Genomic DNA, 57,671 nt, shown 5'->3' on the forward strand with positions numbered 1-57,671 from the left:
GATCACTTCGGCCTCGTCCTTGAAGCGGAACAGCGGCGCCAGCGGGCCGAAGGTCTCTTCCTTGGCCACCGCGGCGTTGCCCGGCACGTCGATCAGGATGGTCGGCTCGAAGAAGCTGCCGCCCAGCGCGTGCGGCTTGCCGCCGCTGACCAGCTTGGCGCCCTTGCCCACGGCGTCGGCGATGTGTTCCTGGACCTTGGCCACCGCCTTGTCGTCGATCAATGGACCGGTGGTCACGCCGTCTTCCAGGCCGTTGCCGATCTTCAGCTTGGCCACCGCCACTTTCAGCTTCTCGACGAAGGCGTCGTAGACACCGTCCTGCACGTACAGGCGGTTGGCGCACACGCAGGTCTGGCCATTGTTGCGGTACTTGGAGATCAGCGCGCCATCGACCGCGGCATCGAGGTCGGCGTCGTCGAAGACGATGAAGGGCGCGTTGCCGCCCAGCTCCAGGGAGATTTTCTTGATGTCCTTGGCGCACTCGGCCATCAGCTGGCGGCCGATCTCGGTCGAGCCGGTGAACGACAGCTTGCGCACGATCGGGTTGCTGGTCAGCTCGCCGCCGACCTCGCCGGCGCTGCCGGTGACCACGCTGAGCACGCCCTTGGGGATGCCGGCGCGGTGCGCCAGTTCGGCCATCGCCAGCGCCGAGTAGGGGGTCTGCGAGGCCGGCTTGATCACCATGGTGCAGCCGGCAGCCAGGGCCGGGCCGGCCTTGCGGGTGATCATCGCCGCAGGGAAATTCCACGGGGTGATGGCCGCGGTAACGCCGATCGGTTGCTTGATGACGATGATGCGCTTGTCCGGCTGGTGGCCGGGAATGGTGTCGCCATAGATGCGCTTGCCTTCCTCGGCGAACCACTCGATGAACGAGGCGGCGTAGGCGATCTCGCCCTTGGCCTCGGCCAGCGGCTTGCCCTGCTCGAGGGTCATCAGGCGGCCGAGATCGTCCTGGTTCTCCATCATCAGTTCGAACCAGCGGCGCAGCTTGCCGGCGCGCTCCTTGGCGGTCAGCGCCCGCCAGGCCGGCAGCGCCTTGTCGGCCGCTTCGATGGCGCGGCGGGTTTCCGCGGTGCCCATCTTCGGCACGGTGCCGAGGATTTCGCCGGTGGCCGGGTTGTTGACCTTGATGGTCTGGCCGCTGTCGGCGTCCTGCCAAGCGCCGTCGATGTAGGCTTGCTGACGGAACAGTTGGGCGTCTTTCAGTTGCATGACAGTCTCCTCAAAGCCGACACCCAGGCGCCGGGCAGATTGATTGAAACGAACTCGCCACACAGCGGCGAGCTCGGCAAAGTCTGGCGCGGAAGCGCATCCGATAAGGCCTGCAGCCGGCGGTGAACTCAGGATCCGAACTCGATCCGTTAGTTCCCCGGCAAAATCGACCGAGGCGTTTGAAATCTCAAACGAATCCTAGGGTCGCGACTGGCAAAGGGCAATAGTTTGTTCGAAAAAATTAACGAAACATAGAGAAGCTTGAGGATTTCCCCCACAAGTCGCCGACCTTTACGTACGTTCGTTCAATATCGCGAACGAAACCACCGGCATGGACGCCCGCCAGCGAGATGCGTATGATTGCGCCCGCATTGCATCCGTAGCTCAGCTGGATAGAGTACTGCCCTCCGAAGGCAGGGGTCGTGGGTTCGAATCCCGCCGGATGCGCCACCTTCTTTCCCTTGGTTCTCAAGGGGTTAGCGCTTCTGACAGAAACCTGTCCTAGTCCTGAAAGTCGTTTTTGCCACAAATTTGCCACACTTGAATGTGGCGGGAATGGTCGAAATGGCAACAATCAGGAATCGCGGCGAGTATCAGTGGGAAGCGCAAATTCGCCGCAAGGGCTATCCAGCCCAGCGCAAAACCTTCGAAACCAAAGCCGACGCCCAAGCCTGGGCACGCATGATTGAAAGCGAAATCGACCGAGGCATTTTCGTCTCCCGCGTGGAAGCCGAACGCACCGCCTTTTATGAGCTGATCGATCGCTACATTTCTGAGGTCGCCCCGAAGCACAAAGGTGCCTATTCGGAAATCAAACGCCTCGAAGCGTTGAAGCGTCATCCACTGGCTACCCGAATCGTCGCCACCCTCACCTCTTCCGACTTTGCCCGCTACCGTGATGAGCGCCTGAAGATACGCAAGGGCAATACGGTCAAGCGAGAGCTGGCGCTATTCCAATGCGTGCTGGAAGTGGCACGCCGCGAATGGGGTATTCACTTGGCTGAAAACCCGGTGCGCATGGTCAGCCGGCCGAGCTACAACGACGAGCGCTCCCGTCGTCTGGCCCCGGATGAAGAAGACTACCTACTGGCTGCCCTGGAGTATTTCGAGCGGCGTGCAGATGGCACTTACGCCGAGGGCTCGCACAATCCCTGGATACGCCCCATCGTGCAGCTCGCCCTGGAAACCGCCATGCGCCGTGGCGAGCTATTCCAGCTGTTGTGGAAGCATGTAAGTCTGGATCGCCGGACGGCCCACTTACCCTCCACCAAGAATGGTCTACCCAGAACGCTACCGCTCACGCCCAAAGCTGCACAGTTGTTGAGAGAGCTGCCCAGGTCGCTTTGCGGTCGAGTGTTCCCCACTACCGCTGACGCCCTCAAGAAGGCCTTTACACGTGGTTTGGCGAGGGCGCGAGCCCGATACTTGGAAGATTGCGAGGAGGCGCAGGTGACGCCTCAGGAGGGCTTTCTGCTCGACCTGCGCTTCCATGACCTTCGCCACGAGGCAACTTGTCGCCTGGCCACCAAACTGCCCAACTTGATCGAGCTAGCCAGTGTGACTGGGCATCGGGAGGTCAATATGCTGAAGCGCTACTACAACATCACAGCTGAAGAACTGGCTGCCAAGCTGGCCTGACCCTCAGCGCTGAAGATTGAGCGCCAGGGCGTCTGCCAACTCTCTGGCTCCGCTATTGCGTTCGACATTCCGCAACGCATCTAACTCGCACTCCTGCAGTAGCTGCGCATAAGTGCGATCAAAGCAATCAGCCACATACGTCGGAGTCAGTGAATCCAGCCTAAGACCTCGCTTGAGCTTGCGCAGCAGCATCCGTGCAGACAGCTGCGCGGCCTCTCGCTGATAGGTTCTGAACAGCAGGTCGCGGATGCCCCATGAGCTGATCCATTCATTTGCCAGAACCCAGAAGGCCAGGCGCCGATAAATTGGCCAGGTCATGCGCGTTTCGCCGCTCATGTAGCGCCGCAAGACTCGACCGTCCTCCGAACCACTGAGCCCGGACAGCTTTTGCTCCGACAGCAAACACTCGAGCGCCACCATCGAAAGCCCTGACTGCTTCAACGCACCGGCGAACAAGTAGACCGCCATATCTTGGGGGGCACGTAGAGCGAAGTTTTTTCGACCCGACTCGGTATGCATGCGCATCTCTCGAACCACGAGTTCGAATGCTTCTTGGTGGGTCAGATCGGTATTGGCGTGCATGCGGTAATTCTTCGGCTAACGCCAGCGCATGTCAAAAAGCTGTCCTAGGTAGCCCAGCTGTCTCTGGCGAACACTGAATGCACCCCAATGCAATCAGGCGACAGCGGCCATGAATGTCGATTACGAAACCATCCAGAAAATCCAAAAACTCGGCGACGACGTGTTGATCGGAGTGGCCGAAGTCGCTGCCCTAACTGGCTTCAGCATCCTCACTGTTCGGCAGCGCAAATTACCTGGGCTAGATCCAGTTCCTGGCTTATCCCGGCTTCGTTGGCGTCTGGGTGATCTGCGGCAGTGGATGCGATCTGGCCCCCAAGTCGGAGAGATCAGGAGTCAGGAACCTCTCCAGCAAAAAACAATTCGTCCAGGCGGTCGCCCTACCAAGAAGTCGCAGGTAGAGGCACGCAAATGACCACCTTCGAGACTTCAACGGGAAAGCCTGATTTGCCACAAGCACCGGCCACGAAGCGCGCGGAGCTCAATTGGTTTCATGTTTTTAAATCCATGGTTGATAACGAATTGGCCAGGCTCGGACCGGACGCCTTTGCCGTCTACTGCGTTATCAAATCGCATTGCGACCTGGTTACGGGTGTCGCCTTTCCCTCAGTGGCGACAATCGCGAAGAAGGCCGGGATCAGTGAGCGTCAGGTTATGCGCAAGATCAAATCCCTTGAGGCCTATGGCTACATCAGCAAGAACCGCGCTAAAGGGCACAATAGCTATCGATTGCGAGAAAAGATCCCCATCAAAGATGGGCGGGGACAGCATCAAGCCATGGCCAGCTGGGACTATCAGCCGGTGCGCCTCAGAGATGTTCTGGACGAGCTGAAAGCCATGCTACGAAACGGTTTATCAACCGGGCCTGTCATCCACATCGAGCAGCTTCAAATCATCCAAGGAGAAAATAGCTTGGGCTTGCAGATCAGCCACCAACACCTGCAGGAGCTTGAACGCAGTAGCCCCGCGCTATACGAGTCGTTGATGTCGATACGCAACACCTTGCAGAAGCGTAAAGAGCAGGAATATTGAGGTTATCCACACGCCACACAGTCGCCTGACTGTTTGTCAGGTAGTTTGTGGCTGAAGGTGACAGGCTGGCAGGTCAAGGGGGTGTTTACCTGACAGGCAGTCAGCCTAACTAGAAGAGAAGTAAAGCTATAGCCAATCAGTGCGAGGTCGGCCGAAACACCGTTTCTGCTCCTCCCTACCGCCAATGCGGAGCCTTGCCGTCAGGAAGCAGCCCTACTTTCCAAGCACGCAGAACGCGGGCGGACCCAGACGCTGGCGGCGCTGCTCGCCCTCTGGTTTGCGCATCGTCTCCCTGCGTCGCTCGGCAGTCGCCCCCGTTCCTCAGGTGAGGCCTGCTCGATAGTCTGCATCAGCCACTCACGATTGAGCCGCTTAGCCTCCATGATTTCTTCGAAGCTGCCGTCAATTTGCTGTAGCAGGCACGCCTGCCAATCTCTCTCGAATCGCGTACTTGTTTGGCGCTAGTTTCATTCGCGCTCACAGCCACTGGTTACTGCTGGTTGGCAGTCCAATTAATCCGCCCATTCGCAGATACGCACTGTATGACTTATCTGGGTTGTCAGAGAGCTGTCCAAGGGGATTTCCCGTGGCGTCAATTCAGAATCCCCCGCCGTCCTCTGACGTAGCCTTAACCTGTCACCCTGGCTGCATCGCCAGCACTGTAATCAAGTTCAACCAGGCGTCACCAAACCGATATACCAGCGTTTACCCAAGCGATTAACGTAGCTTTCAACTTCAGTGCGCCAGAACAGCGGGACAAGGTAGGGTTTGCTATACCGCCGTAAACGGCGAAATAGCAATCGGTCGGCTGCAGTCGTTGCACTCCCTTCCCGACCTACCACCCTTGCTCAGGGCAAGCCCCGAGACCCCATAAGCGAAGCCAGTCAGAGGCTGCCTGAGACCCCATGCAGTGCCAAAGTCTCGTGCTCTGTAAGGCCATGCCGCTGATGGATCAACCCTCCCTCTGAGCACAGAATCTGATGCTCCAACTCCTGCTGAATGAGCAACCGTTCCAGCAGAATGATTTCGCCTTCCGCCTCAATTTGACGGAGCTCCATCGGACTGTTGAACGCCCAGCGGTCAAGTATCTGCCAGGCTCGCGCATGGAAGGATGGAGAACGTCGGACAGCCTCGATTGTGCCGCCGGCCAGCACAGTGGTGGCGATTGACAGTGGAGAGTTGTTGCTCAGCATATGGTTCTCCTTCTTGAAGGATCGTTGACTGTTGCCCTATGCGCCGAGCAAAGCGGCCAACCTGGCTTCAGTGGTAAGCACCTCGGCCGGTTTCAGCACAAGGCTGAACACCGGAATCTTAAGGTTGCTAGTCAGTAGCTCTAGCCGATGGTTACGCTTCCCGACCGGCACAATGCGCCAAGAGCTGATTTCAGCTAGCTGGAAGAAATGCCCTGCGCCATCGACGGGGTAGGCCAGCAATCTGCGTGCGGAGCTATCAATGCCTAGGTAGGCATCGCTCATCTTCGCGAATACCTCGACCTGGGGTCGAAAGCCTTGAGCCTGGAACGCTGCAGTTAGCTGTTTCAGCTTGCCGGCATAGCGTTGATCAACCCACCAGAACAACCAACCCCCGCCCATGAAATACAAGACCAAGGCCCAGAACAACCAGCGCACAACCGGGTCTGCACCACCGCTGATGCCGAGGAAGAATGCTAGGTTGAACCCACACAGCACCATGACAATCAGCAGCAGCGCCCCGATCGGTATGCACCCGACAACCCACATCGCTCGCAATAGCTCCCATGCCGACCTCATCTTTCGTCCTCGTATCAATGAATGAGGCGAAATTATCTGAAAATCAGATATCTTAAAAGCAGATATAGCTTGGCAAGCCGCCCCTCACAGACACGCGGCTATGACCAAGGCTATCTACAGGCCCGAATATGAGATTTTTCTTCAGCAGTTGAAGCACATGCGCATGGAGTCTGGATTGACGCAGGCTCAATGCTCTGCGGCTCTTGGACGACCACAATCGTTCATGAGCGACGTTGAGCGAGGAGTGAGAAGGCTAGATATCGTGCAATTGCGCGATCTATGCCTAGTGCTAGGGATGGACTTGGCGAGCTTTTCAAGAGCCTATGAACAAGCCCTTGGCGCAAAATGACGTGCGTTGTCGCCCTTTACATCTGAGGTAGCAAGGCTCCGCAAATCAAATAGTGAAGACTGGCACTATGAAATCCATCATTGAAGAAATTGGGCTCGAGCTCGCCAACAATCTAATGGCCGATGCCACCGCCAAGGCCGTCAGAGAGAGTGCTGCTCTCGGCTTGCCCGACGCCGTCAAGCTCGACGGAGCTTGGTGTGCCAGGTTTCCAGATGGCCACGTTTTGCCACTTAACGACTATGTCGCATTAGAGGAATCCTCTAGTTAGCGACTAAAGCGCATTCAGCAGGCTCTGGATAGTTCGGCACGATGAGTATACTGCGGGGCGTAATTGAACGACTTGACGACTGATTGCATTCTCCATGATCAAGCATTTGCATTCGTGTCGACCATTCGCTTGCATGCGCTTTGACTAGTCACACCGTAGTAACGACAGACTGCACTCGATCCAAAGCAGGCGTTTCTTTATCGTAATAACATCTTACGTCTTGGGAGCACCAATAGCGGCGTAAGTAATACTCTAGATTTTGGAGGTTGGCTGCTATTAGTAAGGAAATCTTATTTCGGCGGGGTTCGATATTTCTTTGTGGAATACGAAGTCCACATGAGGTATCTCAATCTCACTTTTGGTTGAGCAACAGTCACCAAATCTACCGCCACCCTTACATGGGCAGTCTTGATCTAATTTGACACGGGAGAATTTTTCGATAGGGAATTTCATTCTTGTTCGAATAGCACCCCACTCTTCAAATGCATCTTCTAGAAAATCAATCAGGTATTCTATCAGGGAGAAATCCAAGGTTTCATCGTTGTGAACAACAGAGTATTTCTGGACTGGCTTTGAAACTATCGATATCTCCTTGAGCTCTAGGTCGTGCCCCACATGAAGGCACAGTTCCCCATTATATATTTTTCCCTTGCTGTGGGCACACCTGGATCGAGGTCGGATCTTATGGTCACATATGCTGCAGGTGTAATAACCGACAGTAAACCCAGGACTGGAAAATACACAATAAGGGTACAGTGATTGCCAGCTCAGAGCTTTTGCGCCTATGAAGCTAACTCTTGTTTTAGCACAGAAGTCCTTGCTTGAGTTTTCCTGAATAAATTGGCATTTAATTTCGCACTGCTCTAGATCGTACCAGGCCTCCCTGTACTGCTTGTTCTTTATCTTGTGGAATGCTTTTATATATATTAAGTTCAACTCAAGAGCTTCAAGCTCTCTCCAGCAGTTATTTGCACGCTCTTCATCGCCAAGGGCAATGGCGTTCTTTTTAATTTCTTTAAGCTCATCTAATATCCTCGCAATTTCAGGGCTATCTGAGTCTTCAAAAGTTGATAGCTCAATGCGCATCATCCAACTCCTTTACAGCGTTGATAGCCTTATCAAGGCTTTCAATTTTTCCATCAAAATTAACAGAGGTTGTTGTGCCATTCTTCCTCTCAACAATGATCTGCAGGGAAATTTTATCTTCATTTTTTGCTTTAAGCTTGTCGTAAATATAAGATGATATGACATTGCAAAAAATCGGAACAACAACGCTGGTGATAAAGAACGTACCAAGCCAAATATCTGCACCATGCAGGCTCAGCTCTTTGTAATCCTCGTCGGAGGCATAAATGTCAGCATCTATTTCATTGTTATTTAGGTGATCAAGAATATCGAGACTGCCTGCGTAGAACGCATCGATCGTGCCATGAGACGGCAGAATTACCACGCTCTTGTTCTTAATGGTTTCAGCTAATGATATTGGCGCTTTACTCAGTAGCCCCGCAAGCGTCAAGGACTCTTCCCGTACTTGGAATTTCTCTTCAATTTCCATGAATGCCATATTTATCGCAAACTCCTTCAAGGTAGTGAACTGCCATAGGCTAATACTAATCAGTGTGTGACGCCAGTTCAGGCCTTGGAAGGTGAGAGCGAGGCAGACTTGTGGTTGAGCGGCTCTGTCTGGGTGCGCAGGCGCGGTGGTTGAGGCCCAATGCTGTCGGATTATGCTTTCACCACATCTGATAGATGTGATAGAACTCAACGACTTCGGCCGCAGCGAAAAAATTCATCTTTGCTCAGAGTTGGCCAATGATGTCGCACACCTTCAAAGATCTTGTAGCTAGACATGGATATGCCTTCGTCCGCGAGCATTGTCCGGGGACAGATACGATTGCGGTGGCCAATTCAATCGGCCAGTCGGTGGAGCCTTGGAAAGGTGGGGCTGTGCAAGATTTGGTCCCTCGTTCTAGCTCGACACCGAACACGTATAGTGGTATCTACGGCCTTTCTCACTTCCCATTCCATACTGATCTAGCGCACTGGCGCTTCCCTCCACGATATTTATTGTTACGGTGCGTGAACGGGTACGCGGATATCCCAACGCTGCTGCTTGATGGTGAAGCCATTATTGAAGCCGTAACGTTGGATATTCTGACGCGAGCCATCTTCAAACCACGCAGACCAAGACAAGGAAGAGTTCAGTTGATGCGTCTATACGAGTCTGGAAGTGACGGTTACTGCTTCCGATGGGATGAAGTATTCCTCCAACCCTCAAGTAGAATTGGTGATATAGCTAGCCAACGCATCCATGAGCAGTTCAAGAAGTGTAATCCTTTGTCTATCGCCTTAGAAAGAAGTGGCGATACCTTATTAATTGACAACTGGCGCATGTTGCACGCTCGCTCACCAATTCCCGCCGGGCGTGAAGATCGGAAAATTCAGAGAGTTTATTTGGAGAACCTTCATTGAAGAAGACAGTCAATCCGGCGGCAACACCATCAGTCTGGGACCCCGAAGCCCTCTATATCAAGGCTCAGCGCTATGTGCAACATATGAGTGAGCTGGATAGTGACGGATGGGAGTATGCCCTTTGGTCAGGTTTTTCTCTTGAATTTTTAGCACGCGCAGCACTTGCTAATATCAGCCCTGCACTATTGGCGGAGACTGATAAGAACTGGGCTAGCCTATATCATGCTTTAGGCTTCAGCCCTACTGAAGAGCGGTTCTCACCTAAGTCCATTGCAATTAGTGAGGTTTTCAAGCGCCTCATGGCGATATTACCTAACTTCACAAAGGAGCATGAAGCCTTCGGGATTTTACACACAGGCAGGCGCAATTCCGAGTTGCACACGGGCGAGCTTGCTTTTGATGGTATTAAAGGCTCAGTTTGGCAGCCACGCTTTTATCAGGCTTGCGAGATTCTTCTCTCGTCGATTGGAATGACTCTTGATGATTTTTTCGGCAAAGATGAAGCAAGTGTCGCAATGCAACTAATTTCTGCAGCAGCTGATGATAGTGCCAAAGCAGTGAAAGGCGACGTCGAAGCTCATAGTAAAGTCTGGAAAGCCAAAGGTGAAAAGGAACGTGCCGCGTTGCTAGCGCAAGCTTCTTTAAGAGCGACTCGGCAAGCCGGCCACCGGGTGGACTGCCCAGCGTGCTCTTCACCTGCCTTAGTCTTTGGCGAGCCTGTTTCTGCTCCAGTACAAAGTCTTCGGGATGGTGAAATAACCGAAAAGCAGGAATATTTACCAAATCTATTTGAATGTATCGCTTGTGGTTTAAAAATTTCTGGACTCTCCCGTCTTGCTGTTTTAGGTCTCGGAGATAGATATAAGAAGACTCAAGTTTATGATGCTGCCGAATACTACGCACCACAAGATGACTATTTTGGTTACGATGAAGACAATAATGAGCCCTGAACTAAAGTAGGATCTTTGCCCGCTCTTGGCTGGCCGTTCGCTGCCAGTTGCCTTCTCGGCGTATATTGGCCAAGTCGGATGCAAGCGGTGGTTGACTGGGCGACGGCAATGCAATTGGGCGGTCAAGCGCGATGCAATTACACAGCATGACTTTGCAACGAGTGATGCCACAAATTTGCCACACTCGACCCGCTAAACGGGGCGAAAGCACGCTAACCCCAGCTATTATAACCCTTTGATTTTCCAGCTAATGCACGCTAACGTGTTGATTCTAAACGTCGGCTTTTGGGACTCCGAAGGCAGGGGTCGTGGGTTCGAATCCCGCCGGATGCGCCATATAAAACAAGGGCTTAGGTGAAAACCTAGGCCCTTGTTTTTTCCTGTGTCCAAAATGTGTCCATTCTGTGCCCAGCTTTGCGAGGGAACGAATGACGCCTCCCCAATCTTGACCACTGAACTGGCAACCAAATCAGACGGGCGGCACACGGCCATCGTGGGCTTCCCGTTGAAACTCTAGGAGCTGTGTCTACAGTCATCCTGAATTAGCAACCCATGTTCAGTGTTGTTCCGGTGGTCGTAGGGGTTGCGTGCCGAGAATAGAGGCATTCCGGTCTCCGGACGGTGCAATGTAGCCCATGTCCTTTGCCGATCGGGCGATTGCTGTAAGTGCCACCATCCGTTGGATGTTGCGGTCTCTCTGAGCGGACGCCGCTGCTCTCGACTGCTGGGAGGAGGTATATATGGCACTCATTGAGATTGAAATGCTTGAGCAGCGCTTTAACCAACTCGTTCACCTGTTGGTTTCTGCGGGACCGATCCCGATCGGCATTCTGAGCGGATTGGGGGTGAGCCGCCTGATAGCGGAGTTCACCTGGAACCGTGTGGAGGTAGGGCATGCTCCGCCCGGATTCGTCCCCCCAGTGGGTGTCCTCACAGCGCGCTGCGAGGTAACGTTGCGGCACGTTTCGACTGATGAATTGGATGTAGACCCGAACGCGGTCGGTACCACTACTCGCGCAACCAGCTGGGTCAACATATCGGCGAACACTTCCTCTTTGATGATCGATCTGCTGGCGGTTGAAGTGCCCGCGGCGCCCACGCAGTTCTTCACACCTCAGATACGCATTGCCCGGCACCAAATCGATCAATTAGAAGAACTAGAAGAACTTGGAATTGATGGTATCGCCGCCGCTTTGCTTCTCTTCCGGGATGGGATAGTGACGGTACGATTTGCGACGCGAGCCACCGATCCAATTCAATCGGTCCCTTTGAATCTGCTCGCCGGTGTGGGAGATGAATGGGCGATACGCCTTTCGGGCGAGTTGTTCACGGATGCCCTGCTAGCTGCGTTGCAAAAAACGTTAGCAAAGCCGCCGGGAGGGACGACGGTCGAGGATGCACCTACCGCCTTCTGGGGCGTGAAGGGCGGCAGCTTTGCGGCCATTGGCAGTGTGGGGCTAGAGAAGAAGGATGCGTGTCCGGGGTTGTTCGGGGACGTCGACATTTCGGTGACCGTCGATGTTGCCCTTACTCCATCTGCAAATTTTGCAGTGGTACCGCCACAGCTAGACCTGACCCTGCAACTCAGCAGCAACGCCTCAGATTGGGACGCGTTGCGCTGTTGGCTGGGCAGCTTTGGCTTAGGGAGCGCGCTATTAGGGTTTATCGCAGGCCCCATTGTCGGGCCGGTCTTTGCAGGGCTCGCATTGTTGATTAGCAGTATTAGCACGCTGATCATCGTTGGAGAAAAGGTGCGGCTGGACGCAGGCAAAGAAGTTTCTGGTACGGACGTCGAAGACTTCACGCCCACCAGTAGCACCTCGACAACGGCAACGTTCATCCGTCACGTCGATCTGCCCTCGCTGAACGACTCCGTCGAGTCGGCAACGACCGGACCTCTTGGGATGCTAATTTCTGGTCGGATCCTCTTACTGCCAGCAATCCACGAAGTCACGTTCACGCCCAACGGCGGAGCGTTGGTTGGCACTCTGCGCAATTCCTTCGATTGTGGTCGCCGCACCTGGCAGCAAGAAACTGAAGTGCAGGACATCCTGATTGAGGATCGCGCCGACGTATTAGGACGCGACCTGGGTCGCGTGCCGGTGACCGTGTTTAAGTCAAGCGCAGCAACTCCGCCAGACCTGTGGTCCGTAGAATATCCGGTACCCAGTCCGCAGCAGTTGGTGGCTATTCGTGGTAGCAAAAAGGTCAAGCCAGGTGACACGGGGCGCGTTTACTTGCACACGTCCGCCGGTATTCGTCGTTTCGACATCCCAGCGGTTCCCCCTCTAGCTGCCCCGACTCAGCAGGAAACGATTGCCGCCGTTGCCCAGTGTGCCCGAAAGGAAAGAGTTTTCACTCCCCGCGAAGAACTCGAATGGCTCATCGATCCGCCGCCATTCGATTTCGGCTATCCAGCACTGCGGCAGTGGCTATTCACCTTTGCTGAGTTGCCCGCCGCGACACGCATCGTGATTCATCGCGTGAGCGATGGTGTTCGTAGCCAAGCGATGGAGTTCACTGCCGAACATGCTGGCGAAGCTTCCCTGGAATTCATCACGGATCCAGCCACTAACTTGTTCATGGAGCACAACCAAGATGTGATTGCGGCGGGTCGGCTTTTGCAAAGGTGGGTCATACCCACGGAAATGATCGATATCAGGGAGCCTGGTCTACAGCTGATGCGCTCAGGCTCGATGATAGCCGTGGCCCAGCGAGGCGGAGTGTTTGCCCACGATCTGGAAACTGGCTCGAACATGCGTCAACCTGGTGAGCTGCGTTTGACCAAGCTCGCAACCGGTGGTCTTGAAGTCATGCAGCAGACGCGACGTCACCTGAGCCGAGGGCTCGCTCGGAAGGGCCCGGGTCAGATAGCCCGCGAAATAGCACCCGGTGCACTGCCTTTCAGCCTGACGTTGCCAGGCGGCAAAGTGGCCGCTCTGTACGAAAACAAACTGTTCATCGGAATTCCCTGGCAACCTTCGTCGATCATCATGGCTCCGAGGCAGTAGTCCGATGATCGATTAGGCAATGCCGTCGGCGGGGCGTGGCCAGCATCACTTCCAAGCTGGGCATGCCTTGGCCGAGGGAAAAACAAAGGGCCGCATAAGCGGCCCTTGCGGTGCGGAGAAGCGTTACATCGAACCGCTGAACTGCGCGTAGACCTGCTCCTCGGGTTCGAGGAAGCGGCTGGGCCTGATTGGCCTTGACCGGATCAGCCACGAGTAGATTCTGCCGATCCGGGAGAAGGTTTCCTTACGGCCTCGATTAAGATCGTGAGCATGTGGCCTGCGTTATCTTGCTGTTTTAATTAATCCAACCCTGCTGTTTGTGTGATTGCGATTTCGATTATTCATAAGAGCAAATCGAAGTTGATCTAATCCCGAATCAGTCTATTGTAATTATCAGCATTAACTGCAATTTATCCTGCAGTTTTCAGGAGGTAAGTTGTATCTGTCATATTAGTCGATCAGCAAATGTTTGTTTATTTGTGATGATCAATTAGTGGGATCGGTTTGGCAACATCGAGGTCGAAATATCATGGGAATCCAAATTAATCTGTGTGCCGATCTTAAAGGGCTGATCTTGAAAAACCCTGAGCATCCGACAACACGGGAGGAAGAGGAAGCACTGGCAAGCCGTAGAGAGGCGCAATTGGAGTCGATCGCGCTTCTGAATCAAGGTGACTTTGGCGAGGAGGATCGAGGAGAGTTATTAAAATCTAGGATTGATGTATATAAAGAGGCGCTGGTTCCGCTCGGAGTTAACTTCGATGGCTTGATTGGCAAACTTCGAGAAGGCGAGAAAGCCTATATCAGCGGTCTGGAGGCGAGTATTAAGCGTCGGAAGGCCAGATGGGCAACCTTGGCTAATGATCGCTTCTCCGACCTAGTCTTCACCGTACCTACCAAGGTTGATCCCTATTTCTGGTGGGCTGAAACTACACCGATCCTTATGCCAAGAACTGAGGTTCAGTGGCGTGACGATGGAATGCATGTCACCGGATCGGGCCCGAAGGTAGACGATAGGAATGGAACGATCAGCGCCAGCGTTGGTGCTGTGGCTAGATTCGCGCTGCAGCCCGAACGGATTCCGGAATCGAAGTCAGGAAGGTATCTGTCGAGCCCACACGTTGAGCTTTTTGGCGGTCTTGTACTGCATGCTCCGGACACTGACTGGTTCCAGATAACGGGAGTGGCCTCGTGTAATTTGTTTCTCAAGCAGACCATCTATAAGTGGCTTTTCGGGCCGCCTGGCTCTGGCCCAAAAATAGTTGCACAGCAATCGAGTGGTAGGCAACTGCTCTACCTTGAGGAGGCCGGTTTCTCGCGCCATGTTGAGATGCCTGGCTTCGAGTTGATCCCCGCCGTTAGCTTCACTAATCAGGATTTCAATAACACGGTAACCCTTTGGGCTGATGTAGAGGTTCGCTTAGATATCCGATTGCGGGCCGCGGGCGCTCTCTGCTGGTGCGATCCGGAGATCCTTCTCCGTCATTTCCAATGGCCCCTCCAACCAATTTAATCCCCAAACCTACTTGCTGGTGCCGGCCTCAGGTTCTGCTGAGGCCGCCGCCGGCGCCGGATGGAGCCAGTGCCTCCTCGTGCGGTTTGCGTGCCTGCGCTGGGGCGGGATGACCGAATGTCGTGGCAAAGGCCTCCGCACTGGCCTGGATGGCCTTGGTCACCTGCGTTACGGTCTCGGCCAGATCGGCATGAGTGACCAGCACCTGTTCTACGCACTGCAGGATGTTCTCGATGCGGTCCTTGGGATTGGCGACGTTGCAGGTCTGGGCAAACTCCAGCAGGCCCAGGCGGGCCGCGAACAGGCTCTTGGACTGGCGCAGTTCCAGCGCCAGCGCCTCCTGCGGGAAATAGGCGGTGGTGTTGACCACGTCGTACACCGGCGCCAGGTGGCAGTCCTGGCAGGCGAGGGTGCCGTCCACCAGCTGTGGGTGGCGGTACAACACGCCGAAGTTCTTCAGGTGGGCATCGCCGCTGCCGACGATGCAGCTCAGCGCGACGGTATCGAATAACTGGTGCAAGCCCGGCAAGCCGGCCGCCTGGGCGATCGACATGCAGAGAAACTCGTTGACCGCCAGCCCGGGGTACTCGCTTCACGGGCCAGCGACGGTTTTCACCCGCTTCGCGCAGGTCGCTAGAATCCGGCGAACTCGCACACGCCACGAGTGGCCCCATACGGGGGTATGTCCAGTTGCCCAGCGCCCTACAGCGGACACACCAGCGCGTCCGCACTACGGCTCCGGTGTTCGCCGAGAAAGACGCCCAACTGCTCGAGGGACAGTGGTTTGCTGAGCAGATAGCCCTGGATGAAGTCGCAACCCAAGCCGCGCAGGAAATTGAGTTGCTCGATGGTTTCCACGCCTTCGGCGACCACTTGCAGGTGCAGGGTATGGGCCATGCCGATGATGGCCTGGACGATTTCCCGGTCGGCACTGCTGGCCGGAATGTCGAGCATGAAGGAGCGGTCGATCTTCAAGGTGTCCAGCGGCAGGCGCTTGAGATAGGCCAGCGATGAATAGCCGGTGCCGAAGTCGTCGATCGAAATGCTCACGCCCAGCTCGCGGATGCATTGCAAGAGGATCAGCGCCTGATTGACGTTGTTCATCAGGGCGTTCTCGGTCACCTCCAGCTCCAGGCACTGCGGGCGGATATTGGCACCGTTCAGGGCGCTGGCGACGATCTCGGGCAAGTCGTCATGGTTGAGGTCGAGCGCCGAACAGTTGACTGCCACGCGCAGACCGTGGAAGCCGTGCCGGCCAAGCAGGGCGAGGTCATGGCAGGCGCGCCGCAGCACCCAGGCATCCAGTTCGGCGATGAAGCCATTGGCCTCGGCAATGCCGAGGAAACGGTCGGGGGCCAGCAGGCCCAGGCGCGGATGCTGCCAGCGCACCAGCGCTTCCAGCTTGGTCATCGTGCCGCTGGCCTGCTCGAGGATCGGCTGGTAGTGCAGCAACAGCCCGCAATCTTCCAGCAGCGCCTGGCGCAGTTCTTCCTCCAGTTGCAGCTCGAGGGTGACCTTATGCTTGAGGTGCTGACTGAAGAAATGCACCGCATTGCGGCCACTGCCCTTGGCCTGATAGAGCGCCAGGTCGGCATGCTTGAGCAGTTCGTCGCAGGTTTCGCCGTCATGTGGGGACAGGCTGATGCCGATGCTGGTGCTCATCACCATGCAGCGTCCGCCCAGGGCGATCGGCTCCTTCAGCCGCTGCATGATGCGCTCGGCCAGGGCGTGCGCCTCCTCGCCGCTGTTCAGGCTGAGCAGGATGCAGAACTCGTCGCCCCCGAAGCGCGCCACCACGTCTTGCGGGCGCAGGGTGCCGCGGATGCGCACCGCCACCTCGCGCAGCAGTTGGTCACCGGCATCGTGGCCGAGGCAGTCGTTGACCCGTTTGAAATGATCGATATCGAGGAACATCACGGCCAGCGCTTGTTGCCGCTGCTCATGGCTGCGCAGGTACTCGCCGAACACCTCGGTGAAGGCGCGGCGGTTCAGCAGGTTGGTCAGCGGGTCGTAGTGAGCGGCCTGTTGCAGCATGGCGCGCGCCTGATCGAGTTCATTGAGCAAACGGTTGACCTGCTGCAAGTCGCGCTCCTTGCTTTGCAACTTGCGGTCGGCCCAGGCCGCGCCCAGGCCGCTGCCGATGCTCAGGAAGGCAATCGCGGCGATGCTCAGGCCCAGTTGCGTGGCGTTTTGTGCACTCTGCAGGCTGAGCGGCGTGCCGGAGGGCACCACCAGGTCGAGCGCCCACATGCCGGTGAAATGCATCGACACGATGGCGCCGCCCATGACCAGGCTGGCGATCACCTTGAGCATCTGGTGCAGGGTGCTGTCACGGCGGCGAAACAGCAGGGCCAGCCACAGGGCGGCCAGACTGGTGAGGAAGGCGATGACGATCGACAAGGCGAACAGGCCCGGCTGGTAATACAGGGTCGCGCTGGAGCGGATCGCGGCCATCCCGAGGTAATGCATCAGGACGATGCCCAGGCTGATGTACAGCGCGGTCCGCAGGTACTGCCAGGCAGTCAGCCGGTAGCGCGCCAGCGAACGCATCGCCAACAGCGCGGCGAGCACCACCACCAGAAACGACAGAATCGTGGTTGGCAGGTCGTAACGAATGGCGATGGGCGCCTGAAACGCCAGCATGGCGATGAAGTGCATCGCCCAGATGCCGCCGCCCAGGCACATGCCGCCCACCCAGTACCAGTTGCGCCGCGCCTGGGGCTGGGTATAGGCCAGGCGGTCACTGATGCTCAGTGTCGCGTAACCGGCGATGCAGGCCACCAGATAGGCCACCAGCACCAAGCCAGGATCATGGCTGCAAGCGAGCACGAGTTGCCCACCCTCTGGGTGCCCGATGAGAAAGCGCAAACCTAACCATTCCATAGCGTGAGTTCCTCTCAGGCCAAATTCAGGGATGGAATATCGGTGCCGCAACGGAGCAGTATAGCCAGCAATTGCAAAACGCCATTATGCGACCCTGGCGCCGACCAAGCCGGCTGCTCAGGTGCCGGTCTGGCCGATTCTTTGGGCTGGGCCGAAGCGCTCGGCTCAGCCCCAGAAGCGCCGCTGTCGCCCGCCGGCTTTGCAGCGTGCAGGTGCCAGCGCCCGCCGTTTACTGGACCGTGCATACCGCACTCAAGCTCGACCGCCCCGTGGCGCTGGGGTTGTTGCTCGGCGCCATGGAGTAGGTATGACGCGCATGGATTGTCCTTCCGTACGGCTGGATGTCAGCGTTGGAAAACCGCGCGCCCTTGTGAATCAGCCCGTTCCTTCAGTTCTGTACGACCTGCAACTGGGGTTGCAGGAGCAGCCGTCCCAGGGTCGAGAGCAGCCGCTCGTAGTAGATGGACTTGCGGAAGAAATCGAGGACGTGGAGGCGCAGGGCCTCGACCACGTCGTCGATTTCGGCATGCCCGGAGGTCACGATGATCGGCAGGTACTGGCGGTTGGGGTGCTCGCGCAAGCGCTGGATCAAACGAAATCCGCTTTCCGCGGGCATGCGCAGGTCGGTGATGACCAGGGCAATTTCGGGGTGCTGGGTAAGCTGCGCCAGCGCGACCTTCACCGCATTGGCGGTGTGGCAGCGGTAACCTTCGCCTGCGAGCATTTCGGCCCGCTCGAGGAGGATGTCTTCGTCGTCATCGACCTGACCTGCCCCGGCAGCCTGAGCCGCCGCGGCATGCACCGCTTGGCCGCCAACCCCGGAGCCCACCTCAGGCAACTGACCGTTTGCCCCTGACTCAGGGCCGGGGCGGGGGTTCTATACTTGAGGGGCCTTCCCCCTGAGTCGAGGCGGCCCATGGCTGCGTACTGCGCCTCCCCCGAAGAACTCGAATACCTGAACCGCGCGCTCCGTACCCTGAGCGGCTGCAACCGCGCCCTGTTGCGCGCCCGGGACGAGCAGAGCCTGTTCGAGGAGATCTGCCGGGTGATGGTCGAGGAGGCCGGCTATCGCCTGGCGTGGGTCGGGCGCGCCGAACGGGACGCGGCGAAGTCCATCACGCCCATGGCCCATACCGGGTTAGACCTGGCCTATGTGAACTCGCTGCAGATCACCTGGGCGGACAACGAGCGCGGCCACGGCCCCACCGGCACCGCGATCCGCACCGGCCGCCCGAGCCTCAGCCGCGACCTGCAGACCGACCCGGACACCGCGCCCTGGCGTGAGGGCGCGCAGGCGCACGGCATCGCCTCGGTGCTGTCGCTGCCGCTGCGCGTGGAAGGCGAGATCTTCGGCGCCATCGGCATCTGCGCCGCGGAACCCGACGCCTTCGGCGAACGCGAGCTGGCGCTGCTCAGCGAAGCCGCCGACGACCTGGCTTTCGGCCTGCAGACCCTGCGCAGTCAGGCCCGGCGCCGCCAGGTCGAGCTGGAAGTGGCCGGGCTCAACCGGGTGCTGGCGACGCGGGTCGCGGTCAACCACGCGGTGATCCACGCCAGCGAGGAGCCGGCGCTGCTCAAGGACATCTGCCGGGTGCTGGTGGAGGACTGCGGCTATCGCCTGGCCTGGGTCGGCTACCGTCAGGAGGACGGCCCCGCGCCTTACCGGCCGATGGCCTACCAGGGCCTGGACGACGGCTTCATCGCCCTCGGCACCGCGTGGAGCGGCACCGCCGCGGGTGCGGATTTCGTCCACTACCTGCAGCCGGTGCTCGAAACCGGCCAGCCGGTGGTGCTGCACGACTTGCTCAACACCCTGACCGGCCCGCTGCGCGAGGAGGCACGCCGACGCGGCTACGCCGCAGCCTTGGTGTTGCCGCTGCGGGTCGAGGGCGCGCTGAGCGGCGTGCTGTCGATCATCGCGGGGCAGGCGGAAGCCTTCGACGCCCAGGAGGTCGAGTTGCTGTTCGCCACCGCCAACGACCTCGGCTTCGGCATCACCACCCTGCGCACCCGCGCCCGGGCGGCCGAAGCGGAAGCGACCATCCGGCGCATGGCCTACAGCGATGCGCTGACCGGCTTGCCGAACCGCCTGCGGCTGCATGAGCTACTGGAGGAGGGCATCGCCACCGCCCGCCAGGACCGCCGGCCGCTGGCCCTGCTGCAACTGGAGATCGGCCGCAACCAGGGCATCAACGAGACCCTCGGCTACCGCGAGGGCGACCGCCTGCAGCAGGAGATCGCCGCCCGCCTGGTGCGCACGGTGGACGCCAGTCACCCGGTGGCGCGTATGGGCGAATGCGAGTTCGCCGTGCTGCTGCCCAGCGGCGACGCCGAGCGCGCTTCGCAGCTGGCCCAGCGCATCCTTCAGGCACTGTACCAGCCCTTCGAGCTGTCCGGGCTGCTCCTCGACGCCCGGGCGCACATCGGCATCGCGCTGTTTCCCGGCCACGGCACCGACCCGGACGCGCTGATCCGCCGCGCCGGCAGCGCCATGGAACAGGCCAAGCGCAGCAATGCCGGGGTGGCGCTGTTCCACGGCGGCCTGGACCGGGAATGCGCCCAGCACCTGACGCTGATGGGCGACCTGCGCCAGGCCATCGCACGCAACGAGCTGCTGCTGTACTACCAGCCGAAGCTGCGCATCGCCAGCAACACCGTATGCGGCACCGAGGCGCTGGTGCGCTGGCAGCATCCGCAGCACGGCCTGCTGCACCCCGACCACTTCATCAAGCTGGCCGAAAGCGCCGGGCTGATCACCCCGCTGACCTTCTGGGTGCTCGACACCGCGCTGGGCCAGCGCTACGCCTGGCACGAGGAAGGCGACGAGCGGCCGATCTCGGTCAACCTCTCGGCCCACGACCTGCGCGACCCGAAACTGCTCGAGCGCATCCAGGGGTCCTTCACCACCTGGGGTGCCAAGCCGCACTGGATCGAGTTCGAGCTGACCGAAAGCGCGCTGATGGCCGACCCGGTGGCGGCCCAGGACACCCTGCGCCAGCTCAAGCGGCTCGACACTCGCCTGACCATTGACGACTTCGGCACTGGCTACTCCTCGCTGGCCTACCTGCAGAAGCTGCCGGTGGACGCCCTGAAGATCGACCAGTCGTTCGTCACCCGCATGGCTCGCAGCAGCGGCTCGGCGAAGATCGTCCACTCGATCATCGAACTGGCCCACAACCTGGACCTCACGGTGGTCGCCGAGGGCGTCGAGGACCAGGCCACCCTGACCCAGCTCGGCGACCTCGGCTGCGACATCGCCCAGGGCTACCAGATCAGCCGGCCGATCCCCGCGGAACAGTTCCGCGACTGGGAAGCGCAGTCGATCTGGCATTGAGCCGCGCGTCCACCTGTTCCCCGCACCGATCCGCCGGGCTTGCCGCTCCCGCCCATGGCTCGGCCACGCGCGGCAGCGGAGGAGGGGTTGGGCGCAGCGATAGCCCTGCGGCGCGGACGGATGGATATCGGCGCAACGCGCCTCAACCCAGCCTAAGAGCCTGTTTACGATCTGCTGCGCGTCGGCCATACGGCGTTAAAAATGGCCTCGGAAAGCAGCTTGCTGCTAACGCGCTTCAGCGCGACCCGGAGGGCGAGTGAAACGAGTTATGCTCATTTACAGCTCGTAAACTCCGCTCCCTCGGCCATTTGACTCGCTACGCTCGCCCTTCGGGCCAGCCTTCGGCTGTTACTCCCGTTGGTCGTTGCGCCTTGTCTGGCTCTAGCTCGCGAGATCGTAAACAGGCTCTACGCCCTACACCACCTTGGCCGCGCGCAGCGCGGCGATCCGTCCGGCGTCCAGGCCGAGCAGGCGCTGCAGCACCGCCTCGGTGTGTGCGCCGAGCAGCGGCGCGGCGTTGCGGTACTCCACCGGGGTAGCCGACAGGCGGATCGGGCTGGCCACCTGCGGCACCGTGCCGGCCAGCGGATGCGGCAGGTCCAGGCGCATGCCGCGCGCCTGCACCTGCGGGTCGGCGAACACCTGGGCGAGGTCGTTGATCGGCCCGCAGGGCACGCCGGCCTGTTCGAGCACGGCGATCCACTCGGCGGTGGTCTTGAATACCGTGGCCTGGCGGATTAACGGGATCAGCACGGCGCGGTTGGCCACGCGCTGACTGTTGGTAGAAAAACGCGGGTCGTCTGCCCACTCCCGGAAGCCGGCGACCTCGCAAAACTTTCTGAACTGGCTGTCGTTGCCGACGGTGAGGATGAAATCCCCGTCGGCGGTGGGGAAATCCTGGTACGGCACGATGTTCGGATGGGCGTTGCCGAGCCGCCGCGGCGGCACGCCGGTGGTCAGGTAGTTCATCGCCTGGTTGCCGAGGCAGGCGATCTGCACGTCGAGCAGGGCCATGTCGATGTGTTGGCCGCTGCCGCCTTGGTCGCGGTGGGCCAGGGCGGCCAGCACCGCGACGGTGGAGTACAGGCCGGTGAGGATGTCGGTGAGGGCCACGCCAACCTTGACCGGACCGGCGCCCTCTTCGCTGTCGGCGCGGCCGGTGAGGCTCATCAGGCCGCCGAGCGCCTGGATCATGAAGTCGTAGCCGGCGCGCTTGGCGTAGGGGCCCTCCTGGCCGAAACCGGTGATCGAGCAGTAGATCAGGCGCGGGTTGAGCGCCTTCAGCGACTCGTAGTCGAGACCGTAGGCGGCCAGGCCACCGGCCTTGAAGTTCTCCAGCAGCACGTCGGACTGGGCCGCCAGCTCGCGGATCAGGCGCTGCCCCTCGGGCTGGGTGAAGTCGACGGTGATCGACTGCTTATTGCGGTTGGCCGACAGGTAGTAGGCCGCCTCGCTGGTGTCGCGCCCCTCGGCATCCTTGAGGTAGGGCGGGCCCCAGCTGCGGGTGTCGTCGCCGACGCCGGGGCGTTCGACCTTGATCACCTCGGCGCCGAGGTCGGCGAGGATCTGCCCGGCCCAGGGCCCGGCGAGGATGCGCGACAGATCGAGGACGCGGATATGCGAGAGGGCACCGGACATGTCATCTGCTCCAAGGAAGGACAGGGCCGGCAGACTCGCTGCAGCGCCCGTTGCGTGCAGGGGCACGCTTGCATTCATCCTAGGGGTGTGGGGGCAACCCGGCAAACGAGGATTTTGCACGCAACTGTGCAGAATCCTCACTCCATGAGCGGCCGCAAGGCCATTGTGCTGGAGCTGCTGCGTTTCGCTGTGCGTAATGCGCCTATTCGGCGGGTGACTGGCGGGCCTGCAACAGCTCGCCGATGATGCGCACCGGGCCGAGCAGATGCGCGTGCATCAGGGCGCAGGCGCGTTCGCTGTCGCGGCGCAGAATCGCCTCGACCAGGGCCGCGTGCTCCTCGCGCTTGGCCTGCAGCGCCGCGGCGGAAAACACCGTCCGCTGCAACCACAGGTGGCGATAGCGTTCGGCCTGGTCGAACAGCGCCGTCCGTACCTGCAGCAAATGCTGCGAGCCACAACCGGCGGCAATGGCCGCGTGGAAGGCCTGATGGCGGGCATCCCAGAGACTGAGCATCTCTTCCGCATCCTTGACCTCGACCACCTTGGCCAGGCTGTGGGCCTGGGCGAGGATCTGCGCCTCCCAGGTATCGTCGCCACGGGCAATCGCCAGGCCGAGGATCATCGCTTCCAGATGGGCGCGGGCATCGTAGATATCCGCCAGCTCGCCGAGTGACATCGGCGCCACGCGAAAACCGCGCTGACTGATCGCCACCACCAGGCGCTCCGCCACCAGCTGCGACAAGGCCTCGCGCAGAGGGCCTACGCCCAGGTCGTAACGCGCCTTCAGCGCGCTCATCAGCAGCTTTTCGCCGGGCGCGAAGACGCCGCGAATGATGTCGCGCTTGAGCAGTTCGTAACCGCGAATCGCCAGATTCTCTCGGGAGCCGGGGGCTTGCATCACACCATCCTTGCACGGGTTCGCGCCCATCATACCGAATCGCTTGAGGCCAGTTTGGGCGAGCAGGGAGGTGCACAGGGCGTGGTTTATTTTTGACACATTTATAAAATGTCGATATTTTCAATATACGTCGACAATAGTTCGACCCCACAGATTGCCTCCCTAGCACTCGCCTCCCTGCCTCTGGAGTATCACCATGAGTACAGTTGTTGCCCTGAAGAGCCTGGCCGTCCCCGCCCCGCAGAGCCTCAGCGGCTTTACCCTGCGACCCAGCGCGCAATCGCCGCGCCTGCTGCAGCTGACCTTCAGCCAGGCCACCGTGCAGGGCTTTCTCGCGGCCCTCGCTGAGTGGCCGGTCCAGGCGCTGGAATACAAGTCATTCCTGCGCTTCCGGCTGGCCAAGATTCTCGATGAGCTGTGTGCGGGCAGCCTGCAACCGCTGCTGATCAATACCCTGCTGGACCGCGCCACCGGCGGCCTGCTGGTCAGCGCCGAAGGCCTCGACCAGGTCGCCCAGGCCGATGACATGGTCAAGCTGGCCACCGCCGTCGCCCACCTGTTCGGCCGCTCCAACTTCGACGCCATGAGCGGCCAGTACTACGCGCGCTTCGTGGTGCAGAACGTCGATGCCTCCGACAGTTACCTGCGCCAGCCGCACCGGGTGCTGGAGCTGCACACCGATGGCACCTTCGTCGAGCAGGACACCGACTACGTGCTGATGATGAAAATCGACGAACAGAACATGGAGGGCGGCGACTCGCTGCTGCTGCACCTCGATGACTGGGAAGGCCTGGCCACTTTCAACCACCACCCGCTGGCCCGCCGCGAGCTGCGCTGGACCGCGCCACCGAGCAAGCGGGTGGACAAGGACGTGTTCCACCCGGTGTTCGACAACGACGCCGAAGGTCGGCCGATCATCAGTTACATCGATCAGTTCGTGCAGCCGAAGAACTTCGAGGAAGGCAACTGGCTGACCGACCTCAGCCAGTCGCTGGAAGGCAGCCCGCACAAGCTGTCGGTTCCGGTGCCGGTGGGCAGCTTTCTGCTGATCAACAACCACTTCTGGCTGCATGGCCGCGACCGCTTCACCGCGCACCCGGGCCTGCGCCGCGAACTGATGCGCCAGCGCGGCTACTTCACCTACGCCAAGGTGCTGCGCGAGCCGCGCCAGTGAAGCCATGGCCGCCCGCGCTGCGCCCGGCGCGGGACGGCGCCGCAGCGTCACAGACCTTCAGCACACGACTCCCAGAACCCACAGGTGATCCGGTGTACGACTTCATCATTATCGGCGGCGGCATTCTTGGCATGTCCACCGCCATGCAGCTGCTGCGCACCTATCCCGCCAGCCGCATGCTGTTGCTGGAAAAAGAATCGGCCCCGGCCCGGCACCAGACCGGCCACAACAGCGGGGTGATCCACGCCGGCGTGTACTACACCCCGGGCAGCCTCAAGGCCAGGTTCTGCCTGGCCGGCAACGCGGCGACCAAGGCCTTCTGCGAGCAGCACGGGATCGCCTATCAGGTGCCCGGCAAGCTGCTGGTCGCCACCAACCCACTGGAAATGCAGCGCATGCAGGCGCTGTGGGAGCGCACGGCGGCTAACGGCATCCAGCGCGAATGGCTGAATGCCGGTCAGCTGCGTGAGCGCGAGCCGAACATTCGCGGCAGCGGCGCCATCCTGGTGCCGTCCAGCGGCATCGTCAATTACGCCGAGGTCACCGCGGCCATGGCCGGCGAGTTCATCCGGGCCGGCGGCGAAATCCGCTACGGTGCCAGCGTCACCGCCCTGCACGAGAGCGCCCAGGAAATCCGCGTGCAGAGCAGTGCCGGCGATTTCGCCTGCCGCTTCCTGATCACCTGCGCCGGCCTGCACTCCGACCGTCTGGTGCGCATGCTCGGCCTACAGCCGGGCTTCAGCATCTGCCCGTTCCGCGGTGAATACTTCCAGCTGCCGGCGCAGCACGACCGCATCGTCAACCACCTGATCTACCCGATTCCCGATCCGAGCATGCCGTTCCTCGGCGTGCACCTGACGCGGATGATCGACGGCAGCGTGACGGTCGGGCCGAATGCGGTGCTGGCCCTCAAGCGCGAGGGCTACCGCAAGCGCGACATCTCCCTCGGCGACAGCTGGGCGATGCTGACCAACCCCGGCATCCTCAAGGTGCTCAAGGCCAACCTGCGCCCGGGCCTGGGCGAAATGAAGAACTCGCTGTTCAAGCGCGGCTACCTGCAACAGGTGCGCAAATACTGCCCGAGCATCCAGCTTGGCGACCTCAAGCCCTATCCGGCCGGGGTGCGCGCCCAGGCCGTGTCGGACGACGGTCGGCTGATCGACGATTTCCTGTTCCGCCACAGCCGACGCAGCCTGCATGTCTGCAACGCACCCTCGCCGGCCGCCACCTCGGCGCTGCCGATCGGCGCCCATATTGTCGACCAGCTCAGTAGCCAGTTGCTGAGCCTGCCGAGCTTCGCCAAGCCCCAATCCACCCGTCCCGCCGCCTGAGAGCCACCCATGCACAGCACCAGCCTGGCCGACAAAGACCGCCAGTACCATCTGCACCCCTACACCAACGCCCGCCTGCATGAGCAGGTCGGCCCGCTGCTGATCGAGCGCGGCGAAGGCGTCTATGTCTATGACCAGCAGGGCAAGGAATACCTGGAGGCCATGTCCGGCCTGTGGAGCGCCGCCCTCGGCTTCAGCAACCAGCGCCTGATCGCCGCCGCCGAGCGGCAGCTGCGCACTCTGCCCTTCTACCACGTGTTCGGCCACAAGGCGCACCGGCCGGCCATCGAGCTGGCCGAGAAGCTGATCGCGATGGCGCCGGTGCCGATGAGCAAGGTGTTCTTCACCAACTCCGGCTCGGAAGCCAACGACACGGTGGTCAAGCTGGTCTGGTACTACAACAATGCCCGCGGCAAACCGGCGAAGAAGAAGTTCATCAGCCGGCACAACGCCTACCACGGCATCACCGTGGCCAGCGCCAGCCTCACCGGCCTGCCGGCCAACCAGCGCGGCTTCGACGTGCCGCTGCCGGGCTTCCTGCATGTCGGCTGCCCGCATCACTACCGCCACGCCCTGCCCGGGGAAAGCGAGGAGCAGTTCGCCGACCGCCTGGCCGCCGAGCTGGAGCAGCGCATCCTCAGCGAGGGCGCCGAGACCATCGCCGCCTTTATCGGCGAGCCGCTGATGGGCGCCGGCGGCGTGATCGTGCCGCCGCGCACTTACTGGCAGAAGATCCAGGCGGTGTGCCGGCGTCACGACATCCTGGTGATCGCCGACGAAGTGATCTGCGGCTTCGGCCGCACCGGGCAGCTGTTTGGCAGCCAGACCTTCGCCATCCAGCCGGACGTGATGGTGCTGTCCAAGCAGCTGTCCTCGTCCTACCAGCCGATCGCCGCGCTGCTGATCAACGACGCGCTGTACCAGGGCATCGCCGAGCAGAGCCACAGCTTCGGCACCTTCGGCCACGGCTTTACTGGCAGCGCCCACCCGGTGGCCACCGCCGTGGCCCTGGAAAACCTCAAGATCATCGAGGACGAGCAGCTGGTGCCGCACGCCGCGGCCATGGGCGAACGCCTGCTCGCCGGTCTGCGCGGGTTCGCCGATCACCCGCTGGTGGGCGAAGTGCGTGGCTGCGGGCTGATTGCCGCGGTGGAGCTGGTCGGCGACCGGCAGAGCAAGGCGCCGCACGGCAGCCTGGGCAATCTCGGCCGCTACCTGGCCGGCCGCGCCCAGGAACACGGCATGATCACCCGCGCCATGGGCGATGCCATCGCCTTCTGCCCGCCGCTGATCAGCAACGAAGCGCAGATCGACTTGCTCATCGAGCGCTTCGCCCGCGCCCTCGACGACACCAGTCGCTGGGCGTGCACCGGCTGAAACGCCGGCCGTCCGCCAGCAATGCAAAGGCCCGCCGAAGCGGGCCTTTGCATTGCTCCTGCGCCAACTCTTGCTAGCTGCTGTGCGCCTGGCCCTGGGCCACGAAACGCAGCATCCACTCGGCCACGATCTGCCCCTGGTGCGCCTGTTCCAGGCTGTCGATGGCTTGCCGATAGACCTGCTCGCCCCAGTGTTCCCGGCGAATCTCGAGGATCGAGCGGGAGTAGTCCGCCACTAGTTCCGGATGCCCCTGCCAGCACAGCACCTGGTCGCCAATGCGATAGGCGGCGATCGGGCAGAATGCGTTGGCGGCCAGGATGGTGGCGTTGGCCGGCGCCTGGGTGACCTGGTCCTGGTGGATGATCAGCATGGACAGCTGCTCGGCGCCTGGCTGCATCCAGGCCTCCTGCTCGACCACCGCATACTGCTGCACGCCGACGCCCCAGCCCTGCCGGGCCCGCTCGGTCTTGCCGCCCAGCAGCAGGGCCAGCAACTGGTGGCCGAAGCAGATGCCGAGCAGCTTGTCGCCGGCGGCATAGCGCGCCAGCACGTACTCGCGCAGGGTCTGGATCCACGGCTCCACGCCGAAGGAGTCGTACTTGCTGCCGGTGATCAGGTAGGCGTCGTAACGCTGCGCGTCGTCCGGATACTGCCCCTGGACCACATTGAACACCTCGAACTCGGCGGCGATCGGCTGCTGCGCGAACAGCTGCTTAAACATTCGGCCATAGCCGTGATACTGCTCGACCAGCTCGGGACGAATGTGATCGGTTTCGAGGATGCAGATGCGCAATGCCATCAAGGGACTCCTGACTCATGGAGTGAAACAACAGGGGATTCAGCGCGGCCGGCGCGGCGCCACGGCCACAGGTGACGCTCGCGCCGCGGCAGGTCGCCACGGCGCGAACGCGCGGATTCAGCCCTGCAGATCCTGCAGGGTCAGGTCCAGGCACCGCCGCGCCTTGCTCACCAGCTCGTCGATCTCGGCTTTGCTGATCACCAGCGGCGGCGCGATGATCATGGTGTCGCCGACGGCGCGCATGATTAGGCCGTTATTGAAGCAGTGGCCGCGGCAGAGCATGCCCACGCCCTTGCCCGCATAACGCTCGCGGGTGGTCTTGTCCTTGACCAGCTCGATGGCGCCGAGCATGCCCAGGCCGCGCACCTCGCCGACCAGCGGGTGGTCGAGCAGTTCGCGCAGGCGCTGCTGCAGGTAGGGGGCGGTTTCTGCGCGCACCCGCTCGAGGATCTTCTCCTCGCGCAGGATGCGGATGTTTTCCAGCGCCACCGCCGCCGCCACCGGGTGCCCGGAGTAGGTGAAGCCGTGGTTGAAATCCCCGCCTTGCTTCAGCACCTCGGCCACCTTGTCGCCGACGATCAGCCCGCCCATGGGGATGTAGCCAGAGGTCAGGCCCTTGGCGATGGTCATCAGGTCCGGCGTGTTGCCGTAGTAGTCGCTGCCGAACCACTCGCCGGTGCGACCGAAACCGCAGATCACTTCATCGGCCACGAACAGGATGTCGTACTTGGCGAGGATCTCGCGGATCTTCGGCCAGTAGCTGTCCGGCGGCACGATCACGCCGCCGGCGCCCTGGATAGGTTCGGCGATAAAGGCGGCGACCTTGTCCACGCCGACTTCGAGGATCTTCTTCTCCAGCTGCTCGGCGGCCCAGATGCCGAACTCGTCGGCGGGCATGTCGCCGCCTTCGCCGAACCAGTAAGGCTGCGGGATGTGCACGATGTCCGGGATCATCCCGCCCTGCTCGTGCATGCCCTGCATGCCGCCGAGGCTGGCGCCGGCCACGGTGGAGCCGTGGTAGCCATTGTGGCGGCCGATGATCACCTTCTTGCTCGGCTGGCCCTTGAGCGCCCAGTAGTGGCGGACCATGCGCAGCATGGTGTCGTTGCCTTCCGAGCCGGAGCCGGTGAAGAACACATGGTTCATGCTTGGCGGGGCGATCTCGGCGATGACCTTGGCCAGCTCCAGCACCGGCGGGTGCGCGGTCATGAAGAAGGTGTTGTAGAACGGCAGCTCTTTCATCTGCCGGCTGGCGGCGTCGGCCAGCTCATCACGACCGTAGCCGATCGCGGCGCACCACAGGCCGGCCATGCCGTCGAGGATCTTGTGGCCTTCGCTGTCCCACAGGTACACGCCATCGCCCTTGACGATGATGCGCGGGCCGCTGTCGCTCAGCTGCTGGTAATCGCTGAACGGCGCGAGGTGATGGTCACGGCTCATGGCCTGCCACTGCAGGGTTTGCGGGTTGTTGTAGGTAGTGCTCATAGCGCCTCCAATGAGTGGCAGCGCAGCGACCGCGAGGCCGCTGCCCGATTAGCTTCTGGCCAGCAGATGCTTGATGGCGAAATCCGCGTCGGCGGCCTGTTCACTTAATTCATGCTGTTTGATCAGCGTGTACAGCTCGATAAACGGCGCACCGAGGGTTTCCGCCATGATCGGGCAGCCTTGCAGGTCCGCCAGCGCCTCGCCCAGGTTCAGCGGCAGCGCGCCGCGCGCGGACTGGGCCGGGCGGTCGCTGACTTCCGGTCCCGGCTCGATCTCCTGCCGCATCCCGGCCAGGCCGGCGCCGAGCATCAGCGCCAGGCTCAGGTAGGGGTTGGCATCGCCGCCCGGCAGGCGGTGTTCGACGCGGCGGTTGGCCGGGTCGGAGTGCGGCACGCGGAAGGCCGCGGTGCGGTTGTCGTAGCCCCACTCGACGCTGGCCGGCGAGGCATCCGGGCGCTGCAGGCGCACATAGGAGTGGGCATAGGGCGCGAGAATCGCCATCGACGCGCGCGCCGACGCCTGCCAGCCGCCGATGAAGTGCCTGAGCCGCATGTGCGGCGCGCCATCGGCCGCGCTGAAGGGGTTGCTGCCCGTGGCATCGGCGAGGCTGATATGCCAGTGCAGCCCGGTGCCCGGTTCGTGCCGATAGGGCTTGGCCATGAAGGTGGCGAGGCAACCGTGGCGGCGGGCGATCTCGCGGGCCAGGCGCTTGAAGCGGAACACCGCATCGGCCTGGGCCAGCGGCTCGCCGGGGGCGAGGTTGACCTCGTACTGGCCCAGGGCCGACTCATGGCCGTAGCCGGTGATCGGGATGCCCTGGATTTCACAGGCGGCCCACAGCTCATCGAAGAACGGCGCGAAGGTGCTCGCGGTTTCCGCGGAAGCCAGGTCGTGGGAGCTTTCGATATGTGGCACGCAGCCGGACATGCCATGGGCTACCTGCAAGCCGCCATCGGCCAGGCGCTGCGGATGCACCAGGAAGAACTCCAGCTCGGGGGCGACCCTGGCCGTGTAGCCGGCGGCCTGCAGCCGGGCCAGCGTGCGCTTGAGCAGCTGGCGCGGCGACAGCTCGGCGACCTCGTACTGGCAATGGCCATCGGCCGCAGTGAAGCTCGCCTGCAGGTCGCAGATGAGGGTGGCCGTGGGCACCGTGGCCAGCGGGTCACGCACCAGCGTGCGCCAGTCCGGGCGCATGGCCATGTCCGGGAAGGTCGGCGGGAACACCCGCTGGAACACCTGGGGCGGCTCGCCGCCGGTGACCGTCAGGCCGAGAAACAGCGAGGGCATTTTCGCCCCCAGGGTCTCGGCGAAGCTGGCGCGGCTGAGGATCTTGCCGCGCGCCACGCTGGTCAGGTCGGCGAAGACCAGCTCGACCCGGTGGATATCGTTGGCCTGCAGCCAGGCCAGGGCCTCGCTGGCGGTGGAAAGCTCAGGGTGCATGAAAGAAAAACCTCGAGATCTAGGCGCAGCCCGCAGGCTGCGCCGCGTGGATGTCTAACCGTTTGCCCGGCGCCTGCCGTCAGCCATCGGCCTGGCGCGGGGCGAGCCCGACACAGGGCACGCCGGCCCAGCGCAGGGCGGCCACCCACTCTTCGGTGCGGTGCGCCACCGTGTGCCGGCGCAGCAGGGCGGTCAATTCGTGCCGGTGCTGATACCGCGCGCGCCGGCTGGCAAAGCGCGGGTCCGCCGTCCACTGCTGCTGGCCGGCCAGCGCGCTCAGCTCGGCAAACTGGTAGTCATTGCTCACCGCGAGAAAGAACGCCCCGTCGGCACTCGGAAAGATATGGCAGGGCGCCGGGTCTGGTGCGCTGCCGGCCACGGCGCGCATGAGAGCCTTGGGTATCATCGTCCTCCCCCAGTCGAAGTCTGAATGCAGAGTGTCCGGCCAGCCCCGCGGGGCAGAAACTACAACGGGCGGGCAGCCTGGCTACCCGCCCGTTGCTGGTGGCGCAAGTCAGTAGAACGCCTGGATGCCGGTCTGCGCGCGGCCGAGGATCAGCGCGTGGACGTCGTGGGTGCCCTCGTAGGTGTTGACCACCTCGAGGTTGACCAGATGGCGGGCCACGCCGAATTCGTCGCTGATGCCGTTACCGCCCAGCATGTCGCGGGCCAGGCGGGCGATGTCGAGGGACTTGCCGCAGCTGTTGCGCTTCATGATCGAGGTGATTTCCACCGCGGCGGTGCCCTCGTCCTTCATCCGCCCGAGGCGCAGGCAGCCCTGCAGGGCCAGGGTGATCTCGGTCTGCATGTCGGCGAGCTTCTTCTGGATCAGTTGGTTGGCGGCCAGCGGGCGGCCGAACTGCTTGCGGTCGAGGCAGTACTGACGCGCGGTGTGCCAGCAGAACTCGGCGGCGCCCAGTGCGCCCCAGCTGATGCCGTAGCGCGCGGAGTTGAGGCAGGTGAACGGGCCTTTCAGACCGCGCACGTCGGGGAAGGCGTTCTCTTCCGGGCAGAACACGTTGTCCATGACGATCTCGCCGGTGATCGACGCGCGCAGGCCGACCTTGCCGTGGATCACCGGGGCGGAGAGGCCTTGCCAGCCCTTCTCGAGCACGAAGCCGCGGATCTCGCCGGCATCGTCCTTGGCCCAGACCACGAACACGTCGGCGATCGGGCTGTTGGTGATCCACATCTTGCTGCCGGACAGGCGATAGCCGCCGTCGACCTTCTTCGCCCGGCAGATCATCGAGCCCGGGTCGGAGCCGTGGTTCGGCTCGGTCAGGCCGAAGCAGCCGATCCACTCGCCGGACGCCAGCTTGGGCAGGTACTTCTGTTTGGTCGCTTGGTTGCCGAATTCGAAGATCGGCACCATCACCAGGGACGACTGCACGCTCATCATCGAGCGGTAGCCGGAATCGATGCGCTCGACTTCGCGGGCGATCAGGCCGTAGCACACGTAGTTGAGGCCGCTGCCGCCATACTCGGCGGGAATGGTGGCGCCGAGCAGGCCAAGTTCGCCCATCTCGCGGAAGATCGCCGGGTCGGTCTGTTCGTGGCGGAAGGCCTCGAGCACGCGCGGGGCCAACTTGTCCTGGGCGTACTGCTGGGCGCTGTCGCGCACCATGCGCTCTTCCGCGCTCAGTTGCTGATCGAGCAGCAGGGGGTCTTCCCAGTTAAAGCTTGCTTTGCCGGCCATGTCGAAATCCTCGGGAGTGAATCAAAAGGAACGTAGGTTGGGCCGAGTCCAGCGCAGCCCAACAGCGGTGTATTGATCCTAGGCCCGCACGGCGGTGCGGGCAAACGAGGATTTCGCACGCTATTGTGCTGATTACGCACTTCGAGATAGGTTTAATCGGCATTTATCTCCATTCAGAGTGAAGGTAGCGCATAGATGCGTCGCAAGATCCCCAACACCGCGGCCCTGGTGGCCTTCGAGTCGGCCGCCCGCCACCAGAGCTTCACCCGCGCCGCCGAGGAGCTGGCCCTGACCCAGAGCGCCATCTGCCGGCAGATCGCCGGGCTCGAGGCGTTTCTCGGCATCGCCCTGTTCCGCCGCTCGCGCCGCGGGGTGAAGCTGACCGAGGCCGGCCTGGCTTACAGCCGCAAGGTCGCCGCGCAGCTGGATGCGGTGGAGCGCGACACCCTGGCACTGATGGGCCAGCAGGGCGCGATGAGCATCGAGCTGGCGGTGGTGCCGACCTTCGCCACCCAGTGGCTGCTGCCGCGGCTCAAGGAATTCCAGCGCCTGCACCCGGAAGTCACGGTCAATCTGAACAACCGCACCCGGCCGTTCCTGTTCGCCGACACCGAGTTCGATGCGGCGATCTACTTCGGCGACGCCGACTGGTCCGGCACCGAGTCGCACTTCCTGATGCGCGAGAATTCGCAGCCGGTGTGCAGCCCGGTCCTGCTCGACGGCCGCAGCAGCCTCGACGCCAGCGCCCTGGCCAGCCTGCCGCTGCTGCAGCAGAGCACCCGTCCCTATGCCTGGCGGCAGTGGTTCAACTCGCTGGGCCTGAACGTCGCCCAGGACATGAGCGGACCGCGCTACGAGCTGTTCTCCATGCTCGCCCAGGCGGCCATGCACGAGATGGGCGTGGCGCTGATCCCGCCGTTCCTGATCGAGCGCGAGCTGGCCGAGGGCCGTTTGGTGGTGGCCATGGAACACAGCTGCGTCAGCGAGCGTGCCTATTACCTGATGATTCCCGAGCGCAAGGTCGAGTCCGCGGCCCTGCGCGCCTTCCGCGACTGGCTGCTACCGACCGCCCTGCAATACCGCACGGCGGTCGGGTTGGCCTAAGAACCTGTCTACGATCTGCTGCGCGTCGGTCAAACTGCGTTGAGAACGGCTTCGGAATGCTCATTTACAGCTCGTAAACTCCGCTTCCTCAGCCGTTTTCGCCTTGTTTGACTCTAGCTCGCGAGATCGTAAACAGGCTCTAAGCCATCCGGGCGCGACATGACCGGGCGTCAGCTGCCCTGCAACTTTTGCGGTTGCAGTCCACACTCTATGCAGGCCCTAAGCCACCCACGGCGGCCACCACCCGGAGTACGAGCACCACCAACACCGTTAGCCTGAGTCTCTATGACGTTCTGGCAACGAGCCCAGCCAGCATTTCCGACCGTGACTTCGTTGCCCTCAGCTGCGGCGTGTACTTCTGAACACGAAACAGCACAGGTCTCGAACAGCATGAAACACTCACGCATCCTGCATAGCGGCGTTCTCGCGTTGTCCCTGCTGGCCAGCAGTGTGATGGCCGCTGTCTCCCCTGAAGAAGCTGCGCAACTCGGCACCAGCCTCACCCCCCTCGGGGGCGAGAAAGCCGGCAATGCCGACGGCAGCATCCCGGCCTGGGACGGCGGCCTGCCGACCAATGCGGCGCCGGTCAGCAACGGCTTCCTCGGCGACCCCTTCGCCAGTGAGCAGCCGCTGTTCACCATCACCGCCGCCAATGCCGAGCAGTACAAGGACAAGCTCTCCCCCGGGCAGATGGCGATGTTCAAGCGCTACGCCAGCACCTACAAGATCCCGGTGTTCAAGACCCACCGCTCGGTCGCGGTGCCGCAGGCGATCTACGACATCGCCAAACGCAGCGCGGTGCAAACCCAGGAACTCGACGACGGTAACGGCCTGAGCAATTTCGCCGACACCCACTACTACGCCTTCCCGATCCCGAAGAATGGCGTCCAGATCGTGTGGAACCACATCACCCGCTACCGCGGTGGCAACAACAGACGCCATATCGCCCAGGCCATGCCGCAGGTCAACGGCTCCTTCACCCCGGTGAAATTCGACGACGAGGTCGCCTTCCCCACCGACATGACCGATCTGGAAAAGGAGAAAGGCGCCAACATCCTGCTCTACTTCAAGCAGCGGGTCACCTCGCCGGCGCGTCTGGCCGGTAACGTGCTGCTGGTCCACGAGACCCTCGACCAGGTAAAGGAACCGCGCATGGCCTGGCTCTACAACGCCGGCCAGCGTCGTGTGCGGCGCGCTCCGCAGGTGGCCTACGACGGTCCCGGCACCGCTGCCGACGGCCTGCGCACCTCGGACAACTTCGACCTGTTCAACGGCGCGCCGGACCGCTACGACTGGAAGCTGGTGGGCAAGAAGGAGATGTACATCCCCTATAACAGCTACCGCCTGGACTCGACCAAGCTGAAGTACGCCGACATCCTCAAGCCCGGGCATATCAACCAGGATCTGGCGCGCTATGAACTGCACCGCGTGTGGCAGGTGGTGGCGACCCTGAAGGCCGGTGAGCGGCATATCTACGCCAAGCGCGACCTGTACTTCGACGAGGATGGCTGGCAAGCCGCCTATGCCGACCACTACGACGGCCGCGGCCAGCTCTGGCGGGTCGGTGAGGGCCACGCCGAGCAGCACTACCAGCAGCAGGTCCCGATCTACGCGATGGAAGCGCTGTACGACCTGATCGCCGGGCGTTACATCGTGCTGGGCATGCGCAACGAGGAGAAAAGCGGCACCCAGTACGGCTTCAAGGCCAGCGCCGCCGACTTCACCCCGGCCGCCCTGCGCAACGAGGGCGTGCGCTGAGGCAACCGCAGCCGCTCAACGCCCCGTAGGTGAGGCGTTGAGCGGCCGGGTTGCGGACTGCTCCTGCCGCCCTGCGACCATTCGCCGCGGGGCGCGTATTCCGCTGTTTTCGCCAAAAACCCGGACGAAACTGCCAGCCCCAGCAGCGTCGCCGCCCGCCTCGCGGCTGCGTTCTACCGTGCCCGTCTCAACTGCTGCGCGGCCTACCGCAAATTTCTTGACCCCGTAGTCAATTACTAGCCGACTACAGCCCGCTGTCGCCACGGCTGCCTACAGCTTTCTATAAAACCCTTTATAGACAATTACTTAGCTATCAATCTCGGGCGGCGCGATAGACCCTGCATGAGTGGATGAACGGTTATTCAGCCGCCTCATGACGCTCGCCCCTGCGTTCTCCGCAAATCCTGCTCCCCGCCAGTCGGCGCGCGACTTTGCGTCGTCCAGGCTGAACCCCAGGTCAGCCGGTGACTTGTAGTCGGCGCCCAGTCGGGCTTCAGAACTTCTTGAAGGCCTCGCTGATCACCTGCAAAATGCCGCGCCCCGCCGGTTGCATACCTGCTTTCGCGGGTTTGTGATGATCCGCCCCCAGAGCGCCAACGTAGTGTTCTGGTCATGAAAAAAACGATCACGCAGGAGATTTAAAGTGCACATTGGTGTTCCCCTCGAGACCTTTACCGGCGAGACGCGGGTTGCCGCGACTCCGGAAACCGTTAAGAAGCTGATCGGCGCTGGCCATCAGGTCACCGTCCAGAGCGGCGCCGGCGTCAACGCCAGCGTTCCGGACAGTGCCTATGAGGCCGTTGGCGCGAAGATCGGCTCCGCTGCCGAAGCCCTGGGCGCCGATCTGGTGCTCAAGGTGCTGGCCCCCAACGACGCCGAACTGACTCAGTTCAAGTCCGGCGCCGTGCTGGTCGGCATGCTCAACCCGTTCAACAACGAGACCATCGCCAAGATGGCCGAGTGCGGTATCACCGCCTTCGCCCTCGAAGCCGCGCCGCGTACCTCGCGCGCGCAGAGCCTCGACGTGCTGTCCTCGCAGGCCAACATCGCCGGTTACAAGGCCGTGTTGCTGGCCGCGCACCACTACCCGCGCTTCATGCCGATGCTGATGACCGCCGCCGGTACCGTGAAGGCCGCGCGCATCCTCATCCTCGGCGCCGGTGTCGCCGGCCTGCAGGCCATCGCCACGGCCAAGCGCCTGGGTGCGGTGATCGAGGCGTCCGACGTGCGTCCGGCGGTAAAGGAGCAAATCGAGTCGCTCGGCGCCAAGTTCGTCGACGTGCCCTATGAGACCGACGAGGAGCGCGAGTGCGCCATCGGGGTCGGCGGCTACGCCCGGCCGATGCCGGCGAGCTGGATGGCCCGTCAGGCCCAGGCCGTGCACGAACGCGCCAAGCAGGCCGACATCGTCATCACCACCGCGCTGATTCCGGGCCGCGCCGCACCGGTGCTGCTCAAGGAAGAAACCGTCAAGGAGATGAAACCCGGCTCGGTGGTCATCGACCTGGCGGCCGCCCAGGGTGGCAACTGCCCGCTGACCGAAGCCGAACAGGTGGTGATCAAGCACGGCGTGACCATCGTCGGCTACAGCAACCTGGCGGCCATGGTGCCGGCGGATGCCTCGGCCCTGTACGCGCGCAACCTGCAGGACTTCCTCAAGCTGGTCATCGACGGCGAAGGCAAGTTCCACCTCAATCTCGAAGACGACATCGTCGCCGCGTGCCTGATGTGCCGTGACGGCCAAGTCGTGCGCAAGAACGGATAAGGAGCCAGACAATGGAAGACATGCTGATCTCCCACGGCATCTACAACCTGATCATCTTCGTGCTGGCCATCTACGTCGGCTACCACGTGGTGTGGAACGTCACCCCGGCCCTGCACACCCCGCTGATGGCGGTGACCAACGCCATCTCGGCGATCGTGATCGTCGGCGCCATGCTCGCCGCCGCCCTCACCGTCACCCCGCTGGGCAAGACCATGGGCACCCTGGCCGTGGCCCTGGCCGCGGTCAACGTGTTCGGTGGCTTCCTGGTCACCCGCCGCATGCTGGAAATGTTCAAGAAGAAGGCGCCGAAAGCGCAGGCGGAGAAACACTGACATGAGCATGAACCTGATCACTGTTCTCTACCTGATCGCTTCGATCTGCTTCATCCAGGCGCTGAAAGGCCTGTCGCACCCGACCAGCTCGCGCCGCGGCAACCTGTTCGGCATGGTCGGCATGGGCATCGCCATGGCCACCACCATCGGCCTGGTGTTCAAGCTCGCCGCACAGCTCGGCGAAGGCGGCAGCGCCGCCACCGGCCTGGGCTATGTGCTGGTCGGCCTGCTGATTGGCGGCACTGCCGGCGCGATCATGGCCAAGCGCGTGGAAATGACCAAGATGCCCGAGCTGGTGGCCTTCATGCACAGCATGATCGGTCTGGCCGCGGTGTTCATCGCCATCGCCGCCGTGGTCGAGCCGCAGTCGCTGGGCATCGTCCAGCAACTGGGCGACGCCATCCCGGCGGGTAACCGTCTGGAGCTGTTCCTCGGCGCGGCCATCGGTGCCATCACCTTCTCCGGTTCGGTGATCGCCTTCGGCAAGCTGTCCGGCAAGTACAAGTTCCGCCTGTTCCAGGGCGCACCGGTACAGTTCAAGGGCCAGCACCTGCTCAACCTGCTGATCGGCCTGGCCATCATCGGCCTCGGCCTGGTCTTCGCCTTCACCGGCAACTTCAGCGCCTTCGCCCTGCTGCTCGCCCTGGCCTTCGTCATCGGCGTGCTGATCATCATCCCGATCGGCGGCGCCGACATGCCGGTGGTGGTGTCGATGCTCAACAGCTACTCGGGCTGGGCGGCGGCCGGTATCGGCTTCTCGCTGAACAACTCGATGCTGATCGTCGCCGGTTCGCTGGTCGGCTCCTCGGGTGCGATTCTCTCCTACATCATGTGTAAGGCGATGAACCGCTCGTTCTTCAACGTCATCCTCGGCGGCTTCGGTGGCGCAACTGACGCAGCCGGCCCGGCTGGCGCTCAGGAAGCCCGCCCGGTGAAGTCCGGTTCGTCCGACGACGCCGCGTTCCTGCTGACCAACGCCGACAGCGTGATCATCGTCCCCGGCTACGGCCTGGCGGTGGCACGTGCCCAGCACGCTGTGATGGAACTGGCGGAGAAGCTGACCCACCGCGGCGTGACCGTGAAGTACGCGATCCACCCGGTTGCCGGCCGTATGCCGGGTCACATGAACGTCCTGCTGGCCGAGGCCGAAGTGCCCTACGAGCAGGTGTTCGAGATGGAAGACATCAACTCCGAGTTCGGCCAGGCCGACGTGGTGCTGGTGCTCGGCGCCAACGACGTGGTCAACCCGGCGGCGAAGAACGATCCGAAGTCGCCGATCGCCGGCATGCCGATCCTCGAGGCCTACAAGGCCAAGACCGTGATCGTCAACAAGCGTTCGATGGCCAGCGGCTACGCCGGCCTGGACAACGAACTGTTCTACCTCGACAAGACCATGATGGTGTTCGGCGACGCCAAGAAGGTCATCGAGGACATGGTCAAGGCCGTCGATTAATCGTCGCCTCAACCAGCCGCTGAAAAACCCCGGCCCAGTGCCGGGGTTTTTCGTTTCCGGCCGTGCCTTGGCGCTTTTGTAGGATGGGACGAGCGCAGCGATTCCCATCGACGCCCCGCGAAATGATGGCTATCGCAGGCTCAACCCATCCTATGGTCATGCGCCGTTTCTCCGCCGACCAAAGGTGCCAGCCAGAGCCATTTCTTCGACCTTGGTATAGAAGTCGCCGTGCCGGCCAGCCCCTAGACTGCGCGCCTGTTTTCCGTTGTCCGAGGTTTCCCCCCGTGTATCAAGATCGCGTGCGTCTGCCCTCCCTGCTGGGCAAGTTGATGAGTGCGGCCGATGCCGCGGCCCTGATCGAAGATGGCATGACCGTCGGCATGAGCGGCTTCACCCGCGCCGGCGAGGCCAAGGCGGTGCCGCAGGCGCTGGCCGAACGGGCCAAGCACAGCCCGTTGCAGATCAGCCTGATGACCGGCGCCAGCCTCGGCAACGACCTCGACAAGCAGCTCACCGAGGCCGGCGTGCTGGCCCGGCGCATGCCGTTCCAGGTCGACAGCACGCTGCGCAAGGCCATTAATGCCGGGGAAGTGATGTTCATCGACCAGCACCTGTCGGAAACCGTCGAGCAGCTGCGCAACCACCAGCTGAAGAAGCCGGACATCGCGGTGATCGAGGCGGTCGCCATCACCGAGCAGGGCCACATAGTGCCGACCACCTCGGTGGGCAACTCGGCCAGCTTCGCGATCTTCGCCGAGCGGGTGATCGTCGAGATCAACCTGGCGCACAACCCCAACCTCGAAGGCCTGCACGACATCTACATCCCGACCTACCGGCCGACCCGCACACCGATCCCGCTGACCGGCGTCGACGACCGCATCGGCAGCACCGCGATTCCGATTCCGGCGGAGAAGATCGTCGCCATCGTCATCAACGACCAGGCCGACTCGCCGTCCAGCGTGCTGCCGCCGGACGCGGAGACCCAGGCGATCGCCGATCACCTGATCGCCTTCTTCAAGGGCGAGGTCGCCGCCGGGCGCATGGACAACAGCCTCGGCCCGCTGCAGGCCGGCATCGGCAGCATCGCCAACGCGGTGATGTGCGGCCTGATCGACTCGCCGTTCGACAACCTGACGATGTACTCCGAAGTGCTGCAGGACTCGACCTTCGACCTGATCGACGCCGGCAAGCTGCGCTTCGCCTCGGGCAGCTCGATCACCCTGTCCGGGCGCCGCAACACCGACGTGTTCGGCAACCTGGAGAAGTACAAGGACAAGCTGGTGCTGCGCCCGCAGGAGATCTCCAACCACCCCGAGGTGGTCCGCCGCCTGGGCATCATCGGCATCAACACCGCGCTGGAGTTCGACCTCTACGGCAACGTCAACTCCACCCACGTCGGCGGCACCCAGATGATGAACGGCATCGGCGGTTCCGGCGACTTCGCCCGCAACGCCCACCTGGCGATCTTCGTCACCAAGTCGATCGCCAAGGGCGGGGCGATCTCCAGCGTGGTGCCGATGGTCAGCCACGTCGACCACAGCGAGCACGACGTCGACATCCTGGTCACCGAGCAGGGCCTCGCCGACCTGCGCGGCCTGGCGCCGCGCGAACGGGCGCGGGCGATCATCGCCAACTGCGTGCACCCCGACTACCGCGCGGCGCTGCAGGACTACTTCGCGCGTGCCTGCGCCAAGGGCGGCCACACCCCGCACCTGCTGCGCGAAGCGCTGGCCTGGCATATCAACCTGGAAGAAGCCGGGCGCATGTTGGCCGGCTGAGCCATCAGGCGGGCGGGAGCGCCGCCCGCCTGACGGGAAAACTGACAAACAGTTCAGTTAATATTTCGGATTTAACTAAAACTGTACTGGTTATCGGCGGCAAAGATCGCTGCCGAGCCTGGTTTTGCCCATACAAACGCCCCTTAGCCGGCAGAACTGGTACAGATTGGCCGTTTGCGGGTGGCACAGTTTTAGAAAAACCCGGCAGTTACCAGCACAATTCTCGGCAACTGTGACTGGAGCGAGAGCTGTTCGGGGTAGATCATAGCGGTCGTGAAATTCTCAATCCCGCCACAAGCGGAAGGACGACCACCATGGAACGTACCCTCGGTTCCGACCTGCATTTCGTTGAAGCCCCCAGCACTGATCACGCCGCCCTGCCTGTACGCCTGATCGCCAATCTGATGCTCTGGCAGCGCCGCATCACCACCCGTCACGTGCTCGCGCGCCTGGACCCACGTCTGCTGGCCGACGCCGGCATCAGCGAGGCGCAGCGCTACGCCGAACTGAACAAGCCGTTCTGGCGTTAACTCGCCCGGCAAGGTAGCTCTCAAACCCCGGCCTAGTGCCGGGGTTTGTCGTTTCTGGCCGAGCGCCCAGCCCGTGCCAGCACAGCTGGGCCGAAAGTTGACCAGCACAGTTTCTATAAATACACACCTGTCACGATACAATTTTGCAGCACTGTGACTGCACAACCTTTACTCGCCGCGCGACCATGGACTCCCATCCCCCGACCCCCGCCGCCAGCGGGAAGGACAGTGCCATGGAGCGCACCCTCAGCCCCACCCCCTCGCTCGCCGAGCGGTCCGCCTCCCGGCCCCGGCTGCCGCAGCTGCTCGTCACCCTCGCGCTCTGGGCCCAGCGCGCCCGCACGCGCCGTCAGCTGGCCATGCTCGATGAACACCAGCTCGCGGATGTCGGCATCAGCCACGGCGAGCGCCAGGCCGAACTGGACAAGCCGTTCTGGCGCTGAGCAGCGTCTGGGCTAGGCTTTAGGCTATGATCCGCCGGAGCTTGTCAGGTCGTCTGCAGGCTCCGCATTCCGTTTAGCCTCAAGGAGTTCCATCATGTCCCGTCTGCGTCTGCTCAGTGCCGCCGCCCTGCTGACCCTGGCCACCAGCGCCTCGGCCACCAGCTTCGTCGTCACCACCGATGCCACCGTCGGCGCGCTCGCCGCCACCACCGAAACCACCTCGGACGTGAGCTCCTCGTTCAAGGACGACAAGATCGTCCGCGCCGCCCGCGACGATGCCGCCAGTTTCGTCGCCAGCCAGGGCGAGATCCGTGGCGTGCGCCTGCAGGCCGCGCTCAACCATATCCGCGGCCAGTTGCCGCAGCTGGCGGCCAGCGACATGCAGCTGGCACAGGCCATCCTGACCCTCTAAGCCCCGCTCCACACCGACTGCGCTGGCTCTCGCCGGCGCATTCCGCTAGCCTTGGCGGCCGTCTGCACCCGCTCCGCACGGCTCTACGGCCGCCATCGTGCCCGTTCGGCCTCTGGCCGCACCTCAGTCTCCGTGTCCTGCTCCGACCGGCCGCCCGCGGTTGCCGCCGCCCCGTCCGGATATGACGCGCGCACCACGGAACGGCTCCAGACCACGCTCATCCAATCAGTCAGTGACCCTCAGTTTTCTGGAGATTTTCATGCGTAGCCCGTTGATCGCCGCCTGTGCCGCCCTGACCCTGTTCTGCGCCGGTGCCCAGGCCCACAGCGTGGTCGCGACCAGCAACATCATCGTCCGCGGCCTCGACCGCAGCCTCGATTTCACTTCCGACACCACCACCTCGATCCGCGACATGAAGCGGGTGGTCGAAGCCCGCGACGATGCCGCCAGCTTCGTCGCCAGTAACGGCGAAATCCGTGGTGTGCGCCTGCAGGCGGCCTTCGACGCCCTGCGCGCCAGCGTTCCCGCCGCGCAGCAGGCCTCCGACCAAGCCCTCGCCGAAGCCATTCTCGCCCTGTGATCCGCCCCCGCGCCTGGCTGCTGGCCGCCGCCCTGCTGCTCAGCGCAGGTGCGGCCGAGGCCGAACTGCGTCTGCAACTGGACCCCGACGGCCTCAGCGCCGCCCAGCAGCACGCCAGCCAGGCGCTGCTCGACGACGCCCTGGCGGCCCTGCCGCCGCGCTTCGTCAGCCAGCTCGACCGCCGCGTACGGGTGCGCTGGAGCGACGCCCTGCCGGCCAACGCCTATGGCCGCGCCAGCCGTCTCGATACCCTGCTCCTCAACGCCCGCCTGCTGCCGGCGCTGAGCGACGGTTCCGCCGCCCGCCAGCCGACCGGCCGCCCGCACGCTACCCTGCGCCGCGAGCTGCTGGCCACCGTGCTGCACGAACTGACCCACCTGTACGACCGCGCCCGCCTGTGGCCGAGCCGCGACCGGCTGGCCTGGCAACGCTGCCAGCAGCGCGCCGCCAGCCTGGGCCTGGTCGGCCTGCCGGACGCCTGCCGCGGGCAGACCGCGCGACGCTTCACCTTCAGCGACGACCCGCGCCTGCTCGATCTGGCCGGCTGGCCGCAGTACGTCGGCCGCCGCGGTCAACGCGAACAACACAACGCGCAGAGCCCGCGCAGTCCGGACCTCTACGAGCTGAGCAACCCGCGCGAGTACGTCGCGGTGAACCTCGAGTACTTCCTCCTCGACCCCAGCTACGCTTGCCGCCGCCCGGCGCTGTATCGCTACTTCCGCGAGCACTTCGGCTGGGCGCCGGCGAACCCGACACCCTGCGCCGCGACCTACCCCTACCTCAACGCCGGCAGCGACTTCGCCCGCCAACCGCTCGGCCAGCTCGATCCCGAGCGGGTCTATGCGGTCGACTACCTGTTCGCCGAGGCCAACGACAACTGGGTCAGCCGCTGGGGCCACACCATGCTGCGCCTGGTGATCTGCGCCCCCGGCCGGCCGCGCGGGCCGGACTGCCGGCTCGATCTCGACCAGCATCTGGTGCTGTCCTACCGCGCCTTCGTCGGCGACCTGCAGCTGTCCAGCTGGGCCGCGCTGGTCGGCGCCTACCCGTCGCGGCTGTTCGTCCTGCCACTCAACCAGGTGATCGACGAATACACCAAGGTCGAGCTGCGCGGCCTCGCCTCGGTGCCGCTGAAGCTGTCGCGCCAGCAGGTGCATGACCTGGTCGAGCACGCCGCCGAGCTGCACTGGGGTTACGACGGCGACTATTACTTCCTCTCCAACAACTGCGCGGTGGAAACCCTCAAGCTGCTACGCAGCGGCACCGCGCGCCCGGAGCTGCAGGGGCTCGACAGCATCATGCCGAACGGCCTGCTGGACTCGCTGGTTGGCCGCGGCCTGGCCGACCGCAGCGTGCTCGCCGATCCCAAGGAGGCGTTGCGCCTGGGCTACCGCTTCGACTCCTTCCGCGAGCGCTACCAAGCCATGTTCGCCGTGCTCAAGCAGCGCCTGACGATTCCCCAGACCCGGGTCGAAGACTGGCTGGAATTGCCGGCCAGCGCCCGCCGGCCCTGGTTCGCGCCAGCCGACCTGCGCGCCAGCGCCGCCCTGCTGCTGCTCGAACAGGCCGCCCTGCGCCGCCAGCTGCTGCTCGCCCAGGACGAACTCAAGCGCCACTACCTCGGCGCCCGCGACCAGCTCGCCGACAGCCGCTTCGCCAAGGCCGGCGATACCCTGCAGCAGATCCTCGCCAACAGCGGCTTCCTCAGCCGCCCGGCGGAACTGCTCGAGCGCGGCTACGGCCTGCCGCAGCTCGGTGAGTCGCAGCGCCTGCAGCAACAGAGCGCCGAACGCCAGCAACTGCTACGCGGCCTTACCGCCGATCTCGACCAGGAAGTGCGGCGCCTGCTCGACCCGGCGCGCCTGGCCGAGATCGAGGCCAGCGAAACCAACCTCAAGCAACTCGGTGAACACCTGCGCGCGCTGCACAAGGCCGGCGGCGGGCTGCGGCTGCCCTGAGCGACGCTCAGCCGCGGGTCAGCCGCGTCGATCCTCTGTGCTGACGCAGCTGGGTAGGATGGGTTGAGCGCAGCGATACCCATCATTGGGATTCGATGGGTATCGCAAGCTCAGCCCATCCTACGGACCTTGCTGGCGATCACCGCGGATCGGCCCGGCACGGATCGCCAGCCCAACGGCGATGCCGAGTTCGGCCAAGGTGTTGCAATAGACGCCGCTTGTTGGGCTTCGTCGCTGCGCTCCTCAACCCAACCTACGACGGTTAGCAGCCCGGATTATCTCCGGGCTGCCAAGAGCCCCACGCCCATCACAAGGTCTCCCCATCCTCCTCCGGCAACTGCGGATCGAGGTGCAGCCAGGGCAGGCGGTTCTTGACCCAGATATGCCGGTCGGGGCGGGCGCGTTCGGGCTGGTCGAGGGTGGCGACGGTGACGTCCAGGGTTTCCGGGCTGAGGGCAGTGAACAGCGCCAGCTGGGCGCCGCAGGTGGGGCAGAAGTAGCGCGTGGCGTGGGACGAGGAGCGGTACTGGGCCGGCTCGCCGACCGTCCAGGTGAAGGCCGGCAGCGGTACCGTGATCCAGGTGGTGACGATGCCGCCGCTGGTGCGTCGACAGATCGAGCAGTGACAGTGGGCGATGTCATGCAGCGGCGCGTTGAACTGGTAGCGCAGGCTGCCGCAATGACAGCCGCCGAGGTGCAGTTCGGACATGGCGGTCTCCCGTTGCAATGATCCCAGTCTTGCAGACGCCCTCTGGCTGACGAGCAAACTGCGCAAACCCGAGGCTGATCGCCAGCCAACGGCCAGGTGCAGGCATCTGCCAGTGCTTCCATGACTCCCAGACAGAACACTAGCCCAACCCCGACTTGCGCCCAGCGGGACTGCCGACCAAGATGGCCATTTCTTCCGCAAGGACCCCGGATGAGCCCGCTGTTGACCGCCCTCTGGCCGCTGTTCGCCCTGATCGTCGGCGGTTATGCGCTGCGCCGCCTGGATTTCCCCGGCGAGGCGTTCTGGCCGGCGGCCGAGCGGCTCAACTACTTCATCCTGTTTCCGGCCCTGCTGTTCAGCAGCCTGGCCAGCGCGCCACTGGCCAATCCGGCGCTGCCGCGTCTGGCCCTGGCGGTGTTGCTCGGCCTCGGTCTGGCCTGGCTGGCGCTGCTGTTGTGCCGGCGCCTGCGCGGCTGGCCGGCCGGGCGCTTCGGCGCCTTCACCCAGGGCGTGCTGCGTTTCAACACCTACCTCGGCCTGGCCGCCATCGGCAGCCTGTTCGGCAGCGCGGGGTTGAGCCTCGCCGCGCTGATGCTGGCGCTGCTGGTGCCGGCAGTGAACCTGCTGTCGGTGTGGGCGCTGAGCGCCGACCAGGGCGTCAGTGCCCGTGCCCTGTTCCTGCCGGTGCTCAAGAACCCGCTGATCCTCGCCTGCCTGGCCGGCCTGCTGGTCAACCTCGCCGGTCTCGGCCCGGCTGGCGGTGTCGACCGCCTGCTCGGCCTGCTCGCCGCCGCCAGCCTGCCGCTCGGCCTGCTCTGCGTCGGTGCCGCCCTGCGCCCGCAGGAACTGGCCGGCGAGTGGCCGGCGCTGCTCGGCAACTGCGCCGTGCGCCTGCTCGGCATGCCGCTCTTGGCCTGGGGCGTGGCGCGCCTGCTGCAACTGCCGGCCATGGAAAGCGGCCTGCTGGTGCTGTTCTTCGCCCTGCCGACGGCGCCGACCGCCTACGTGCTGACCCGCCAGCTCGGCGGCGACAGCCACCTGATGGCCGCGCTCATCACCCTGCAGACCCTGCTGGCGGCGGTCAGCCTGCCGTTGCTGCTGGCGCTACGCGGCTGACAACAGGCGCTGAAGCCGATGGGCGCGGCGGCGGCGCTTGGTTATCCTGTGCTCCTCATCTCCCGCACAAGAGCCCGCGCTTATGGAATGGCTGAGCAGCCCGGAACTCTGGATCGCCTTCTTCTCCCTTACCGCCCTGGAGATCGTCCTCGGCATCGACAACATCATCATGATCAGCATCCTGGTCGGCCGCATGCCGCCCGCCCAGCAGCAACGCACGCGGCTGTTTGGCCTGGCCCTGGCGATGGTCACGCGGATCGGCCTGTTGCTGTCGATCGCCTGGGTCATGCGCCTGACCGAGGACCTGTTCAGCCTGGCCGGCCACGGCGTGTCCGGGCGCGACCTGATCCTGTTCTTCGGCGGTCTGTTTCTGCTGTGGAAGAGCAGCCAGGAGATCTACTACGGCCTGGAGGGCGAGGACGACAGCGCCGGCGAGCCGAAGAGCATGGCCGGCGGGGTGATCGGCACGGTGATCCAGATCGCCCTGATCGACATCGTGTTCTCCCTCGACTCGGTGATCACCGCGGTGGGCATGGTCAGCCATGTGCCGGTGATGGTCGCCGCCATCGTCGCCGCCGTGCTGGTGATGATGGCGGCGGCGGGGCCGATCGGCGGCTTTATCGACCGCCACCCGAGCCTGAAGATGCTCGCCCTGTCGTTCCTCACCCTGGTCGGCACCGTGCTGGTCGCCGAGGCCTTCGAGGTGCATGTGCCGCGCGGCTACGTGTACTTCGCCATGGCCTTCTCGCTGGGCGTCGAGACGCTCAACATCCGCATGCGCAGCGCCCGCGCCAAGCAGGCGCCGGTCAGGCTGCGCAAGGATATTCCCGGGGAATAGGCGGAAGCTGCGCAACGCGAACAGGGCCTTTTGGCCCTGTTGTTTTGTGCGCTGCGGCGGGACTGTGCGCGGCGGCTGCGGCGCATGCCGCACCCCCTCAGGCGCCGGGATAGAAGCATCGGCTCGATCTACTATTCCTTTTGCTTCCTACGCCATGCGCGCGCCCTCGCTAGATTACAGGCGAGCGGCCGCCGCCCTGTGTGCAGCCCCGGCGTCGGCGACAAGCCTGAGGAGGCCAGCACATGTTATTCCTAACCAACAGGTTCCCTAAGCAGAGCATCCAGACCAAGGTTGGCCGTGCGTTCGAGTTCGATCTCAGGAACAACGCCCCCAGCAACTCGATATTCTTCTGCGACAGAACCGCGCCAGACGCCATCGAAGAAATCGGCAGCAAGAACTTCATGCGCCGGCTCAAAGAGTCCGAGTATCGGCAGATCCTCATCTACCTGCATGGCTTCTCCAACCTGCCCACCGATGTCTTCGCGGCCGCCGAGGAATTCCAGGCGCTGTGCAACAAGAAGGCGCAGCAGGAAGTGCTGGTGGTCCCGGTGATCTGGCCCTGCGACAACGACTTCGGCATAGTCCAGAACTACTGGGACGACCAGAAATCCGCCGACATGAGCGCCTACTCGCTCTCCAGGGCCCTGGTCGCCTTCATCAACTGGAGAAATTCCGAGGATAACGATCCGCAGAAGGATCCCTGCCTGAAGCGGCTCAACATGCTCGCCCATTCAATGGGCAACCGGGTCCTGCGCGAAGCGCTCTGCGCCTGGAACAAATATGACCTGCCCAATGGCGTGCCGCTGATCTTCCGCAATACCTTCCTGGTGGCCGCCGACATCGAGAACGAGTCCATCCACAGGGAGGAACGCGCCGCGCTGATTGCCGATGCCTCGCGCAATGTGGTGGTCTACTTCGCCTCCGACGATCTTGCCCTGCGCAGCAGCAAGGCCGCGAACCTGAAGAACAAGATAGCGTCGCGCCGGCTCGGCCATAGCGGGCCGGAAAACATGGAGCTGACGCCGAAAAACGTCTATGCCGTCGACTGCGATGACGTGAACAACGAATACGACAACCCCAAGGGCCACTCCTACTTTCGCAGCGGCGCCAAGAAGGGCGAGCCCGGGCTGGTCTTCGAGCACATCTTCGAATGCATCAGGACCGGGCGGGTGTTCCCCGATGACGAGTTCCGCCGCACCTCCATCATCCGCAAGGGCAAGCAGAAGTAAGCGCCGCCTGAGCGCGGCTCAGAACCTGTTCACGATCTCGCGAGCTAGAGCCAGACAAGGCGCAACGACCAACGGGAGTAACAGCCGAAGGCTGGCCCGAAGGGCGAGCGGAGCGAGTCAAATGGCCAAGGGAGCGCAGTTTACGAGTTGTAAATGAGCATGACTCGTTTCACTCGCCCTCCGGGTCGCGCTGAAGCGCGTTAGCAGCAAGCTGCTTTCCGAGGCCATTTTTAACGCCGTATGGCCGACGCGCAGCAGATCGTGAACAGGTTTTCAGAACAGGTCCAGCTGCCCCGCCGTACCCGGCGGGTCTTGCCGTGGCGCGGCCCCGGGCAGCGCCAAGCGCTCGGCCAGTCCGGCGGCGCGCTCGGCTTTGGTGTTCACCGCCTCGGCCAGGCGCGCCGGCAAGGCCCAGAGCTCCACCTTGTGCTTGGCGCGGGTGATCCCGGTGTAGAGCAGCGCACGGGTCAGCAGCGGGCTCGGCGTCTCCGGCAGGGCCAGCAGCACTTCGGCGAACTCCGAACCCTGGCTCTTGTGCACGGTCATGGCGAAGGCGCTGTCGTGGCTGGGCAGGCGCGCCGGGGCGAAGGCGCGGAAGCCGTCTTCACCTTCGAAGAACACCCGCAGGCCGGACTCGCTGGCCAGGCACAGGCCGATGTCGCCGTTGAACAGGCCGAGCGCGTAGTCGTTCTGCCGCACCATCACCGCCCGCCCGGCATACCAGCGCTCGCGCGCGGCGAGGCCGAAGCGGCGCTTGAGGCGCGCCTCCAGGGCCTCGTTGAGGCCGCTGACGCCGAACGCGCCCTCGCGCTGGGCGGTGAGGGCGCGGAAGGCATTGAAGGCGGCGAAGGCGGCCGTCGGCTCGCCGCCACGGGCGGCCTGCAGATAGGGCTGATAGCCCTGCTCCAGGCGTTCCAGCAGCGCCGCCGGGCTCGGCTGCGGCTGCCAGACCAGATCGCGGCGGTCTTCCTTGAGCAGGTTGAGGGTGGCGCTGGCCGCGCCGGCATTGATCCGCCGCGCCAGTTCGCCGATACCGCTGTCGCCGGCGAAGCGGTGGCTGTGGCTGAGCAGCACCACCGCATCGCCGAGGCGCGAGCGCGGCGCCTCGACCGCCACCCGCTGACCGCTGATGCGCTCGAGATCGGCCGCGGCCCGGGCGTCGAAACCACGGCCCTCGCAGAGTTCGGCGAACACCGCGCCGGCCTCGACGGCGGCCAGCTGGTCCTTGTCGCCGAGCAGGATCAGGCGTGCGCGGGGCGGCAGGGCGTCGACCAGCTTGGCCATCAGCGCCAGGTCGACCATCGACGCCTCGTCCACCACCAGCACGTCGAGCGCCAGCGGGTTGGCCGCGTGATGCCGCACCTGCGGGTTGTCGCCACGGCTGCCGAGCAGGCGGTGCAGGGTGCGCGCCTCTTCCGGCAGCGCCGCCTTCACCGCCTCGCTGACCGGCAGCGCCGCCTTGGCATTGCGCAGCGCTTCGGCCATGCGCGCCGCCGCCTTACCGGTGGGCGCGGCCAGGCCGATGGCCAGGCGTTCGCCACCGGGTTGCTCGAGCAGGGCGGCGAGCAGACGCACCACGGTGGTGGTCTTGCCGGTGCCGGGGCCGCCGGAGATCACCGCCAGATTGCGGCGCACCGCCTGGGCGGCGGCCAGGCGCTGCCAGTCGGGTTGTTGCCCCGCCTGTAATGAAGCATTGAAGGCAAACAGGCGGGCGAGGCTGGCACTCAACTGCGCCTCGTCGACCACCGGCAGATCCGCCGCACGCGCCAGCAGCTGCGCCGCCAGCTGCGCCTCGTAGGCCTGGTAGCGGGCCAGATACAGGCGCTCGCCGTCGAGGATCAGCGGCGCGAATTCACCCGGTGCGCCGACCAGCTTGGATGCCCGCAACTGCGCATGCCAGTCGGCCAGCGCCGGCAGGCCGAAGGCGCAGTCCGGCCACGGCCGCTGCCCGGCCCAGCGCGCCAGCGGCAGGCACACGTCGCCCTTGCCCAGCGCCTCGCAACACAGCGCGGCGGCGGCCAGCGCGCTGGCCGCCGCGTCCGGATTGAGGCGCTGCAGGCTGTCGAGCAGGGCGCGCTCCAGCGGGCCGAGGGGCAGGTCGGCGGGATTCATCGGCTTTCTCCGGCGAACAGCACGCAGGTTGGGTTGAGTGCAGCGATACCCAGCAGGGGGCCGGCCTGCACGGCGATGGGTAGCGCAGGCTCAACCCATCCTACGGGACGAAATCTCATCGGTTGTCCCCCACAAACAATTCATCCAAGGCATCCAGCAACGCCGCGCTGGGCCGGGCGAAGTACACCCCGGCCGTCGGCATGCCGCGCAGGAACAGGTAGAAGGCGCCGCCCAGTTGCTCGTCGGCAAAATCGCTCAGGCGCTGGCGCAGGAAACGCCGCAGCGCCACCAGGTAGATCAGGTATTGCAGGTAGTAATGTTCGCCGGCCAGCGCCTGCAGCAGGCGCTCGCCGCCGTAGTAGCTGGGGTCCGGGCCGAGCCAGTTGGACTTGTAGTCGGCGATGTACCAGCGCCCCCGGTGCTCAAACGTGAGGTCGATGAAGCCCTTGAGGAAGCCCTTGAGGCTGTCGAATTCCAACCGTGCGGCGGCCTCGCGCAGCGGTTCGGCGAGGCCCATGGCCGGGTCGCTGAGGATCGCGCGCAGGCGCTGCACGTCGAGGTCGGCGACCGGGAAGGTGAAGCCCAGCTCCGGCAACCGCCGCGCCGCCTGCAGATCGGCGAGGCGCAGGCCGTTACCGTCGAGATCGCTGTCCAGCACCTGCTGCAACTGCTGGCTGGCGATGGCGCCCCAGGTGTCGGCGGGGATGCCGTGTGCGCTCAGGGCCGGCTCGACCAGATCGGCCAAGGCGCCCTTGCCACGCGCCCAGTCCTCGAGGATCGCGTGCAGGCAGGTACCGGCGCGGGCGCCGCGCGGGAAGGCGAAGAAGCCCGTGCCCGGCTCGCTGGCATCCGGCATCACCAGGCCGTCGCGGTCCGGTGCCTCCATATGCAGGCCAGCGGCCAGTCCGGAGAAGCTGCCGATGCGCCAGGCGCTGGACAGGCTGCGGGCGAAACGCTGCAAGGCCGCCGGCGCCACGCCGCGCAGCTGGCCGGCGGCGCTGGACTCCTGGCCGAGCAGCGGCAGGCGGGCGATCAGGCCGCCACTGGCATTGGCCAATGCGTCCAGTTCGGCGGCCAGCGCCGCGCCGCTGCGCTCGTTGAGATGGCCGCCCAACTCGCCGAGGGCATCGGCGCCGCTCAGTTCGCGGCCGTGCAGCAGCCAGGCCAGGGCGCTGCTGTGCAGCCCCTCGTCCGGCAGGGCGCCGGTCTTCTGGCTCGGCTTGGGCACCGCCACCGGCCCCCAATGCAGCCACAGGCGATCGCGCGCGCGGGTCAGGGCGACGTAGGTCAGGCGCAGCTTCTCGGCGAACTGTTCGCGGCGCGCCTGCTCCAGGCGTTCGTCGAGCCGCGCGCTGCCGAGGTCGAGCAGCGGCCGGCCCTCTTCGTCGTGGCAGCGCGCGCTGCTCTTGTGCTGGCCGAGCAGGCGGCCGTCCCACAGGAAGGGGCAGAACACCAGCGGGTATTCCAGGCCCTTGGAGGTGTGGATGGTGACGATCTGCACCCGTTCGGCATCGCTTTCCAGGCGCAGCAGGGCGTCCTCGCCGGCGCCTTCGCTGCCGCGCTGGGCGTTGAACCAGGCGAGCAGCGCTTCCAGGCCCGGACGCTGCAGGCGTTCGCTCTGCAGCAGTTCGGCCAGGTGCAGCAGATTGGTCAGCCGCCGCTCGCCATCGAGCCCGGCCAGCAGGCGTTCGGCGACGCCTTCCTGATCCAACCAGGCGCGGAACACGCGCATAAAGCCGTGCTGCTGCCACAGCTGGTGGTACTGCTCGGCATCGCTGCGCTCCTTGTCCCAGGCACGTTCGTCGTCCTGGCAGCGCGCCAGCTGCTGGGCATCGCGGCCGAGCAGGCGGGTGGCCAGGGCGTAGCGCAGCAGGCCTTCGCGGCCCGGCTCGGCATAGGCGGCAAGCACCGCGGCGAGTTCGCCGGCCTCCTCGCTGTGCCACACGCTGTCACGGCCACGGCGCACGCTGGGCACGCCGCGCGCGGCCAGCTCGCTGGCGACGCTGGCGGCCTCGCGATGGCTGGCGACCAGCACGGCGATATCGCCGCCCTTGAGCGGCGCTCGGCCTTTGTCATCCGCGAAATAGGCCTCACCGCGAGCGCTGGCGGCGAGCAATGCGGCGATGCGCTGGGCGGTGTCGAGCGCGGCCAGCTCGCCGGCGCGGCCCTTGTTCAGCCCCTCGTCTGCAAGCCAGACCAGCGCCAGCGGCGCACCGCTGTCCGCGTCCGGCAGCACCAATCGGGCGCGCGGCTTGCTGCTGGCACTCACCGGCGGATAGTCGAGACCCTGCTCGGCGAACGGCTGCGGACGGGCGAACAGCTGGTTCAGCGCGGCGATCAGCTCGGGCGTCGAGCGGTAGTTGAACGGCAGGTCGTAGCGCCGCGCGGCGGCATCGCGGGCCTTGAGATAGGTGGCCAGGTCGGCACCACGGAAGGCGTAGATGGCCTGCTTGGGGTCGCCGACGAAACACAGGTCGCCACCCGCCTGGCCCGGCGACACGGGGTAGATGCGGTCGAAGATCGCGTATTGCACCGGGTCGGTGTCCTGGAACTCGTCGATCAGCGCCAGCGGGTACTGGGTGCGCAAGGTGCTGGCCAGATCGTCGCCGGCCGCGCCGTGCAGCGCCTCGTTCAAGCGATTGAGCAGGTCGTCGAAGGCCAGCAGGCGCTGCGCCGCCTTGCGTGCCGGCAGCTCGGCGTTGAGCCGGTCGAGCAGCTTGACCTGCAAGGCGATCAGCCGTTGCTGGCCGGCCGGCAGCGCCTGGGCCAGCGCTTCGACGAGGGCGTCGAAGGCCTCGGCGATGGCGCTTTGCGGCGCGTCATGGCCTTTCTTGGTGGCCTTCAGCAACGCGGCGGCGCCGCACTTGGCCAGGCCGTCCGGCGCCTCGAACAGTGCCGCCGGGTCGGCGAAATAAGCGTCCAGCTCGGCGGCCCATAGCGGCAGCTTGACCAGCTTGTGGGTGCTCTGGCTGAGCCCGCCGTGGGCGCGCAAGGCTTCGATCAGCGCCGCGCCGCCGTCCCGCCACAGTTGCGCGGCCTGCGCCCAGGCGGCGCTGGCCGCCTCCAGTTCGTCGGCGCCGACCGCCTCGCGCGGCTCGATGCGCAGGTAGGGCTTGCCCAGGTGCTGGCGCAACTGCTGGCGCAACAGGCCGGGGGTGATCTTGCTGCGCGCCAGGAAGCGCGCCCAGGCCGGCTCGGCGGCAGCCAGCTCGTGGCGCCAGGCGTCGGCGAGCAGCGCGTCGAGCACCTCGCGGTCGTCCTGGGTCAGCTCGCTGTCAAAGTCGCCGCCGGCCTCGAAGGCGGCGTCCTGCAGGGCGCGCTGGCAGAAGCCGTGGATGGTGAAGATCGCCGCCTCGTCGAAACCGTGTACCGCCAATAGCAGACGGCGGCGCGCGTCCTCGCCGGGATGCCGCCTGTGCAGTTCGCTGAGAAAGGCATCCTGGCTCGGCGTGCCTGCGTAGATCGCCAGCAGCTCGGCCAGCCGCGTGCGGATGCGTTCGCGCAGCTCGGCGGTGGCGGCGGTGGTGTAGGTGACGACGAGGATCTGCCCGACGCTGAGCTGGCGCTCGAGCAGCAGGCGCGCGTACAGCGCGGTCAGCGTCCAGGTCTTGCCGGTGCCGGCGCTGGCTTCGATCAGCGAGCGGCCGTCGAAGGCGGAAGTCTGCAGGTCAAGGCTCATGCGTCGTCCTCCTCGCTGGCCAAGGCTTTCAGCGCCGGGCCGAGCAGTTGTTCGGCGAGCGCCTCGAAGCGCTCGTCCAGCGGCTCACGGTCGCGGAAGGCCAGGGCGTTCCAGGGGTCGAGGCTCTCGCCGGGGATCGGGCTGAACTCGGCGCCGAGCCAGGCCGTCTGCGCGGCCCCGCGGGCCGCGTCGATCGGCTCCTTCTTGCTGCGCGCGCTGGGCGTGCACAGCGCCTTGGCGAACTCGAAGCTGCTGCGGGTGAGGAACGCCAGCGGCTCGCACAGCGCCTCGCGGTAGGCAGCCAACCAGCTCTCCAGCAGCTCGGCGGGGTTATCCAGCGGACCGAGCTGCCAATCGCCGGCCGGCGACACCAGCAGGCTGTCGCGCGCGATACCCGGCGTGGCGCTGCCCGATGTTAAGGCGCAGTTCAGCAACAGGTGGCGCAGCCAGAAGCCGGGCAGGTCCCAGGCGCCGGGGGCGTACAGGCGCCAGTCGAACAGGCCGTCGGCGGTGACGCCATCGAGCCAGCCGTGCACGCGCACGCCGGCCAGTTGGACGTCCACCAGCAGCGGCTGCGGCGCCTCAAGCGGGCGCGTCTCGAACAGCCGTGGGGCGAAGGCGCGCACCGGGCCGCGCAGTTGGCCCCACAGCGCGTGACCAAGTTCGCCGGACGGCAGCCAGCCGGCGGCGCGGGCGACCCGGCGCTCGTCCTGCTCGGACCAGTCACGCTCGATGGCTTGCAGCGCCAGCAGGCGCAGGCCGCGCCGCGCCGGGCCTTCGAGGGCGAAGGGTTCGTCGGCGGCGATGGCCTCTTCGGCAGCGGCCAGGCGCAGACCCAAACGCTGTTCGAGCAGGAAGCGCGCCGGCTGACGGAAGCACTGCAGCAGCTGCGCGGGCTCGATGCACAGCCAGGCCGCGCCCGGCTCCGGCAGGCGTTCGATGAAGGCCGGCGGCTGCAGCAGTGGCGCTTCGGCCAGGCGCTGGGCGGCGCGGAACCAGGACGCGGCGAAGCCCTGGAGGCGGCCGCTGGGCTGGAAGCCGTCGGCGGCGAAGGGTTGCAGCGGGTGGGCGATGGTAATGGCGGCGCTGGCTTTCTGCTCTTCTGGTAGGAGCGAATTCATTCGCGATGCTTCTGCGCTGCCTGGATCGCGGATAAATCCGCTCCCACAGACGGCGGTGAGGTCGACCGCTTCCAGCAGTTCGCTGACCAGCACCGAGGGCGGCAGCTCGGCGTTGTCGCGCGGGTCGCGGCCAACGTAGCTGAGGTACAGGCCATCGCGCGCCGACAGCAGGGTTTCCAGCAGCAGGTAGCGGTCGTCCAGGCGCCGCGCACGGTCGCCACGGCGGGGCTTGTGGGCGATCAGGTCGAAGCCGGCGGCCGGCGCGCGGCGCGGCAGGGCGCCGTCGTCGAGGCCGAGCAGGCAGACCTGGCGGAACGGCAGGCTGCGCATCGGCACCATGGTGCAGAAGGTCACCGCACCGGTGAGAAAGCCCGCGGCGCCGCCGCCCTGTTCCAGCTGCACGCTGAGTTGCTGGCGCAGCAGGGCCAGCTCCAGCGGCCGCTGGATGCCGGACGCCGCGGCCTGCTCGCGCAGGGTGGCGCAGGCCTGGCTGAGCAACAGCAGGCTGTCGCCGGCTTCGCGCTCGTCGAACAGGCTGTCGAGCAGTTGTTGCAGGCTGTCGGCCCAGTCGGCGAGCGGGCGGGGCCGTTGCAGTTGTTCGGCGAGCCCGGCAAGGCGGGCGACGAAGGCGGCGAGACGCCCGAGCAGTTGGCCGCGCGCGCCTTCCACGGCGTCCAGCGGCCAACTGTCGCCGAGCAGCGGCAGGCCGCTGCCGGCCAATTGCGGCGGCGCGGCGAAGCCGAGCAGCAGGCGGTCGAGGCCCTGGCGCCAGCTGAACGCAGGGTCCGCCGGCAAACCGAGCTGGGCGCGGTGCGCGGCGTCGCGGCCCCAGCGCACGCCGGCCTCGTGCAGCCAGTCGCGCAGCAGCGGCAGGTCTTCGGCCTCGATGCCGGCGCGGCGGGCGATGGCCGGCTGCTCCAGCCAGGCGAGGATGTCCTCGGCGGCGAAGCGGCTTTCCGGCAGGCCGAGCAGTTCGAGGAAGGCCTCGAGCAGCGGCACTTCCTTGCGCAGGCTGCGGTCGGCGAGGCTGAAGGGAATCCGCGGGGCGCCGGCCTTGGCGGCAAACACCGCTTCGATGTAGGGCGCGTAGCGTTCGATGTCGGGGGTCAGCACCACCACCTGATCGGGGCTCAGGCCGGGGTCGGCCTGGAAGCGGGCGAGTAGCTGGTCGTGGAGGATTTCCACTTCGCGCAGCGGCGAGTGGGCGATGTGCAGCTCCAGCGAGCGGTCGTCGTCGCGCAGCACCAGGCGCTCCTCCGGGCTGCGCGTTCTGAGCCGCAGGATGTCGTGCTGCAGGGCGTGCAGCAGGCTGTCGTCGTGCAAATCCTGGTCTTCGGAATACAGCCCGGTTTCCTGGCCGCCCTCGGCCGAGGCCAGGGCGAACAGGCTGTCGAAGAAGTCGCGGCCCTGTTTGCCCAGACTCGCCAAGAGTGGGTGACCGACGTCCAGATACCAGTCGCCCGGGCTCAGCTCCGGCTGGCGCGCCAGTTCGCGGATGTCGCGGATCTCGCCCCAGGCCTCGCGACAGGGGTTGAGGGCGAAGACGATCACCTCGGTGTGCCGCGCCAGGCCGTCGAGCACGCGCAGGTGGTGCGGCGGCAGGCTGCTGATGCCGAACACCAGCAGGCGCTCGGGCAGGCCGGCGATGGGCGCCGGGCCGTGCAGGCGCTGCAGCAGGTCGTCGAGCAGGCGCGCGCGGTGCGGGTGGCCGTCGGCAGTCAGCTCGCGCCAGAGCAGGGCTTGCCAGGCTTCGTCGCGGCCGAGGTCGAGCAACTCGCCGCGCTCCCAGGCGGCCAGCCAGTCGTCGCGGTACAGCAGGTACTGGTCGAACACGTCGGCGATGCGTGCCGCCAGGGACAGACGCCGGCGTTCGTCGCCGCCGTCCAGGTACTGCGCCAGGCGCGGC

At 64.1% G+C, this 57,671-nt stretch carries 47 protein-coding genes and 1 tRNA gene (2 of these 48 running past the window's edge); 28 read left to right on the forward strand and 20 right to left on the reverse strand.

Annotation, left to right across the window (positions count from 1 at the left end):
• Positions 1-1,212: the 5' portion of an NADP-dependent succinate-semialdehyde dehydrogenase gene (gabD, locus tag D3880_RS00565; RefSeq protein WP_119891604.1), read on the reverse strand. 237 nt of this gene lie to the left of the window's left edge; the window shows 1,212 of its 1,449 coding nt (coding positions 1-1,212); its start codon is at positions 1,210-1,212; its stop codon lies beyond the left edge, outside the window.
• Positions 1,213-1,585: 373 nt separating this feature from the next.
• Here gabD and D3880_RS00570 point away from each other — a divergent pair.
• Together D3880_RS00570 and D3880_RS00575 are read left to right on the forward strand one after the other, a co-directional pair.
• Positions 1,586-1,662, forward strand: a tRNA-Arg gene (locus D3880_RS00570).
• Positions 1,663-1,767: 105 nt separating this feature from the next.
• Positions 1,768-2,850, forward strand: coding sequence for a site-specific integrase (locus D3880_RS00575; RefSeq protein ID WP_238474390.1), 1,083 nt, complete (start codon positions 1,768-1,770; stop codon positions 2,848-2,850).
• Positions 2,851-2,853: 3 nt separating this feature from the next.
• On the opposite strand, the gene D3880_RS00580 is transcribed toward D3880_RS00575, so the two are convergent.
• Positions 2,854-3,432 (reverse strand): hypothetical protein, encoded by a 579-nt coding sequence (locus D3880_RS00580; RefSeq protein WP_119891605.1) that lies wholly within the window; start codon positions 3,430-3,432, stop codon positions 2,854-2,856.
• 109 nt (positions 3,433-3,541) lie between these two features.
• Between D3880_RS00580 and D3880_RS00585 the strand changes: the two genes are divergently transcribed.
• Positions 3,542-3,844: a helix-turn-helix transcriptional regulator gene (locus D3880_RS00585; RefSeq protein WP_119891606.1), complete on the forward strand. Its 303-nt coding sequence runs from the start codon at positions 3,542-3,544 to the stop codon at positions 3,842-3,844.
• Complete coding sequence (locus D3880_RS00590; protein WP_119891607.1) at positions 3,841-4,461, forward strand: helix-turn-helix domain-containing protein; 621 nt, start codon at positions 3,841-3,843, stop codon at positions 4,459-4,461. The genes D3880_RS00585 and D3880_RS00590 overlap by 4 nt, the downstream gene beginning before the upstream one ends.
• An 884-nt stretch (positions 4,462-5,345) precedes the next feature.
• Here D3880_RS00590 and D3880_RS00595 read toward each other — a convergent pair.
• Positions 5,346-5,654, reverse strand: coding sequence for a hypothetical protein (locus tag D3880_RS00595; protein WP_119891608.1), 309 nt, complete (start codon positions 5,652-5,654; stop codon positions 5,346-5,348).
• A gap of 36 nt (positions 5,655-5,690) precedes the next feature.
• Positions 5,691-6,230 (reverse strand): hypothetical protein, encoded by a 540-nt coding sequence (locus D3880_RS00600; RefSeq protein ID WP_119891609.1) that lies wholly within the window; start codon positions 6,228-6,230, stop codon positions 5,691-5,693.
• Between the two features lie 100 nt (positions 6,231-6,330).
• Between D3880_RS00600 and D3880_RS00605 the strand changes: the two genes are divergently transcribed.
• Both D3880_RS00605 and D3880_RS00610 read left to right on the forward strand, forming a co-directional pair.
• Complete coding sequence (locus D3880_RS00605) at positions 6,331-6,579, forward strand: helix-turn-helix domain-containing protein (protein ID WP_119891610.1); 249 nt, start codon at positions 6,331-6,333, stop codon at positions 6,577-6,579.
• 67 nt (positions 6,580-6,646) lie between these two features.
• On the forward strand, positions 6,647-6,847 hold the full coding sequence (locus D3880_RS00610) for a hypothetical protein (protein ID WP_119891611.1): 201 nt from the start codon (positions 6,647-6,649) through the stop codon (positions 6,845-6,847).
• Between the two features lie 276 nt (positions 6,848-7,123).
• Here the strand turns inward: D3880_RS00610 and D3880_RS22585 are convergent, their stop codons facing one another.
• Positions 7,124-7,933, reverse strand: coding sequence for a zinc chelation protein SecC (locus D3880_RS22585; protein ID WP_162934915.1), 810 nt, complete (start codon positions 7,931-7,933; stop codon positions 7,124-7,126).
• Positions 7,923-8,411: a hypothetical protein gene (locus D3880_RS00615; protein ID WP_119891612.1), complete on the reverse strand. Its 489-nt coding sequence runs from the start codon at positions 8,409-8,411 to the stop codon at positions 7,923-7,925. Before D3880_RS00615 ends, D3880_RS22585 begins: the two co-directional genes overlap by 11 nt.
• Positions 8,412-8,659: 248 nt before the next feature.
• Between D3880_RS00615 and D3880_RS00620 the strand changes: the two genes are divergently transcribed.
• The 4 genes from D3880_RS00620 to D3880_RS00635 all read left to right on the forward strand — a co-directional run bounded on the left by D3880_RS00620 (position 8,660) and on the right by D3880_RS00635 (position 14,793).
• The gene (locus tag D3880_RS00620; protein ID WP_218567588.1) at positions 8,660-9,319 is read left to right on the forward strand and encodes a TauD/TfdA family dioxygenase; all 660 of its coding nucleotides are present in this window, start codon (positions 8,660-8,662) and stop codon (positions 9,317-9,319) included.
• Positions 9,316-10,269, forward strand: coding sequence for a hypothetical protein (locus D3880_RS00625; protein ID WP_119891613.1), 954 nt, complete (start codon positions 9,316-9,318; stop codon positions 10,267-10,269). The genes D3880_RS00620 and D3880_RS00625 overlap by 4 nt, the downstream gene beginning before the upstream one ends.
• A 740-nt stretch (positions 10,270-11,009) precedes the next feature.
• Positions 11,010-13,280 carry a hypothetical protein gene (locus D3880_RS00630; protein WP_119891614.1) on the forward strand — a complete coding sequence of 757 codons (2,271 nt, stop codon included), beginning with the start codon at positions 11,010-11,012 and terminating at the stop codon, positions 13,278-13,280.
• 529 nt (positions 13,281-13,809) lie between these two features.
• Positions 13,810-14,793 carry a hypothetical protein gene (locus D3880_RS00635; RefSeq protein WP_119891615.1) on the forward strand — a complete coding sequence of 328 codons (984 nt, stop codon included), beginning with the start codon at positions 13,810-13,812 and terminating at the stop codon, positions 14,791-14,793.
• A gap of 28 nt (positions 14,794-14,821) precedes the next feature.
• Here the strand turns inward: D3880_RS00635 and D3880_RS00640 are convergent, their stop codons facing one another.
• The 3 genes from D3880_RS00640 to D3880_RS00650 all read right to left on the reverse strand — a co-directional run bounded on the left by D3880_RS00640 (position 14,822) and on the right by D3880_RS00650 (position 18,400).
• Positions 14,822-15,346, reverse strand: coding sequence for a HipA domain-containing protein (locus tag D3880_RS00640; RefSeq protein ID WP_119891616.1), 525 nt, complete (start codon positions 15,344-15,346; stop codon positions 14,822-14,824).
• Positions 15,347-15,495: 149 nt separating this feature from the next.
• Entirely contained in the window at positions 15,496-17,676 is a 2,181-nt protein-coding gene (locus D3880_RS00645) for a putative bifunctional diguanylate cyclase/phosphodiesterase (protein WP_119891617.1), read from the reverse strand.
• A 388-nt stretch (positions 17,677-18,064) separates the two neighbouring features.
• Positions 18,065-18,400, reverse strand: coding sequence for a response regulator (locus D3880_RS00650; protein ID WP_119895640.1), 336 nt, complete (start codon positions 18,398-18,400; stop codon positions 18,065-18,067).
• Between the two features lie 192 nt (positions 18,401-18,592).
• Here D3880_RS00650 and D3880_RS00655 point away from each other — a divergent pair, with 192 nt between their 5' ends.
• On the forward strand, positions 18,593-21,010 hold the full coding sequence (locus D3880_RS00655) for a bifunctional diguanylate cyclase/phosphodiesterase (protein WP_119891618.1): 2,418 nt from the start codon (positions 18,593-18,595) through the stop codon (positions 21,008-21,010).
• Between the two features lie 414 nt (positions 21,011-21,424).
• On the opposite strand, the gene D3880_RS00660 is transcribed toward D3880_RS00655, so the two are convergent.
• Positions 21,425-22,648 (reverse strand): CaiB/BaiF CoA transferase family protein, encoded by a 1,224-nt coding sequence (locus D3880_RS00660; RefSeq protein WP_119891619.1) that lies wholly within the window; start codon positions 22,646-22,648, stop codon positions 21,425-21,427.
• Positions 22,649-22,850: 202 nt separating this feature from the next.
• Positions 22,851-23,546, reverse strand: a complete 696-nt coding sequence (csiR, locus tag D3880_RS00665) for a DNA-binding transcriptional regulator CsiR (protein ID WP_119891620.1) — start codon at positions 23,544-23,546, stop codon at positions 22,851-22,853.
• A 196-nt stretch (positions 23,547-23,742) separates the two neighbouring features.
• Here csiR and glaH point away from each other — a divergent pair, with 196 nt between their 5' ends.
• From glaH to D3880_RS00680, 3 genes are all read left to right on the forward strand, one after another.
• Complete coding sequence (gene glaH / locus D3880_RS00670) at positions 23,743-24,720, forward strand: glutarate dioxygenase GlaH (RefSeq protein ID WP_119891621.1); 978 nt, start codon at positions 23,743-23,745, stop codon at positions 24,718-24,720.
• Positions 24,721-24,812: 92 nt separating this feature from the next.
• Positions 24,813-26,051, forward strand: a complete 1,239-nt coding sequence (gene lhgO, locus D3880_RS00675) for an L-2-hydroxyglutarate oxidase (protein WP_119891622.1) — start codon at positions 24,813-24,815, stop codon at positions 26,049-26,051.
• 9 nt (positions 26,052-26,060) lie between these two features.
• Positions 26,061-27,428: an aspartate aminotransferase family protein gene (locus D3880_RS00680; protein ID WP_119891623.1), complete on the forward strand. Its 1,368-nt coding sequence runs from the start codon at positions 26,061-26,063 to the stop codon at positions 27,426-27,428.
• 73 nt (positions 27,429-27,501) lie between these two features.
• Here D3880_RS00680 and D3880_RS00685 read toward each other — a convergent pair whose 3' ends face one another.
• The 5 genes from D3880_RS00685 to D3880_RS00705 all read right to left on the reverse strand — a co-directional run bounded on the left by D3880_RS00685 (position 27,502) and on the right by D3880_RS00705 (position 32,848).
• Complete coding sequence (locus tag D3880_RS00685) at positions 27,502-28,227, reverse strand: amidotransferase (protein ID WP_119891624.1); 726 nt, start codon at positions 28,225-28,227, stop codon at positions 27,502-27,504.
• A 117-nt stretch (positions 28,228-28,344) separates the two neighbouring features.
• On the reverse strand, positions 28,345-29,712 hold the full coding sequence (locus D3880_RS00690; RefSeq protein ID WP_119891625.1) for an aspartate aminotransferase family protein: 1,368 nt from the start codon (positions 29,710-29,712) through the stop codon (positions 28,345-28,347).
• A 48-nt stretch (positions 29,713-29,760) separates the two neighbouring features.
• A complete protein-coding gene (locus D3880_RS00695; RefSeq protein WP_119891626.1) occupies positions 29,761-31,152 on the reverse strand; it encodes a glutamine synthetase family protein in 1,392 nt (463 codons plus the stop codon).
• Between the two features lie 79 nt (positions 31,153-31,231).
• Positions 31,232-31,558 carry a CoA transferase gene (locus D3880_RS00700; protein WP_119891627.1) on the reverse strand — a complete coding sequence of 109 codons (327 nt, stop codon included), beginning with the start codon at positions 31,556-31,558 and terminating at the stop codon, positions 31,232-31,234.
• 108 nt (positions 31,559-31,666) lie between these two features.
• Positions 31,667-32,848 carry an acyl-CoA dehydrogenase gene (locus D3880_RS00705; RefSeq protein ID WP_119891628.1) on the reverse strand — a complete coding sequence of 394 codons (1,182 nt, stop codon included), beginning with the start codon at positions 32,846-32,848 and terminating at the stop codon, positions 31,667-31,669.
• Positions 32,849-33,043: 195 nt separating this feature from the next.
• Between D3880_RS00705 and D3880_RS00710 the strand changes: the two genes are divergently transcribed.
• The 11 genes from D3880_RS00710 to D3880_RS00760 all read left to right on the forward strand — a co-directional run bounded on the left by D3880_RS00710 (position 33,044) and on the right by D3880_RS00760 (position 44,961).
• On the forward strand, positions 33,044-33,952 hold the full coding sequence (locus D3880_RS00710) for a LysR family transcriptional regulator (RefSeq protein WP_119891629.1): 909 nt from the start codon (positions 33,044-33,046) through the stop codon (positions 33,950-33,952).
• A 390-nt stretch (positions 33,953-34,342) separates the two neighbouring features.
• Entirely contained in the window at positions 34,343-35,710 is a 1,368-nt protein-coding gene (locus D3880_RS00715) for a DUF1329 domain-containing protein (protein ID WP_119891630.1), read from the forward strand.
• A gap of 643 nt (positions 35,711-36,353) precedes the next feature.
• Complete coding sequence (locus D3880_RS00720) at positions 36,354-37,475, forward strand: Re/Si-specific NAD(P)(+) transhydrogenase subunit alpha (RefSeq protein ID WP_119891631.1); 1,122 nt, start codon at positions 36,354-36,356, stop codon at positions 37,473-37,475.
• An 11-nt stretch (positions 37,476-37,486) separates the two neighbouring features.
• Positions 37,487-37,807, forward strand: a complete 321-nt coding sequence (locus tag D3880_RS00725) for an NAD(P) transhydrogenase subunit alpha part 2 (RefSeq protein ID WP_119891632.1) — start codon at positions 37,487-37,489, stop codon at positions 37,805-37,807.
• A gap of 1 nt (position 37,808) precedes the next feature.
• Positions 37,809-39,260: an NAD(P)(+) transhydrogenase (Re/Si-specific) subunit beta gene (locus D3880_RS00730; protein WP_119891633.1), complete on the forward strand. Its 1,452-nt coding sequence runs from the start codon at positions 37,809-37,811 to the stop codon at positions 39,258-39,260.
• 284 nt (positions 39,261-39,544) lie between these two features.
• Complete coding sequence (locus tag D3880_RS00735) at positions 39,545-41,038, forward strand: acetyl-CoA hydrolase/transferase family protein (protein ID WP_119891634.1); 1,494 nt, start codon at positions 39,545-39,547, stop codon at positions 41,036-41,038.
• Between the two features lie 314 nt (positions 41,039-41,352).
• The gene (locus tag D3880_RS00740) at positions 41,353-41,568 is read left to right on the forward strand and encodes a DUF1127 domain-containing protein (RefSeq protein WP_119891635.1); all 216 of its coding nucleotides are present in this window, start codon (positions 41,353-41,355) and stop codon (positions 41,566-41,568) included.
• A 233-nt stretch (positions 41,569-41,801) separates the two neighbouring features.
• Complete coding sequence (locus D3880_RS00745) at positions 41,802-42,011, forward strand: DUF1127 domain-containing protein (RefSeq protein WP_119891636.1); 210 nt, start codon at positions 41,802-41,804, stop codon at positions 42,009-42,011.
• Between the two features lie 94 nt (positions 42,012-42,105).
• Positions 42,106-42,423 carry a DUF2388 domain-containing protein gene (locus tag D3880_RS00750; RefSeq protein ID WP_119891637.1) on the forward strand — a complete coding sequence of 106 codons (318 nt, stop codon included), beginning with the start codon at positions 42,106-42,108 and terminating at the stop codon, positions 42,421-42,423.
• 259 nt (positions 42,424-42,682) lie between these two features.
• On the forward strand, positions 42,683-43,003 hold the full coding sequence (locus tag D3880_RS00755; protein WP_119891638.1) for a DUF2388 domain-containing protein: 321 nt from the start codon (positions 42,683-42,685) through the stop codon (positions 43,001-43,003).
• Positions 43,000-44,961: a DUF7844 domain-containing protein gene (locus D3880_RS00760; RefSeq protein WP_119891639.1), complete on the forward strand. Its 1,962-nt coding sequence runs from the start codon at positions 43,000-43,002 to the stop codon at positions 44,959-44,961. Before D3880_RS00755 ends, D3880_RS00760 begins: the two co-directional genes overlap by 4 nt.
• Positions 44,962-45,268: 307 nt before the next feature.
• Here D3880_RS00760 and D3880_RS00765 read toward each other — a convergent pair whose 3' ends face one another.
• A complete protein-coding gene (locus D3880_RS00765) occupies positions 45,269-45,670 on the reverse strand; it encodes a GFA family protein (RefSeq protein WP_119891640.1) in 402 nt (133 codons plus the stop codon).
• A 210-nt stretch (positions 45,671-45,880) separates the two neighbouring features.
• On the opposite strand from D3880_RS00765, the gene D3880_RS00770 reads away from it, so the two are divergent.
• From D3880_RS00770 to D3880_RS00780, 3 genes are all read left to right on the forward strand, one after another.
• Entirely contained in the window at positions 45,881-46,786 is a 906-nt protein-coding gene (locus D3880_RS00770; RefSeq protein ID WP_119891641.1) for an AEC family transporter, read from the forward strand.
• A gap of 82 nt (positions 46,787-46,868) precedes the next feature.
• On the forward strand, positions 46,869-47,624 hold the full coding sequence (locus D3880_RS00775) for a TerC family protein (RefSeq protein ID WP_119891642.1): 756 nt from the start codon (positions 46,869-46,871) through the stop codon (positions 47,622-47,624).
• A gap of 242 nt (positions 47,625-47,866) precedes the next feature.
• On the forward strand, positions 47,867-48,853 hold the full coding sequence (locus tag D3880_RS00780; protein WP_119891643.1) for an alpha/beta hydrolase: 987 nt from the start codon (positions 47,867-47,869) through the stop codon (positions 48,851-48,853).
• A gap of 273 nt (positions 48,854-49,126) precedes the next feature.
• Here D3880_RS00780 and recD read toward each other — a convergent pair whose 3' ends face one another.
• From recD to recC, 3 genes are all read right to left on the reverse strand, one after another.
• Positions 49,127-50,965: an exodeoxyribonuclease V subunit alpha gene (gene recD, locus D3880_RS00785; protein ID WP_119891644.1), complete on the reverse strand. Its 1,839-nt coding sequence runs from the start codon at positions 50,963-50,965 to the stop codon at positions 49,127-49,129.
• Positions 50,966-51,080: 115 nt separating this feature from the next.
• Entirely contained in the window at positions 51,081-54,644 is a 3,564-nt protein-coding gene (gene recB / locus D3880_RS00790; RefSeq protein ID WP_119891645.1) for an exodeoxyribonuclease V subunit beta, read from the reverse strand.
• Positions 54,641-57,671, reverse strand: partial view of an exodeoxyribonuclease V subunit gamma gene (gene recC, locus D3880_RS00795; RefSeq protein WP_119891646.1) — the 3' portion only. The gene runs 320 nt beyond the window's last position; 3,031 of the gene's 3,351 nt are visible here — the last part of the coding sequence; its start codon lies off the right edge, out of view; the stop codon is at positions 54,641-54,643. The genes recB and recC overlap by 4 nt, the downstream gene beginning before the upstream one ends.

The sequence above is a fragment of the Pseudomonas cavernae genome (assembly GCF_003595175.1).
In the GTDB taxonomy this organism is placed as follows: domain Bacteria; phylum Pseudomonadota; class Gammaproteobacteria; order Pseudomonadales; family Pseudomonadaceae; genus Aquipseudomonas; species Aquipseudomonas cavernae.

Coding starts and splice junctions, on each gene's coding strand:
- D3880_RS00575 (WP_238474390.1), top strand. CDS start 1,768: ATGGTCGAAATGGCAACAATCAGGAATCGCGGCGAGTATCAGTGGGAA.
- D3880_RS00580 (WP_119891605.1), bottom strand. CDS start 3,432: ATGCACGCCAATACCGATCTGACCCACCAAGAAGCATTCGAACTCGTG.
- D3880_RS00585 (WP_119891606.1), top strand. CDS start 3,542: ATGAATGTCGATTACGAAACCATCCAGAAAATCCAAAAACTCGGCGAC.
- D3880_RS00590 (WP_119891607.1), top strand. CDS start 3,841: ATGACCACCTTCGAGACTTCAACGGGAAAGCCTGATTTGCCACAAGCA.
- D3880_RS00595 (WP_119891608.1), bottom strand. CDS start 5,654: ATGCTGAGCAACAACTCTCCACTGTCAATCGCCACCACTGTGCTGGCC.
- D3880_RS00600 (WP_119891609.1), bottom strand. CDS start 6,230: ATGAGGTCGGCATGGGAGCTATTGCGAGCGATGTGGGTTGTCGGGTGC.
- D3880_RS00605 (WP_119891610.1), top strand. CDS start 6,331: ATGACCAAGGCTATCTACAGGCCCGAATATGAGATTTTTCTTCAGCAG.
- D3880_RS00610 (WP_119891611.1), top strand. CDS start 6,647: ATGAAATCCATCATTGAAGAAATTGGGCTCGAGCTCGCCAACAATCTA.
- D3880_RS22585 (WP_162934915.1), bottom strand. CDS start 7,933: ATGCGCATTGAGCTATCAACTTTTGAAGACTCAGATAGCCCTGAAATT.
- D3880_RS00615 (WP_119891612.1), bottom strand. CDS start 8,411: ATGGCATTCATGGAAATTGAAGAGAAATTCCAAGTACGGGAAGAGTCC.
- D3880_RS00620 (WP_218567588.1), top strand. CDS start 8,660: ATGATGTCGCACACCTTCAAAGATCTTGTAGCTAGACATGGATATGCC.
- D3880_RS00630 (WP_119891614.1), top strand. CDS start 11,010: ATGGCACTCATTGAGATTGAAATGCTTGAGCAGCGCTTTAACCAACTC.
- D3880_RS00635 (WP_119891615.1), top strand. CDS start 13,810: ATGGGAATCCAAATTAATCTGTGTGCCGATCTTAAAGGGCTGATCTTG.
- D3880_RS00640 (WP_119891616.1), bottom strand. CDS start 15,346: ATGTCGATCGCCCAGGCGGCCGGCTTGCCGGGCTTGCACCAGTTATTC.
- D3880_RS00645 (WP_119891617.1), bottom strand. CDS start 17,676: ATGGAATGGTTAGGTTTGCGCTTTCTCATCGGGCACCCAGAGGGTGGG.
- D3880_RS00650 (WP_119895640.1), bottom strand. CDS start 18,400: ATGCTCGCAGGCGAAGGTTACCGCTGCCACACCGCCAATGCGGTGAAG.
- D3880_RS00655 (WP_119891618.1), top strand. CDS start 18,593: ATGGCTGCGTACTGCGCCTCCCCCGAAGAACTCGAATACCTGAACCGC.
- D3880_RS00660 (WP_119891619.1), bottom strand. CDS start 22,648: ATGTCCGGTGCCCTCTCGCATATCCGCGTCCTCGATCTGTCGCGCATC.
- csiR (WP_119891620.1), bottom strand. CDS start 23,546: ATGCAAGCCCCCGGCTCCCGAGAGAATCTGGCGATTCGCGGTTACGAA.
- glaH (WP_119891621.1), top strand. CDS start 23,743: ATGAGTACAGTTGTTGCCCTGAAGAGCCTGGCCGTCCCCGCCCCGCAG.
- D3880_RS00680 (WP_119891623.1), top strand. CDS start 26,061: ATGCACAGCACCAGCCTGGCCGACAAAGACCGCCAGTACCATCTGCAC.
- D3880_RS00685 (WP_119891624.1), bottom strand. CDS start 28,227: ATGGCATTGCGCATCTGCATCCTCGAAACCGATCACATTCGTCCCGAG.
- D3880_RS00690 (WP_119891625.1), bottom strand. CDS start 29,712: ATGAGCACTACCTACAACAACCCGCAAACCCTGCAGTGGCAGGCCATG.
- D3880_RS00695 (WP_119891626.1), bottom strand. CDS start 31,152: ATGCACCCTGAGCTTTCCACCGCCAGCGAGGCCCTGGCCTGGCTGCAG.
- D3880_RS00700 (WP_119891627.1), bottom strand. CDS start 31,558: ATGATACCCAAGGCTCTCATGCGCGCCGTGGCCGGCAGCGCACCAGAC.
- D3880_RS00705 (WP_119891628.1), bottom strand. CDS start 32,848: ATGGCCGGCAAAGCAAGCTTTAACTGGGAAGACCCCCTGCTGCTCGAT.
- D3880_RS00710 (WP_119891629.1), top strand. CDS start 33,044: ATGCGTCGCAAGATCCCCAACACCGCGGCCCTGGTGGCCTTCGAGTCG.
- D3880_RS00715 (WP_119891630.1), top strand. CDS start 34,343: ATGAAACACTCACGCATCCTGCATAGCGGCGTTCTCGCGTTGTCCCTG.
- D3880_RS00725 (WP_119891632.1), top strand. CDS start 37,487: ATGGAAGACATGCTGATCTCCCACGGCATCTACAACCTGATCATCTTC.
- D3880_RS00730 (WP_119891633.1), top strand. CDS start 37,809: ATGAGCATGAACCTGATCACTGTTCTCTACCTGATCGCTTCGATCTGC.
- D3880_RS00740 (WP_119891635.1), top strand. CDS start 41,353: ATGGAACGTACCCTCGGTTCCGACCTGCATTTCGTTGAAGCCCCCAGC.
- D3880_RS00745 (WP_119891636.1), top strand. CDS start 41,802: ATGGAGCGCACCCTCAGCCCCACCCCCTCGCTCGCCGAGCGGTCCGCC.
- D3880_RS00750 (WP_119891637.1), top strand. CDS start 42,106: ATGTCCCGTCTGCGTCTGCTCAGTGCCGCCGCCCTGCTGACCCTGGCC.
- D3880_RS00755 (WP_119891638.1), top strand. CDS start 42,683: ATGCGTAGCCCGTTGATCGCCGCCTGTGCCGCCCTGACCCTGTTCTGC.
- D3880_RS00765 (WP_119891640.1), bottom strand. CDS start 45,670: ATGTCCGAACTGCACCTCGGCGGCTGTCATTGCGGCAGCCTGCGCTAC.
- D3880_RS00770 (WP_119891641.1), top strand. CDS start 45,881: ATGAGCCCGCTGTTGACCGCCCTCTGGCCGCTGTTCGCCCTGATCGTC.
- D3880_RS00775 (WP_119891642.1), top strand. CDS start 46,869: ATGGAATGGCTGAGCAGCCCGGAACTCTGGATCGCCTTCTTCTCCCTT.
- D3880_RS00780 (WP_119891643.1), top strand. CDS start 47,867: ATGTTATTCCTAACCAACAGGTTCCCTAAGCAGAGCATCCAGACCAAG.
- recD (WP_119891644.1), bottom strand. CDS start 50,965: ATGAATCCCGCCGACCTGCCCCTCGGCCCGCTGGAGCGCGCCCTGCTC.
- recB (WP_119891645.1), bottom strand. CDS start 54,644: ATGAGCCTTGACCTGCAGACTTCCGCCTTCGACGGCCGCTCGCTGATC.